Consider the following 56,433-nt stretch of genomic DNA (forward strand, 5'->3'; position numbering starts at 1 on the left):
TGTGCGCATTCGCAATGCCGTCGCGCGTTCCAACTACCGCACCGACATCGATGAAAATCAGGTTGATCCTGAGCTATACCCTTAAGCTGTTTTGACGCAGACGTTACTGTCGGAGTGCTGATGGGCTATGGCAGCAATACCTCACGAGATATTTCTGCGGCGGTGAGCCAGCAAGTGCTTGCTGCCTTCAAACACCAACACCAGCACGGCTGCCCAGATAGGCAAGTACGTCAGCCACTCATCACGGCCGATACTTTCCCCCAGCAGCAAGGCGACGCCGACCAGCAGTACGGGCTCGACATAACTGAGCAGGCCGAACAGGCTGAACGCCAGCATGCGACTCGCGAGAATATAGCTGACCAGTGCCGAGGCGCTGATCATGCCCAGCAGCGGAATCAACAGGTACAGCCGTGGATGTTCGGCGACCGCGCTGGGGTCACCATTGAGGATGAACCAGGTTGCGATGGGCAGCAGCAGGGCCATGTCGAACCAGAGCCCGCCGAGGTTATCGTTGCCCAACCTGCGCCGTAGCACGAAATACAGTGGATAACCGAGGGCCACCAACAGGGTTTCCCAAGAGAAACTGCCGACCCGATGCAGCTCATTGACGACCCCGATCAGGGCAAAAAAAGCGGCGATTTTTTGCAGGCGGGACAGGTGTTCACCATAGGCGATTCGGCCGGTAACGATCATCGTCAGCGGCAATAGAAAATACCCCAGTGACACTTCCAGGCTACGGCCATGCAACGGCGCCCACATGAACAGCAGGAGTTGCACGCCCAGCAGGATCGAAGACAGCAGCATGCCGATCAGCAACGCCGGTTTTTGTCGCAAGCGTCGGCCTATCTGGTGAACCAGCCGCCAGTCACCGCTGATAAGCATGAACAGGGTTGCGCAAGGCACGGTGAGCAGCATGCGCCAGCCGAAGATCTCTTCGCCACTCAACGGCGTCAGCAGCGATGTATAGAAATACAGAACCCCGAACAGGATCGAGGCCGTAACGGACAACACAACGCCTTTTGACACAACATTCTCACGTGTTCTCAAGCTTATAGGGTGCTTGTTTGATGAAGGAACTCTCAGGTTTTGACCCCGAGAGAAGGGGCGCACAGTCTAGCCGATCCGTCATGGCAGGATATGACGGACGTTTGGCAGATAACGTGACACCGCGCCGATTGTGGGCCACACCCCTCTGGTTGAGACTGGTCCCAGTCGCTCCATACAGGTGCGATAGTCTGAGGAACGCCACCATGACCAACACCATTGCCGGTATCAAAATCCCCGACAGCGCCCTGGCCAAGGCGACCGCTGAGTACATTCGTGATAACGAACCCGATCTGCTGTTTCACCATTCGAGTAGGGTCTTTTTATTCGGTGCTTTGAGTGGCGAACGCAAAGGCCTCAAGTACGACGCCGAACAACTCTACGTCGGTGCGATGTTCCACGACCTGGGGCTGGTCGAAGGCCACCGCAGTAAAACGGAACGTTTTGAAGTGGACAGCGCCAACGCGGCCCGTGCCTTCATAAAACCGTTCGGACTGTCCGAAGGTGATATGGAGCAGGTCTGGTTGTCGATTGCCTTGCACACCACGCCGGGCGTTCCGCCACATCTGCGGCCGAACGTGGCGCTGGTGACCGCCGGGGTCGAAATGGACGTGTTGGGTATCGATTACGCCGAGTTCTCAACGGTGCAGCGTGAAGCGGTGGTGCATGCACACCCACGTGGTGATGGCTTCAAGGAATGCATCCTCTGCGCCTTCGCCAACGGCTTCAAAGATAAACCCGACACTACGTTCGGTACCGTCAACGCTGACGTACTGGTGGACAGCGTGCCAGGCTTCAAGCCGCTGAACTTTGTCGACATCATCCGCACGTCGCCTTGGGTGGCTTGAGTCTGCTTTGCATCAAGCCGTTCGCAGGCAAGCCAGCTCCCACAGAAGGTATGCGGTCCTATTTGGTTAAGCTGCGAGCTTTGTTAGGCTACGTCGATTGCCAGGTTGGAACTGCCTGACGTTTTCGAAGGACGCTGCATGACTTCCATCAACATCGCTGCGCCGGTTATCCCTGGCCGAATGGAGCAGCTGTCCACGCGTATCGCGTTTTTTATCGCCGGTTTCGGCGTCGCCGCGTGGGCACCGTTGGTGCCGTATGCCAAGGCCCGTATCGGGCTGAATGACGGTACCCTCGGGCTGTTGCTGCTGTGTCTGGGCGTTGGTTCGATCATCGCCATGCCGCTGGCGGGGGTACTCGCTGCCCGGTTCGGTTGTCGCCGTGTATTGATCGTGTCGAGCGTATTGGTCTGTCTGTGCCTGCCGTTGCTGGCGACGGTCTCCAGCCTGCCGTTGCTGGTGGCGACGCTGTTTGTGTTTGGTGCAAGCATGGGCGCGCTGGACTGCACGGTGAATATTCAGGCGATTATCGTCGAGCGGGCCAGCGGCAAGACCATGATGTCGGGCTTTCATGGCCTGTTCAGTCTGGGTGGAATTATCGGTGCCGGCGGCGTCAGCGGTTTGCTCAGCGTGGGCGCTTCGCCGTTGATCGCGATGTGGGTGGTGGTTGCCTTTATGGTCATCGCACTGCTCAGGGCTTCGCCGCACTTCCTTACCTACGGCGGCGAAAGTGATGGCCCGGCGTTTGCGGTCCCCCACGGTGTGGTGCTGTTTATTGGCTTGCTGTGCTTCACCGTGTTCCTCACCGAAGGCGCAATGCTCGATTGGAGTGCGGTTTTCCTCAGTTCTATGCGCAACGTCGATCCGTCTTATGCCGGACTGGGCTATGCGGTGTTCGCCCTGACCATGACCCTCGGCCGGTTTTTCGGCGATGCCATCGTTCGCCGGGTCGGGGCCAATCGCGTGATCATTCTCGGTGGTCTGTGCGCTGCGGCGGGGCTGGCACTGGCCACGCTGGTCCCGGCCTGGGACGCGACGTTGCTGGGCTATGCGTTTGTCGGCGCCGGGTGTTCCAACATTGTTCCGGTGCTTTACAGCGCCGTCGGACGACAAAAGGTCATGCCAGAAAACGTTGCCGTCCCGGCCATCACCACGCTGGGCTACGCCGGCATCCTTGCCGGTCCGGCGCTTATCGGCTTCATTGCTCACGCCAGCAGCCTGAACCTGGCCTTTCTGATCATCGCCGTGTTGCTACTGGGTGTCGCCGTAAGTGGGCGCATCCTGAAGGTATAAACCTGGAACCTGCCCGCCTATTTGTCTTTTTTTGCCTTCTCTGCGCGCAAAAAATCAAAGTAGAAATTGAGGGGCCCCAGAACGGCAATGCAGAACAAGGCGAGCATACCGATTTGAATGTGGCTCATGATGAGCTCCAGGTAATCTGAAAGCAGTTATTCAGAATTAATCCAAAATGCCACGAAAGGAAATGGGCTTTACTTGAATTTTACAGAGCCCGGAGAAGTGTTTATTGGGCTGTTACACAGGTGAAACACGCCCACTGCTCAGGCTTTTACCCCATGGATAACGAACGCTCAGCGTATCGATGACTCCAACAACGTCCCGATCAACACGTAGTACGAAGTATCCGGGGGCATCTGCACTGCGAATTGGCCAACGACTTCCTGGGTCAGGCTGACGATGTCCTCAACCAGCTCCATACCCGCGCCGGTTCGCCAACTGGCGACGATGTCCATGGCAGGCGGCAGGGGGACGTCATTGATCAGGGTCAGCACGCCCTGTGCCAGTTCGCCGCGCACCAGCGCCGCAGGCAATGCACCGATGCCGAAACCGTCACGCACCAGGCGGGTGATGGCTGAGGCTGAGTTCACGCAGTTGATTCGGGGTGTCACGATGTTGGCCGTGTGCAGCATGTTAAGGATGTCCTGATGCGGTCGTGAGTTCCGCGAAAACGTCACGATGCGCTCCAGCGACAGCTCTTCGAGTGAGGCATAAGGCCGGTCGTAGGCCGAGCCGGTCGGTACAACCCAATGCATGGGGTAACGGGCCAGCAGCGTATTGCGTACCGAGTCGAAACGCAGCACATCGGTCTGGAAAATAATGTCCTGATAACCCTTTTCCAACTGCACGCACAGGTTGCTGGCAGTGTCGGCGGTCAGTTCGATCTCCAGCGCCGGGTAACACTTCATCAGGCGTGTTACCAAAGGGCTGAGCCAGGTGTGTATCACCGTATCCATCGCCCCGATACGAATCCGCCCGCGTACCTGTCGCGGGTCCTTGATCGCGTCTTTCATGCTCTGCATCGTGTCCATGATGTGTTCGGCGTATTCCAGCACGCGCAAACCTTCGGTGGTCAGCGAAACCCCCTTGGAATCACGAACGAACAGGCGCACGCCCATTTCATCCTCCAGCGTGGCGATGCGGCTGGAAATAGACGCCTGGGTGGTGAACAGTTTCTCTGCCGTTAGCCTGAAACTTTTCAGGCGGGCGACCCATACGAAGGTTTCCAGAAATTTGAGATTCACCGAGTTGATTCCTTGCTGTTAAAGGTGTCGCGGTTGTGCATGCCGCAGAAATAAGGTGAACAGCGCCCTATCGCCATGGCCTGCATACCCTTGGAAATTGCAGGTTGTATGCCACAACCTCTACAGAAATTCTTATGGGGCATAGCGGTTTTTTCTCGTTGGACGCCGCCCTCGGCGTACCGAAAAATTGCTGAAGAGTGAAAGAGGACTCCACGAATAACAACACAACGGAAAGAGATCCTTATTATGCAAACCGCTATCAATCTCTGGCCGCTCCTGGGCGTACTGGTCATCGTCATTGGCTTCGTGCTGCGCTTCAATCCGATGCTGGTGGTCGCCCTCGCGGCCTTGGCTACCGGCTTCGCCGCGAGCATGCCGCTGGATACCATTCTCTCGACCATCGGCAACGGGTTTATTAAAACCCGTACGTTGCCGCTGATCATCCTGTTGCCGCTGGCAGTCATCGGCCTGCTTGAGCGCCATGGCCTGCGTCTGCATGCGCAAAACTGGATTGCGCGGTTCCAGAGCGCCACGGTTGGACGCCTGCTGATCGCTTACCTGTTTGTCCGTGAAACCACCGCTGCGGTGGGTCTGACCAGCCTGGGTGGGCATCCGCAGATGGTCCGCCCGCTGTTGGCGCCCATGGCTGAAGGCGCTGCCGAGGCGCGTTTCGGTAAGTTGCCGGACGCAGTGCGCTTTCGATTATTGGCGCTATGCGCGGCAACGGACAACGTCGGGCTGTTTTTCGGCGAAGACATTTTCGTCGCCTTTGGCGCTATTGCCTTGATGCACACCTTTCTGCTGGGGTCAGGGATCGATGTCGACCCAATGCACATCGCGTTCTGGGGGATGCCAACGGCATTTTGCGCGTTCGTGATTCATGCCATACGGCTGCATCGCTTTGATCGCCGGTTAGGTCGTGAGCTGCACGCCAATCCGGCTGTGAAGGAGGCCGCGCAATGATCATTTCCATTCAATACCTGTATTGGTTAGCGGGGGTGATTCTGGCGATCACCACGGTCATGACGCTCACCGATAAAAGTAATCCGAAACGCTGGAGCACTGGCTTGTTCTGGGGCCTGTTCAGCATTGCATTTCTGGTGGGCGAGCGGCTGCCGCCAGCGCTGGTCGGGGTCGGCGTACTGCTGATGGCCGCCATCGCCGGGTGTGGCGGGGTTGGTATGGGCAAGCATCAAGACCTGCCCGACAAGGCACGCCGGGCGAGTGCCGGGCGTTTAGGCAACAAACTGTTCATTCCGGCGCTGGCGATTCCGCTGGTGACAGTGATCGGTGCGGTCTTTCTGAAAAACGTCAAATTTGGCGACGTGGCTTTGCTTGATCCGGCCAACAGCACCTTTGTTTCGCTGGGCATCGGCTGCCTGATCGCGCTGGCGTTGGCCTGCTGGTTGACCCGCGATACGCCAGTGCAGGCGATGCGTGAATCGCGCCGTCTGACTGAAGCCCTGGGTTGGGCGCTGGTACTGCCGCAAATGCTCGCCATGCTCGGGTTGCTGTTCAACGATGCGGGTGTCGGCAAGGCTGTGGCGCACCTGGCCACGGCGTACATCAACCTCGATTTCCGTCTGGTGGCGGTGATGGTCTACGTGCTGGGTATGGCGCTGTTCACCATTGTCATGGGCAATGGTTTTGCGGCGTTCCCGGTGATGACAGGTGGCATTGGCGTGCCCGTACTGGTCGGCATGTACGGCGCCAATCCAGCGGTGATGGCCGCCATTGGCATGTTCTCCGGCTACTGCGGAACGCTCATGACACCGATGGCGGCCAACTACAACATCGTCCCTGCGGCGTTGCTGGAGTTACCGGACAAGTACGCGGTGATCAAAGCCCAGATCCCCACGGCACTGGGGATGCTGGTGGTCAATATCGTGCTGTTGTATGTGTTGATGTGAGGTTCTAGAGCCTGTAGGAGGGTCATTCCCGTCTTCGACACAGCGCTGTCACGCAGCAAACCGGGTTGTGATTTGTGCGTCGTGATTGATGGCGTGTCAGATAAGCCGCCTTCGTGAATAAATTCACTCCCACTGGGGTCTTGATTTGACTTTGACTTTTGAGTGAATTGACTCTCGAATTACGGCAAGGCCCCTTTTCCAGAAGGCCGAGCGCAGGCGTTGCGCAGGGGGTAACGAGGCAAGGACGCCGAGTAAGCCGCACGGGGCCAGGGACGGCCCCTTGCGGCGACCCCCGGAGCAACGCCGGAGCGAGGGAAATCAGAGCCTAAGCGAGGATCCGCATGGAGGGGCAATGTACGGGACAACCACATAGGTAACACAAAAGTACAGGCACATAGGTAACACCCGATCAGTCTTTTGATATTACTTTCAGTGCTACATAGCCATCCTTGGCGTCCTTTTCCTAAAAACGTCCCAGCGTAATCGGACCAAAAATTACGTCCCACGCGCCTTCGTTTATGCTCTCAAACCCTACTATTTCACGCTTGAGAACATTGCCTACGTACACCTTAAGCCCGTCCCTGTTCACTATGCCGCTCGCGTCCACCACGTAGGCTTGAATGTGGCTTGGATACTTCATCTCAGGCAGTTTTTCTGGATAAACCCGTGCTGAGTTTGTGTAGCAAGACCCAGGCGTCTTTTGCCCTAAAGCTTCATGGAAACGCTCGTGATTATAGTGGTGCATGAAGAGGTTGAAATGCTTTTGCTGTGCACCCCATTCAAGTTCCGGTGGTCGCACGAAAGTACTTTTAAGCGTGCGATGCATCCGCTCATGGCGGCCATTCTGCTCAGGCCGGCCCGGCTGGATTCTTTCTGGAATAATGCCCAGGCGAAGCCACCATATGGACAACAGAGACAAGCCCGCGCGCCCAGCACTGGCGAAGGGAACTCCATTGTCAGTGCGGATACGCTCAGGCATACCGTACGTCCTGAACAGGCGCTCAAAGGTCGCCTTGGCCTCCTTGAGGTTCCTGCTCGGCATGCTTTCACAGGCCCAGCAGGAAGCGGCTGGCGTGGTCCATAACGGTCAAGGGGTAACACCAGATGCCTTCTCCCGTAAGGTATTGGCCTTTGTAATCGGCGCTCCACAACTGGTTGGGGGTATCAGCTTTTTTAAGAGGCCTGGCATAGGCCGCAACCCGCTGACGCAAGCGCCTTGGCGTGACCAGACCCGCCTTCTTTAGGATGTTGTAGATGGTGGTCTTCGAGGGCGGAAGTTGATCCGGGTAGCGCTCGATCAGCGCCGCCTGGATTTTCTTCGGGCCGGGAGTTGTCTGCCCTTTGGACCGCAGCTCCACAATGGCTTGTCGAATCGCAAAAGGAATTGCATGAGCTTGAGAATGTCGACTTCGACTGCCTTCCGCCAGGCCGTTCGTGCTGTCCGCGTTGTAGCGCGCGACCCATTTATAGCCCGTTTTACGGCTGATGCTGTGAGCTGCGCACAGCTGGCTGAAATTGAGTCGAGCAGACAGATAGTCGGCAATGAACATCACTTTAAGGTCCATAGGTTTCAGCTCTCGCCACGGCATGGTCAGATCCTCAAAATCGACCCTGCCAGTTAAAAACTGTTACCTATGTGCTTGAACTGAATTGTTACCTATGTGGGTGAGTCATACCGGCAAGCCTTTTGGCGGGACCTTTTTGGCGTTTGAAAAAGGTTCCTCGCTGTAAAAGCGAAACCATAAGTCCAGCCACCACACATTCGGGATATACACCCAAGACCCAGCGCCAACTCATTGTTTTTTAAATATTAAAAAGCAGTTTGTTAAGCGCTTGTTCAAGAAGCGTTAATGCGCAGGGGCATCGGCATCGCAGCAACTGGAGGCGCTGTCTCCCGCTGCGTCTTCATAGCGGTCGTGATGCCGCATCCAGTCCATATTGCTTTTCTCGTTGCGGCCTTTAGGCGTCAGGTCGAGAAAGTTGTAGGCGCCGACCAGCATGTCCAGACCGCGTGCATAAGTCGAATAAGTGTGGAAAATCTCACCTGAGGCGTCCTTGTAGAACACGCTCAGACCGGGCATTTCCTCACCGGCATCTTTGCTGGTCTCGTAGTTGTAGGTGACGTTGCCCGCGTCGATCTGCTCGCGGTCGGCCGAGACCTGGAAGTCTTCATTAAAATCGCATCCCGCCGACGAGACCCAATTGAAGTGCCAGCCCATGCGGCGCTTGAACGCCTGAAATTCGCTCCAGGGTGCATGCGAAACCACCACCATCGAAATATCGTGATGAGCCAGGTGCAGGTTGGCGCCATCGAAGTGGTCGGCGAGGAATGAGCAGCCATGGCAACCTTCTTTCCAGCTGGGACCGAACATGAAGTGGTAGATGACCAATTGGCTGTTGTGGCCGAATAACTCGGCAAGGGTTTGTTTGCCATTCGGACCTTCGAACACGTACTCCTTGTCGATCTTGACCCAGGGCAGGGCGCGGCGCTCGGCACTGAGTTGGTCACGCTGATGAGTGAAGGCCTTTTCATGGAGCAGATGTTGTTTGCGTGCCGCCAGCCATTCTTCACGCGACACGACGTTGGGTTGTTCCACAGTGGGTTGTGTGACGGAACCTGTATTCATGATGTGTTCTCCCTCTGCCTGGGCGCCGTGGCTGTTGTGCCCCTATCGCCCCTGTAGTTGTCTCGTCTGTCGAATCATGTAGCTACCTTCTAGTCGTTTGATCAAGGTGTAATTCGACAGGTTGTCGTGAGGAAGACGAGGAGTCGATGAGCGGTGCGAGATTACCCGGCAGTGGCGTTCTGTTTGAGGACGAACAGTTTCTCTACCGGGGCTGCGGCGTGGACAGGTGTTCTGCCGGATTTCAACAGTGTTTGAATCGCCTGGCTGTACGCCTCACCCCCCAGGCTCATGCTGTTGTTGTGCGTGCCTCCAGGGACCAGCAATAAGCGTTTGGGCTCCTGCGCGGCCTGGTACAGCTCTTCACTGAAACGCGACGGTACATAGGGGTCAGCCGTGCCGTGCACGATCAGCACCGGCATGTGGATCTCAGCGATTTTGTCGATGGAATCGAACTTTTGCGACAACAACCATCGCACTGGAAACGACGTGTTGGCGACAGCCGTCGCCACGTCAGCTAGGGTGGTGAAGGTGGACTCGATGATCAGCCCCCGCGCCTGTTTTTTACCGCCGTCACGTTCAGCGTCGCGACCCAGTTCGGCCGCGAGATCAATCGCCACGGCACCGCCCAGCGAATGGCCATAAAGCAGGCGTTTATTAGGGTTTGGCTGCAAGACTTTCAGGCGCGTCCAGGCGATGCGCGCATCCTCGTACACGGTGGTCTCCGACGGTAGCGATCCCAGGCTTTGGCCGAAGCCACGGTAGTCGATAGCCAGGACTGAAAAGCCCATTGCATGCAATTGCTCGATGCGAAAAAACTGACCGGTCAGGTTCCAGCGTGTTCCGTGCAGGTACAGCACAGCAGGGGCCTTGGCTTGAGCTGCGGGCCACCACCAGGCATGAATGTTTTGCGAGTCGCCGAAACTCGGCGTCTTGAGTTCGAGCTCTTGAACATCAGCGGGCAAGCCGTGGTACCAACTGGCGGTGCCTGGCTCGATCTGGAACAGCAGCTTGCGTTCCTCGTGCTCAAGCACGGAACAACTTAACGGCATGCCGAGTATCACCAGCGTCATGCACAGCAGGGTCAACCAGCGGGCCTTGAGGCGCGAGAAAAATAACGTCGGCATGGCGGCTCTCCGCGTTGTGGGTCGTCAGTCGATGGGTTGGCCTTAGTGCGCAGGCTTAACCTGTTTGGGGTTGGCGTACAGCTCTTTTTCAACGTAAATCGAAAAACATGTTATCAGTAGTGCCATTCGTGCCTTCGGTCCTGAGTCTTCACCATGGGTAAACACACAACCGGCGATTCATCCGTAGCGTCTGGAAAAGACTGGGTGCTGCGCGCCACACAATCACCGAAGCTGGAGCGGATTGAAGCTTTTTTTCACGGCCATGGTTATGAGATGCATCGGCACGATACCTACGCCATCGGCCGGACCTTGTCCGGTGTGCAAAGCTTCAATTACGGCAAAAACCTGCAGCACAGCCTGCCTGGCCGGACGATGGTATTGCATCCCGACGAGCCCCATGACGGGCACGCAGGTACCGAGGACGGTTTTCACTACCGCATGTTTTATGTCGAACCGGCCCACTTGCAGCAGGTGCTGGGGGGCAAACCGTTGCCCTATATCAAGGGTGGTATCAGCGGCGATCCGGGTCTTTTTGCGGCGACTCAGGTCTTGCTTCAGGACATGGCGTGCGCGATCGATCCGCTGGAAATGGACGACGCCCTGTTTGACCTGGCCACGGCGTTGCAAGCCGCATCGGGCGTGCATACGGCCAGGCAAATCGTGGATTACCCGGCCGCACAAAAAGCGCGTGAGTTTATTCTGGCGTCATGGCAACACAACGTCACCCTCAGCGAGTTGGAGGCAGTGAGTGGACGGGATCGATGGCGCCTGTCGCGAGATTTTCGTGCGCTGTTTGGCACCAGTCCCTACCGCTACCTGACCCTGCGCCGTCTCGATCAGGTTCGGCGCATGATGACTCAGGGCCATTCGCTGACCGATGCAGCGGCGATAGCCGGGTTCTCCGATCAAAGCCATATGACTCGGCATTTCGTCAGGACCTACGGCATTTCGCCGGGGCGCTGGTTGAAGATGCTCGGCGCTCGATAGCGGGCGGCGCACCGGGCTCACCGCTGCACGATCGTACAAGACGAGGCCAATCTCGCGCTCTTAGACTCAAGGTTCATTGACGTTGGGAAGCATCGCCATGCACACGGAATCCTCTAGCCAGACCCCGTACCAAGCCATCAATCTTGCTGAAAAACTCAGCCTGTTCAGTGAGCACTGGACACTGTAGGAGCTGCCGAAGGCTGCGAGAAGGTTGGCACGACCTTCAGCGGTCTCAAGAGAGCGACCGGTTCCGTCGGACGCGACCCCGGGGCGATCGCAGCCTTCGGCAGCTCCTACAGGGGATCAGCGTTTTGGCTGAAAATTTAATAAGATTTATTCTTTGTTTTTCAATAAGTTATGCGTTGTTTGAGGGGCGAACTTGTTTGCGAAGCTTTTGTCGCTGGCACTCCTTACAGCCCTTTACCGACCAGCACCGGATCAGCGCGATAAAGGGTTGGCTCCATCTGCTTGAGATTCTCTACTTTGGGCAAGTCGTTGATGGCGATGTAGGGACTGCTCGGGTGAAGGGTCAGGTAGTTCTGGTGGTATTCCTCGGCCGGGTAGAAGCTTTTGTTGGTTTCAATCCGGGTGACGATCGGTACGTTGAACGCTTTGGATGCGTCAAGTTGGGCGATGTAGGCCTTGGCGATTTTTTCCTGCAGCGGGTTCTGCGGGAAAATGGCCGAGCGGTATTGGGTGCCGCTGTCAGGGCCTTGTCTGTTCAATTCGGTCGGGTTGTGGGCCACTGAGAAGAACACCTGCAACACGCGTCCGTAAGTGATTTTTGTCGGGTCGTAGGTGATTTGTACCGACTCCGCGTGCCCGGTGTCGCCAGCGCCAACCTGATCGTACTCTGCTGTGTTGGCGGCGCCGCCCGCGTAACCGGACACCGCGTTCTCGACGCCGCGCACATGCTGAAACACCCCTTGAACGCCCCAGAAGCATCCGCCGGCTAATACGGCCACTTCGCTGTGGGCGGTGCCGACAGGCTCATCCAGGGTGGGGGGAGCGATGGCAACGGCTTTTTCGGCCGAGCACGCGGATTGCGACAAGCCCAGGAGCACGGTGATCAGGCTGACGCCAGCCAGTTTCAAGGGCAACCAGGAAAGCGATCTCTTTTCGCCCACTGTAGAAGTACTCATTTCTTTCATCCTCACTGTCATCATTGAGAAAATCGCACGTTGTGACGGCAGAACCACGTGGTCAACCGAACGTGAACGCGTAGGCCTGGACGCCTGGGTCGAGGAATTCAATGGCAAAGGTGTGATCGATAATGGGGCCTGTCTGGCGTACCAGTTGATAAAGGCGCTGTTCGGTCACCGTACCGTCCCCATTGGGTGTGATATCGGTGCCGTGATCCTGACCGGGTGCGGCGCCATCGATGCTGACCCGAAAGCGCACAGGTTTGCCGTCGGGCCCTGGGCCCAGGACCAGGTGCAAATCCCGCGCATGAAAGCGATAGACGATGTGGCCTGGCGCGTGTTCGAGCCTGACCTGCTCGGGCTTGGCGGTCCATTTGCCGGCCAGGCCCCATTGGTTCAGATTCAGTTGCACCGGAGCGACATAGGTCTGCGCCTTGTCGGCCACCTCATCGCCCATGGATGCGAAGTTCTGTGCCCGCGCGTAGCCCAGATAGGTTTCGGGTGAACTCACTTCGGCATCGTCTGCTGCTTTCTGGACGCCTTGAGCATCGGCCGCAGTAACCATGTCACTGGCAATATTTTTATGACCGGCTTCAGCCAACAATTGCTGGATGACGCGCTCTGACTGCGCGTAATCACCCTCGCCAAAATGGTGGTAACGAATGTTGCCCTGGGCGTCGATAAAGTAATGCGCGGGCCAGTACTGATTGTTGAAACCACGCCAGATCGCGTAGTCATTGTCGAGGGCGACCGGGTAGTCAATGTCCAGATCACGCACCGCCTTGCGCACGTTATTGACGTCTCGTTCAAAGGCAAATTCGGGTGCGTGCACGCCGATTACCACCAAACCTTGATCATGGTATTTCTTCGCCCACGCGTTGACGTACGGCAGGCTGCGCAAGCAGTTGATGCAGGAATACGTCCAGAAGTCGATGAGCACGACCTTGCCCTTCAACTCTGCGGCGGTGAGCGGTGCAGAGTTCAGCCAGGTAACCGCGCCGGAGAGGTCGGGCAACGAGCCTTCTACGGGCAGGTTCAGGGCCGAGGCGGCGACGTCCTTAAGGCCCACGCTCATCATGCCATTACCCGGACTGCGTTCATTCTGTGCAACCGGTGACAGGGTATTGAGCAGTTTTTGCTCGAGCCCGGCTGTCGCCACGGTGGACACTTTTGTCAGCAGCCCGGTGTCCAGCCCGAGGGCGATAGCGACGACGCCGCAGAGCATGGCGATACCCAGGCCTTTACGCAGCCATTCACCCGCGCCCAGTGAGCGTTTCATGGCTGTAAACAGCTTGCCGCCGATGAGCAAGGCAAAGGCGAGCGAGGTGGCTGCCCCAGCGGCATAAGCCAACAGCAACAGGGTTGTGCCAACACTGGCGCCATGCAGCGCCGCGCCAGTGAGCACCAGCCCCAGGATGGGACCGGCACAGGGCGCCCATAACAGGCCGGTGGCCACGCCGAGTAGAAACGAAGACTTGACGCTGGGTGGGCCTCCCGCTGTTTGTGCCGATTGGGACAGTCGGTCACCCGCGGAGACCAGCGGGCGTGTCAGGCGCTCAGCCAAGTGGGGCATCAATAGGGTCAAACCGAAGAACGCCATCAGCGCGATGGCGAGCCAGCGTCCATATTGGTTGGCCTGCACCACCCAACCACCACCGACGGCCGCCAGGGTGGCGACCGCCGCGAATGTCAACGCCATGCCACACAATAGCGGCAGGCCACTGCGCCGGAACGGTTCGCCGGAGCGGGCGAAAACGAAGGGCAGTACGGGCAGAATGCAGGGGCTGAGAATGGTCAGCACACCGCCCAAATACGACAAAATGATTAATAGCATGGGGCCCAGTCCTTTTTCAGTTGCTGTGGGTTGAGTCGGGGTTCAAGTCAGACCTGGCGCAAATGTCATGGCGATGCCGTTCATGCAATAGCGCAGCCCGGTCGGTTTAGGTCCGTCATCGAACACATGGCCCAGATGGCCGCCACAACGACGGCAGTGCACTTCGGTGCGGGCCATGCCAAGCGACGTATCTCGGGTTTCTGCGACGGCATGTTCGAGCGGGGCGTAAAAGCTTGGCCAGCCCGTGTGACTGTCGAATTTGGTGCTGGAGGAAAACAACTCAAGCTGGCACCCGGCACAGGAAAAGCGCCCGGTTCGGTGCTCATTGTTGAGTGGGCTGCTGCCCGGCCGTTCGGTTGCACTGTGGCGCAGCACCTCGAATTGATCTGCCGTGAGCAGCGCGCGCCACTCGGCCTCGGTGTGGGACACCTCGAAGACTTCGCCAGCACTGGCCGTTCCTGCCGGCGTCGCGGCCAGGGCCCGCCAGTTGAGCAGTCCTGTCGCCGCCAAGGCGACGCCGGCCGAGCCACAAAAAAGAAACCATCGTCTGGATTGCATAGCGTTCACTTGGAAGGAGTGGGTGGTGTGTCATTGTTTTTCGCGCGCAGTCACCAAGTCCTCACGTAAAGTTAAATTAATTGTGATAAACGGATTCGCAGGAATCTTGCACAATGACGGTCCCGCCGCGTCCCCTGTGCGCCGGAACCACTCATTCCAGAAGGCTGATAATGGATGCGCCCAAACGTGTATTGATTGTCGAAGATGACCTGCAGCTCGCCGGCTTGTTGCGCCTGCATTTGCAGGACGAAGGCTACGCAGTGACGCATTGCGCCGATGGCAATGCGGGGTTGGCGCAGCTTGAACAAGGTGGCTGGGATGCCCTGATCCTGGACTTGATGCTGCCCGGCGTGGACGGTCTTGAAATCTGCCGACAAGCCCGTGCCATGGCTCGCTATACGCCAATCATCATCACCAGTGCCCGGTCCAGCGAAATGCATCGCGTGCTTGGGCTCGAACTCGGTGCCGACGATTATCTGGCCAAACCGTTTTCGATGCTGGAACTGGCGGCACGGGTCAAGGCGCTGCTGCGCAGGGTGGACGCCCTGGAAAAAAACATGAGGACGGTCGCCGGCAAGATCGAGCTAAACGGGGTGACGCTGGACCCAGTGACGCGTCAGGCCGGGGTCGATGGTAAATACCTTGAACTCACACCGCGTGAATTCGACCTGTTGTATTTCTTTGTGAAAAATCCCGGGAAGGTTTTTTCACGCATGGACTTGCTCAATCAGGTGTGGGGGTACAAGCACGACGGTTATGAGCACACCGTCAACACCCACATCAATCGTCTGCGCGCAAAAGTCGAAGCTGATCCGGCGGAACCCAGCCGTATCCTGACCGTTTGGGGCCTGGGTTATCGTTTTTCGCCGGACCGCGTGAGGCCTCCTGAATGAACCTGACGCTATTACAACGCCTGTCCGTAGCGTTCGCGATCTTGCTGTTGGCCTGCTGTGGTGCGTCGGCCTGGTTGCAGATCCGCGCCAACGACCTGCATGAAAAGGAAGTGGTGCAAGGCTTGTCGAGTGGTTTGGCCGACAGTATCGCCCGCGACAACAACATGATCGGCGCCAGCAATCTCAAGGTGGAGGACATCCGCAGGCTGTTCAGCAAGTTAATGAACGTCAATCCCAGCGTCGAAGTCTACTTGCTGGACAGCGCCGGCCGTATCACCGGCGATGATGCTCCAGCCGGTCATCTGAAGCGGGACCACGTCGATCTCAACCCTCTGCACCGCTTGCTGGATGGACAGCCATTGCCAATCCTCGGCGACGATCCGCGCAGTGTCGACGGTCAAAAGGTGTTCAGCGTCGCCGCGCTGCACGATGGCAGCCAGGATCTGGGCTACCTCTACGTGGTGCTGATGGGTGAGGCTCATGACCGCATTTCAGCTCAGGTGGCCGCCAGCTCGGTGCTACGCACGACGTTGTGGTCCATGGCGCTGGTCGCGCTGCTGGGTCTTGTGGCGGGGCTGATGGCGTTTCGGTTGATTACCCGGCCGCTGCGGCGCCTGACCAACACCATGCGCCATTTCGATACCCAGGCGGAACCGGTCGCGTTGCCGGTAACCGCAGAAGATACGGCCAGCCGACGCGATGAAATAGCCGTGCTTGAGACCAGTTTTAGCCAGATGGCTGCGCGCATTGCTGAGCAATGGCGCACGCTGACGCAGCTGGATCAAGACCGACGCGAACTGGTGGCGAATATTTCCCATGACCTGCGCACGCCGCTGGCGTCGTTGCATGGCTATCTGGAAACCCTCTCGTTCAAAGGTGCAACGCTGAGCGAGGCCGAACGGCAGCGCTATCTCGCTGCGGCCCTGAGTCAGAGCGACAATGTACGCCAACTGGCGCTGGCCTTATTCGAGCTGGCCAGGCTGGAACATGGCGCAGTGCAGTTGGTTGTCGAAGACTTCTCGCTCTCCGACCTGATCCAGGACGTTTTTCAGAAATTCGAATTGATGGCCGAAGCCAGACAGTCACGGCTGGTGGCTGTATTACCGCGCTCGTCGTCCATGGTGTCGGCCGATCTGGGCATGATCGAGCGTGTACTGACCAACCTGATCGACAATGCGATCCGGCATACCCCATCGGGCGGAACCATCGAGGTGGCGCTCAAGCATGAGGCGGGCAAAGTCATCGTCACGGTCAGCGATACCGGGCCGGGTATTCCTGCGCGACTCCTGGAAAATCTGTTCCGGCGGCCTTTCAGTCAGGCGGGCGACCGTCGCTCAGGAGGGCTCGGTCTGCTGATCGTTCGGCGCATTTTGCAATTGCACGACGCTCAGATTCGCCTGCTGTCGGTGCCCGGAAAAGGCGCTATTTTCTGTTTTGAACTGACAGCAGTGGGGGCTTAGCCGAGCGGTGGTGTTGCGTCCTTTGGCCATTTGACGTTAACAAAAAGGCCGCTGCTGCACGGTGCAGAAGCGACCTTGTTTAACAGCCGGAACGTATTAGTGCATGAACAGGGCGATCAAAATGACGATGGGGGTTGGGACGCCTTTGCTGGCGGTGTCCGCGGCATTTTTCGCAGCGATCTTGGCGTTATCCAGCGCCTGGCGAGCCTGGCCGTAAACCTGATCCACACGACGTTCGGCATCTGCCTGGCTGAGGTTTGTGCGCTGGGCAATCATGTGCGCCAGGTAGGCACGGTCTTCAGCATTGAGTGGGCCCTCTTTACTCAGGGATCTGGCGAAGATCCGGAAGACCACCCCCTATGCTGCATTATCGCTGACTGCGGCGGGGCGATCATCGCGAAACAGGCTGTCGACGAAGTAACCAATCTCTTCGCTACTGGTATTACTGGCCGCGCTGCCAGTTGCCTGAGTCATCGCGCGCCCTGCACGGTCTTACCGTTTAACAACGGAACAGGGCGGTTTCGATGACAATAGATTTGAGTAGTGACGCTAAGCGCTCCGCATTCCTCGACGCTTCGCATATAGTGTCATTACGTAGTGGTTCCTGATTCTTCGAGAGGTTATCTGAACATGTTCCTTCATCGCCCCCTGGAAGAAAAAGATATCCCTGTTATATGTGGTTTCCCACAAAGCGTCGACGAGCTGTTTTATATGTTTCCCAAGGCCGCTTATCCGCTGACAGCGCACCAGCTAAAAGAGGCCATTGCCAACTGTTCTGACTCAACCGTGATCGAAATGGATGGCGTAGTGGTCGGTTTTGCAAATTTCTCTCGCTGGGAGTTTCGTGGTCGTTGCTCGCTCGGCAACGTGATCATTTCTACACGTGCTCGCTCTCAGGGTGTGGGGCGCTATCTGATCGGTTACATGATTGACATCGCCTTCAACAAGCACGAGGCCCGCGAAGTGACCGCATCCTGTTCCAGCCACAACGTCCCTGGCCTGCTGTTCTACCCCAAGCTCGGCTTTCGGCCTTATGCTGTGGAAGAGCGTCAGGACAAACACGGGGCACGAGGTGTACAGATTCTTTTGCGGTTGGCGAAAAGCGAGGCTTAGCGCTGTTTATGGTTATCCAATAGCTTGCCGACGAAAGGTTGTATGACAGGCTCTAAGGATTTTCTTCCATCGGAAAAGAAATAGTAGTCAAACGGATAGATATAGTCTGTTTTGTTCACGGCGATACCGGGTGAAACGTTTCTTCCATACATTCTATAAATCAAAACGGTTGACGTGATTGTTAAAGCGTTAGCAAGCATCACATTGCCTCAAATTAGGGCAAGGTATAGAGTTTAAGCTCGTTCAAGTACTAGGCGCCGTTTATTTGACGATCATGGATGCGATCCTTAAACCCCCTAATAACTAGATGTGGCAGGTGCCTTGATAGTGAGGCCGCCCGCTTCGAGGAGATTGCAAATGCTTGCTTACAGGCTTTCCACGTTGGAGCTACGTGGCATCATCGAACGCGCATTTTTGCCGTTGCGTTGCAAATGCACTGTGGCACCTGATTATTCCTTGACCGTTCAAATATCCGACCCTCAATCCGATCGAGTTGATCTTCTCGTCACCGGCATCTCCTTGGATCGGCTCAACACCAGTAGAGATATATGTGAGCTGGTGGGTGAGCTGCGCTATGACCTGGCTAACCACGGTCAACTGCAGGCACAGGCACAGGCTCAGGCTCAGGCGCGGTTCGCTGGCTAAGGCGAGTATCTGATCAATAGCATGAAGGGGGCTGTGGCTTCTGGGTTCAGGGCGCCTGCATCCAACATGATCATCATGTTGGATGTCATTTCCCGGTTTTCAGGACTGTAGTTTTTTGTCTGGAATTTGCGATCAACCTACCTCCAGCGCGCCGGCTCTCGACGCGATCAGTCCGCGCGACTGTTAATCGCCTTTTGTTATATCCACCGTTATACCCTCTCTCTAAATCGATTGTTAAAAATAAATCACTTGACATGAAACGGTGGTGTTTCGGCGTCAAAAAAAAATAGTGATATTAATCAATATGTTGAAAGACATTAATACTGATTAATATTCATTCTCAAAAATTTGACACTTCGTCAGAATTTTGAAACTATCAATTAAAGGGTTGGGTTCATAACGCCACTTTTCAAATCGCGTCGGTTACACCTTAACCTGGCCAACGCCTTACGCCAGGTCCGGGGAAAAGCCAGTCAATGAACCACTGGCGCCGTGCTCAAGGGGGCAGTCGTTGAGTGAAATGACAGATCTTTTTTGAAATAGCATGCTGTAGTGTCTATTTAAAAGGGCATCCAAAGGGGGTCTTAGCGGTAGCGTTGTCTGCGCTAGAACTGTCGTCGGATAATATTTAGTGCCCGTAACGTGCAGAGTAGAGTGGTGAACTACGGGCAAGAGGGAATACGGCAGTCCTGGCAACCACTTAAAAATAAACGTCTACGCCTACTAGTAGGCGATTCAACTGTCGTGCAATCAATAGTGTCTGCGCGTGCTAAGTGGCTTTCTTGTCGGCCTGACTGTCGCGGACGACCTCGTGTGTATTCCTCATTACCTTTATTCAAGTTTGTTCTTCGTAGCGCTCTTTCTCAACAAGAAGCTAACGCTGTTCCCTCGTGCATTTTTGGGGCGCTCTAACGTTCTGTTTCGACAACAAAAAAGACTGCCTCAATTAAAACGTGGAGTAATAACGTTATGTATGGAGATCAATTGGAAGTGATCTGCGGTTGTGTGGTGGGAGGGGCTGGCCCTGCAGGCATGGGGCTGCTATTCAATGCGCTGAAGAGCGGAGCCTTAGCTGACATGACGCGCGATGGGCTGATCATCGTCGATGCCAGTCCTTATCCAGGTACCGGCCGGTTGGGGGAATACCGGATTACCGCCAACTCTGTGGGCGACGTATTTCTTGATTGCTTGCGTGATCCAGCGTTGCGCGAAGTGTTTGAACCGCTGGAGCATAGCGCGGCGTATAGGCGCATCCGCAATCAGGCTTTCATCGCACCACAGTTGTCAGACGTAGGGGCGTTGCTGGCAGAAGCGTCGAAACTGGTGTTGGATTTTATCGTTCAACGTTATGACGTACAGGTATGGAACAGCACCACGATCACCGAAGTGGTCATTGATGACGACGCGTTTCAGGTCTGGATCGAACACGAGGGCCACGCTCAGGTGATCCTTTGTCGAACACTGGTGCTCAACCTCGGTGGACGTCAGGATCCACGGCACTTGCTTAATGGGCTGGCCGATCAGGGACTGTCGTTGCCGCCTTCGGCGAGCATTCAGAGTGCCGATACGTTGCTGTGTATGAGTGCAGGCGAGTTGCGCGATCATTTTGCGCCGACCCTCGCAGCAGGTGGACGATTCACCGTGGTCGGTGGTTCTCACAGTGCCTTTTCCGTGCTGGAAAACCTTGCTGACGCACTGCAAAGCGTTGGTCTGGAAGAGATAACATTGGTGCATCGTTCGCAAATCCGCTTGTTCTATGAAAGTGCGGAGCAGGCATTGGCGAACGGCTACGTGTTTGACCCGATCAATGATATTTGCCCGGTATCGGGCCGGGTGAACCGGTCAGGCGGCTTGCGTTATAGCGCTCTGGAAGTGGGTCGGAACATTCTTGAACACGGCCGAGTCGGCGCGGACGGGGTTCGGGTCCATCTGTTGCAAACCCTGCATGGACCCGCGCAGCAGTATGAACGCGCCAAACAGGCTTTGGCCAAATCGAGTGTGGTAGTGCAGTGCACGGGCTATCAACCTCGGGTACCTGAACTGACCAACGCCGACGGCACGCCGATTACCCTGCGTGAGGTGAAGGGTGGTCTTGATTCCGATCCTTCAGGGTGTCCTCTGGACACTGTAGGGCAGCGCTTGCACGGTCTGCATCTGTTCGGTCTGGGGTCAGGGCTTGGGATTGATCCGTGTCTGGGCAGCGAGCCTTCATTCGATGGGCGAATCTACGGCGTTTGGCAATTTCACAACGACGCCAGTCGTGTTGTCATTGAGTCGATCATCGCCCGATTAAAAGCAGCCCCGGTCGCCGAGTTGTCGGTACTCGGTGGCAGCGTGAGCGACCGCAAGGAGCATGGACTCCCGTTTTTTTGGCCTGGCCTCACGTCTACCAAAATTTGACATATATTCAGCGTTGAGCTGAACCTCCATCCCGAGTGACCTTTGGCCGTTCGGGATTTTTTTGCCCGCGATTCAGTGCTTGGGCTCAATGTATGATGCTGATCATCTATTATTGAACAGCGTTTTTTATCTTCTATCCTCGCCGTTTATGCTGACGCCGGCATTCAGCAACTAACCTGGCGTGCGGAGCATTCAACGGCTCAACAGAGGTTGGACAGCCATGCGTATTTTGATCGTTGGAGCCGGTGCGATAGGCGGTTATTTCGGTGGAAGGCTGTTGGAAGTGGCGCGGGACGTGACGTTTCTGGTCAGGCCCGGTCGTGCGCAGGAGCTCGAGCGAGACGGATTGGTCGTGCGAAGCCCGCTGGGCAATATCAACTATCCCGACCCGCCCTATGTCCTGAGCCAGGCGCTGGACACTCCCTATGACCTGATCCTCCTCAGTTGCAAGGCCTACGATCTTGATTCAGCAATGGAGTCTTTTGCTGCTGCGGTGGGGGCTGAAACAGTCATTCTGCCGCTGCTCAATGGCATGGCGCATCTCGACCACCTGGCCGCACGCTTCAGTCCTGCCAATGTAGTGGGCGGCCAGTGCCTGATTTCTCTGGACCGCGATGCTTCGGGCGCCATCGTGCACCTGAATGATACCAACCAATTAACGTTCGGCGAGCTGGATGGACACATCACCGCACGTATCCAGCGCGTGGCGGATGTATTGGCTGGCGCGGGTATTGAGGCCAACCTTAGCTCAAGCATCCTTCAGGAAATGTGGGAGAAATGGTGCTTTATCGCCACCGGCGCGGGTATTACCGGCTCCATGCGCTCGACTGTCGGTGATGTGCTCGCCGCAGGTGGTGAATCACTGGTGTTGAAATTGCTGGAGGAGTGCGCCGAGATTGCTGCCAACGTCGGTTACCCGGTGCGCCCGCAGGTGCATGAGCGCTTTGTGAAGATGCTGACCCTGCCAGGTTCGATGATGAGTGCCTCCATGCTGCGCGACATCGAACGCGGTGCCGCCATTGAAGTCGAGCATGTGTTCGGTGATTTGGTCGCACGGCGCGACGCTGCCGGGCTCTCTACGAAGGGTCTATCGGTCCTTGGATTCGCCTATACCCACCTTAAAGCCTACGGAGCACGTCGTTTGCGCGAACATTGATTTCCGGCTCGCGGCCGCCACCCCTGGCGCTGGCATCGAGCAACCGGTTTGTCGACGCTTCAGCACGCTTCCATCGCGAATCGATCTGCTGGAGTATGTAAGTTGTGACCTGGTTCCTCCAGCGACCGACTGTGCGGGTTGGCGGGACAGAAATACCGAACCTTTTCCAGGAACCAGTCTCATAACCTTACGATTACCGCAGGTTTAAGAGAGGTGACAACATGCCGGTCAAACATGATTTGCTTCAGGATTTGAAAATCACCAAGGAAGAAATAACCCAGCGCAGAAGCACCGACGACAGGCTCAGCCAACTGCTCGATTCCTACAACTCGATAGACGCTGAAGTGGTTGATGCCGAGTCCGGATCCGCCGGCAACGTCGCCGACGAGAAACTCAAGAAACTCAAGGAAAAACGTCTGCAGGTGAAGGACAAGATTGCACAGCGTCTGACTCCACCGGCCTAAACCTGTTTATCCGTTGTTCAAGGCTTGACGGCAGTACGCGTCCAGCTCCCGGTCATCAGTGAGTAGGGGGAGCTGCCGTCGGGCTTGGTTGACCAACGTAATGCCAACGCATTCGAGCGCCTGACGATGCGCCGCGGGCTGAAACGCCATAACCGCTCGGCACCTTCGAAGGTGCCGAGGGTGCCTGAGTCGAGAATAAGCTCCACGTCGCCGGTCATTTGCAGCAGGTCGCCTGTGGTGAAATCGACAAACACCAGGCCGGCTTTCGGATTGAGAACAAAATTGCCCAGGGTGTTGAAGAACAGATTGCCTGCGAAGTCTGGAATCGTCAGCGTGCCATCCTCGTCCAGCCGCACGAAACCTGGTTTGCCGCCACGGTGGGACACATCGACCTGCCGCCCACTTGCCGTATCGTTGACGTAGGACGCGACAAAAAACGAATCAGCGCTGCTGATTAAATCGCGCGCGTCGGTATCCAACGGGTCCATCCATTGAGCCGTTGCCGGACGTGAGTCACTGTGGACGCTGAATTGCCGCTGTTGAATGTAGCGCGGGCAATTCCCGTAACTCTGCTCGACGGAAATATCGACACTGTAATTGTCGTTGCGCGTGAGGGTGCCATTGAGCCGGTTGCGTCGACGGGTCAGGAGGTCGATCCCCAGCAGGCCGACGGCCTGGCCGTCATCCATGCCCCTGTCCGCCGGGTCACTGGCATCGCGTGGCAATTGCAGGTGCAGCCGGTAAGGATCGATCGCGTGCATAAAGCCTGGCTCTCCGTCGCGAAGGGTGGCCCATATGTCCCCCTCGGGATCGACTGCGCCGAGTACGACAAATGGCAACTGAGGATAGAACGTACGGTGCTGCTCGATCATCTGATCGCGGATCACCTTGCTGCCCAGTTCGCCCATTCGTTCGGCCGCGCCGACACTGCGCTGTAAGGCGCGCTCACCTGAGTGCCAGGGTGAACCTGGGCGTTGGGCTTGTTCGTTACTCATGGTTGACCACCTCGCACTCAGTGCATGGGCGCTGTTGAGGGCACCCATGCGTCGATCTTCAAACCGGGCCCTCAAATCCGGGTCAGGCAACTGCGGTCAGGCCTGCGGTGGTTTTCTGAAAGGGAGCAAAGCCTGGCAATGCTTCGATCCGAACCAGCCAACGGTTTATCCGTGGATAACCCGCGAGGTCGACATTACCTTCAGGGGCCCGAGCAACGTAGCTGTACAGCGCGACATCGGCCAGAGTTGGGTGTGCGCCTGCAACGACCCAGTCATGATCGGCCAGCGTCGACTCGATCAGTTTCAAAATGGCATGAGCGCGTTGGATTGCATCTTCGGCGTTGAACGGGGCGCCGAATAGGGTAATTAAACGCGCGGTAGCCGGACCGTAGGCAATTTCCCCAGCCGCTACAGAAAGCCAGCGTTGAACGCGTGCCGCTTCAGCGGCGGACTCGGGCAGCCAATCGGTTCTGCCAAATTTTTTAGCCAGGTAAACCAGAATCGAATTGGCGTCGCTGAACAGCACGCCGTCGTCATCGAGCACCGGTACCTGACCGAACGGGTTGAGCTTGAGAAAATCTTCTGACTTATGGGCGGCCTTGGCAAGGTCGACTTCAATCAGCGAATGCTCTATACCGAGCAATGACAGAAACAGGTGGACGCGATGGCAGTGGCCGGACAAGGCGTGGGAGTAGAGCTTCATGGCGAGCACCTTCAACGGTATGTGTGGGGGAAACGGTGTGTTGTCGTTGATGATGCTAGTGATCCCGAATGCTTGAATAAATGCCGTAAAGGGAAGATCTTTACTCCGAAATACGGAGTAATAGGCGAGGTGGGTAATGGATACAGTTCAGGCGATGCGGGTGGTGTTGGCAATAATCGAGCAGGGCAGTCTCACCGCCGCATCGGAAAAGCTCGATGTGTCGCTGCCGACCGTGGTCCGGATATTGGCCTCCACGGAGCAGCATTTGGGTGTGCGCCTGTTCGAGCGCACTACCCGACACGTGCGGATCACAGAGGAGGGCAAGCTGTACGCCGATGTGTGTCGCACGGTAATTCGGGAAATCGGCGATATTGAGGATGTGTTTCGCGACAAGGAGAGTGAGCCCAGCGGTCCCTTGTCGATCACGGCCCCAGTGCTGTTCGGGCGTCATCACGTGGCCCCGGTGCTCAACGGCTTCATGGCTCGCTATCCCAAGGTGACGGTGAACTTGAGCCTGGTTGATCGGGTGACTGATCTGCTGGAAGAAGGCATCGACATTGCGGTGCGGATCGGCCACGTCACGGCGCCGGATCTCGTGGTATCCCAGGTGGGGCAGGTGCGCCGTTACCTGTGTGCCAGCCCGGCGCTACTGGCTGAGCTGCGGACCCTAAAAACCCCGGATGACCTCAGCGGCGCGCCCTTCATTTGTCTTGCTGGCGTGGTCGGGGGGGCCCAGTTGACGCTGCAAGAAAACGGCAAGCCACTGTCGGTGAAAATAACCAATATCCGCATGACCACCAATAACGGTGACACGGCTATTTCTGCCTGTCTCAGTGGCTTGGGGGTTGGGTTTTTCCTGTCCTATCAGGTCCAGGACCTTATTGATGCAGGGCAGCTGGAAAGGGTGCTCGTCGAGTACCAGCCCGAGCCGTTACCGGTTTCGCTTGTTTATTTGCCATCGAGGCGAGTGTCGATTCGCTCGCGAGCGTTCATCGCTTGGGCGAAGGTGAAACTCGGCGAGCGGTTATTTCGTTTTGCATCACCCGGCAGCCTGCCGTGAAGCGTGAGCTCCAGTCATACGGCGAAATCCCGGCGGTGCGTGAAGGATAGGGGGGGAACAAAAAAACGGCGTCATCTCGACGCCGGGCGGCGGGTCTGACCAAAGAGGGCAGATCGCTCAGTAAGGGTATGCAATTACGAATTCATTGGGGGTCTTGGTGGGGAGCGATCTCGGCCTGGATGCGTTTGTAAATTTCTTCACGATGCACAGAAACATTTTTTGGAGCGTTGATGCCTAGCCGGACCTGAAGGCCCTGAACGCCAAGAATCGTAACGGTGATTTCGTCACCAATGTTTATGCTTTCGCCTACTTTTCGGGTGAGTATCAACATGATCTTTTCCTTGATGGCCTCTTGAAGCGTCTCTGCCAAGAGGCTGGCGTGTGCCTTGGGTGTGATTGTTGCCGAGTACATCCAAATGCGTCCATCACTAAGACGCCATAAGTGTAAATTTAATTCCCTTGAAACATTCATCTGTCATCGAGTCGCCTCGGAAGTAGATGAACCGCGCACCGACTTTCTGCTTGGGCGTGCGATCATTATCCCTCAAATGCGAACGTTTATTGGCTATTGTGATAAAAAAAAACGGTGTAGATCGCTTAAAATCAGCACCGCCAAAGGCATTTACTCTTCAAACCACCTGTGACAGCAACAGAATAAAGATCAGGCCCACTACCGAGAGGATGGTTTCCATCGCCGTCCAGGTTTTGAAAGTTTCGGCGACGGTCATGTTGAAGTACTGCTTCACTAGCCAGAAGCCCGCATCGTTGACGTGGGACAGGATCAGCGAACCGGCACCCGTCGCCAGTACCAGCAGTTCACGGTTCACCCCTGGGATCATGGCGACTACTGGAGCAACGATGCCCGCGCCGGTGATGGTTGCGACTGTTGCGGAGCCCGTCGCAATGCGGATTACCGCAGCGACTAGCCAGGCCAGCAGAATCGGCGAAATCTCGGCACGGACCGCCATGTGGCCAATCACATCACCCACGCCGCTGGCGACCAGCATTTGTTTGAAACCACCGCCCGCGCCAACGATCATGACGATGGCCGCAACCGGCGCCAGGCTTTGATCCAGCAGCTTCATAATCTGCTGCCGGGAGAAACCGCGAGCAGCACCGAAGGTGTAGAACGCCAGCAACAAGGCCGCGAGCAGGGCGGTAATCGGGTGACCGATCAGGTCCATCCAGACCCGGATGACACTGGCGTCCGGCAGCGTGATGTCCGCCAGGGTTTTGAGCAGCATCAAAAACACGGGCAGCAGGATCGTTACCAGCGTGATGCCGAAGCCTGGCAGGTTTTCAGTGCTGGATTCCTGGGCGATCTGGTCCATCAATTCTTTCGACGGTGTGCCAGGAATGTAGCGTGAGATCCACTTGCCGTAGATCGGCCCGGCGATTATCGCGGTGGGCAGCGCGACGATCAGACCGTAAAAAATGGTTTTGCCGATGTCGGCATTAAATACGCCAATCGCCAGCAGCGGCCCCGGATGCGGCGGGACCAGCCCGTGCACCGCTGACAGCCCGGCCAGCAGGGGAATACCGATTTTGACAATCGACAAACCGGTCCGTCGAGCCACGATGAACACCAGCGGGATCAACAGAACGAAGCCGATTTCAAAGAACAGTGGGATGCCCACCAGGAATGCGGAAAACATCATCGCCCAGTGCACACGGTCCTTGCCGAACAGCCGGACCAGAGTGCGGGCGATCTGGTCGGCGCCTCCTGAGTCAGCCATCAATTTGCCAAGCATGGTGCCCAGTGCCAAGAGGATGCCTACGAAGCCAAGAACGCCGCCGAAGCCGTCCTGGAATGACTTCATGACCTTGTCCACCGGCATGCCGGAGGTCAGGCCTAAAAAGCCCGAGGCGATAGTCAGCGCGACGAAGGGGTGAACTTTAAAGCGGGTGATCAGCAGCACAAGGCCGATGATGGTCACCAGTGCATCGACGAGCAGGTACGTCTCTTGGGTCATGCCGAACATGGGTGCGTCTCCAGTTGTCTTTGTTTTTTTGGAGCTACTGATGAGTGTGGTGTTCAATTCCGTTTGCAGGGTGCAAGACAGCGCTATCTTTTGCGTTCACGGTTTTATTTTCGTGGCCACGAAGCTTTCCACCAGGCGGCAGCTTGTTCTCCCAGCGTATCGACGGGGAGAGTCGCATCGACCACCAGTGTCAACGGTTCGCCATAAGGGGGTTCGAGCGTCTCGAATTGGCTGTCCACCAAGCTCGCGGGCATGAAATGCCCTGGGCGGTGCTCACAGCGATCGATTGCCAGTTCCTTTCTGAGCTCAAGAAATATAAAACCAAGCCCTGGCACCGCCTCGCGAAGTTTTTCGCGATAGCTGAGTTTGAGCGCAGAGCAGGTGACGATCGGACGCTCACCGTTACGCAATGCGGTGACCATTTCTTCGCCCAGGCGGACGAGCCAATCGGCACGGTCTTCATCATTGAGGGGGGTGCCAGCGCTCATCTTTTCGATGTTGGCGGCAGAGTGGAAGGCGTCACCTTCAATGAGTCGACCGCCGCTGCGCAGGGCGATGGCGGAACCGATGACGCTTTTGCCGCATCCGGCGACACCCATCACTACGAGGGCGGAAATAGCAGTATTCATAATCACCTCATCTAGAGACAGCGCTGTCTTTGGCGGCTTGAACAAAAGGGCGGCCAGGCTGTTTCCAGTTCTTGTCATTGTTATGGGCAAATCGGTCAATCATCGGACCGTGCATACGTTGCTCGTGACCGTTAGGTACGAATAAAGCGTTGCGAGGCTCCGTGAGACAGCGCTACCTTAGAGCGCATTCGCCATCTTTGGCAACCCCTCTGAGTTATTGGCAGCACATGACACGCATTGGTTCCCGCTCCACAGGTCGCCCAACCCTTAATGAGGTTGCCCGGCTTGCCGCTGTTTCACCGATTACAGCGTCGAGAGCGCTGCGCGGCATCGCCACTGTCGCGCCGGAGTTGGTAGAAAAAGTCCGGGCTGCCGCGCAGAGCCTGGGGTATGTCGCCAACCCGGCCGCCCGCGCATTGGCCTCATCGCAAAGCCAGACGGTGGTGGTGCTGGTCCCGTCGTTGTCCAACCAGTTGTTCATCGAAACCCTGGAAGCGATTCAGGGCGTACTGCGCACGCGTGGTCTGGAAGTGGTCATCGGCAACTATCACTACTCACCTGTTGAGGAAGAGAATCTGTTGCGTACCTACTTGGCCAATCGGCCACGGGGTTTGCTGTTGACCGGTTTCGATCACACACCTGCCGTGCGTCAGTTACTGGCCGCCAGCGGCGTACCCTGCGTGCACATGATGGAGCTGGACCCGGCGCGGGGTGCCTATTGCGTGGGGTTTTCTCAGGAGCAAGCCGGTGCCGAAGCGGCCAGGCATTTGTTGGAGCGCGGTCGTCGACGCCTGGCCTATATTGCGGCGCAACTCGATCCACGGGTGGTGCAGCGCGGCGAAGGTTTTCGGCGTGTCCTGCGTGAGGCTGGACTTCATGATCCGGCGCTCGAAGTCATGTCGCCGCTGCCTTCGTCCATTGGTCTGGGCGGTGAGTTGTTCGCGCAATTGATGGAGACCCATCTGGACGTTGATGCGGTTTTCTTCTGCAACGATGACTTGGCCCAAGGCGCGACCCTGGAAGCCCTGAGGCGGGGCATCGCCATTCCCGAACGGGTGGCGCTGATCGGCTTCAACGACCTGCCCGGTTCAGCACACATGGTGCCGCGCCTGACATCGATCCGCACGCCACGCGAAGCCGTCGGCCAACGGGCCGCGCAGTTGTTGCTCGGGTTGATAGACGGCGTTGCGCAGGCGCCGCAGGTGGACCTGGGGTTTGAATTGGTGGTGCGGGAAAGCACTTGATTCCGTGTGGCCTGCCAAGCCGCCGTTCGCAGGCAAGCCTGCTCCCACAGAAGTTCACATTTTCTGTGGGAGCAGAATGGCTTGACTCAGCCTTGCCGTTTTTTGAACGCCAACCGGAACTCATGCAGCAACGGCTCGGTATAGCCGCTCGGTTGCGCGCAGCCCTTGAATACCAGTGCGCAAGCCGCCTGGAAGGCGATGGAGGCGTCGAAGTCGGCGGCCATCGGCTGATACAGCGGATCACCGGCGTTTTGCTGATCGACGACCGCAGCCATGCGCTGCAGGGTTTCCAACGTTTGCGCTTTATCGATCACGCCATGGCGTAACCAGTTAGCGATGTGCTGGCTGGAAATCCGCAGCGTTGCCCGATCCTCCATCAGGCCGACGTTATGAATGTCCGGCACCTTGGAGCAGCCCACGCCTTGTTCGACCCAGCGCACCACATAGCCCAACAGGCCCTGGGCATTGTTTTCAACCTCTTCGCGAATCTGCTCGGCAGTCCACGTGGCATCCGCCGAGACGGGGATCGTCAGCAGGTCATCGAGAATTTGCTCGCTGACACTGGCCAGGTCGACCTGTTCCAGTTCCTCCTGAATCGCCCGCACATCGACCTTGTGATAGTGCAGCGCGTGCAAGGTGGCCGCAGTAGGTGAGGGCACCCACGCGGTGTTTGCACCGGCCTTGGGATGGCCAATTTTCTGTTCGAGCATGTCGGCCATCAAGTCTGGCATCGCCCACATGCCCTTGCCGATCTGCGCTCGACCACGCAGACCGCACGCCAGGCCCACCAGCACGTTGCTGCGTTCGTAGGCTTTGATCCACGGCGTGTTTTTCATTTCGCCTTTGCGCAGCATCGCGCCAGCTTCCATCGAGCTGTGCATCTCGTCGCCCGTGCGGTCGAGAAAGCCCGTGTTGATGAAGGCAACCCGCGCCGACGCTGCACCAATGCAGGCTTTGAGGTTGACGCTGGTGCGCCGCTCCTCATCCATGATCCCCATTTTTACGGTGTTGCGCGGCAGCTTGAGCAGGTCTTCGATGCGGCTGAACAACTGCTCGGCAAACGCGACCTCGGCCGGACCGTGCATTTTCGGTTTGACGATGTACACGCTGCCGGTGCGCGAATTGCCGCGACGGGCCAGGTCATGCACTGCGATCAGGCTGGTGATCACGCCATCGAGAATACCTTCCGGTATCTGGTGGCCTTCGCCGTCGACAATCGCCGGGTTGGTCATCAAGTGGCCGACATTGCGTATGAACAACAACGAGCGACCGTGCAGCGTGAGCGTGCTGCCGTCGGCAGCGGTGTATTCACGGTCGGCGTTGAGGCTGCGGGTGATGGTTTTGCCGCCTTTCTCGAGGTTCTCGGTCAGGTCGCCTTTCATCAGGCCCAGCCAGTTGCGGTAGACCGATACCTTGTCATCGGCGTCAACGGCGGCGACTGAATCCTCGCAGTCGATGATGGTCGACACGGCGGCTTCCATCAGCAGGTCTTTCACCCCGGCGGCGTCGGTGCGGCCGATGGTACTGTCGGCGTCGATCTGGATTTCGACGTGCAGGCCGTTGTTCTTCAGGAGGATAGCGGTCGGTTGCAGTGCCGGGCCCTGGTAGCCAATGTATTTTTCTGGCTGCTTGAGTCGAGTCTGAATGCCGTCGGTCAGGGTGATCAGCAGTTGGTCGCCGTCTACGCGGTAGCTTTGCGCATCGACATGCGAGCCATTGGCCAGCGGCGCTGCTTCGTCGAGAAAGGCACGGGCGAAGGCCACGACTTTGGCGCCGCGCACCGGGTTGTAACCCGTGCTTTTTTCCGCACCGTCGGTTTCAGCGATGGCATCGGTGCCATACAACGCGTCATACAGCGAGCCCCAGCGGGCATTCGCGGCGTTCAGGGCATAGCGGGCATTCACCGCAGGCACTACTAATTGCGGGCCTGCCTGGCTGCTGATCTCGATATCAACGTTGCTGGTGCTGGCTTGCACGTTGGCCGGCTGCGGTTGCAGGTAGCCGATTGACTGAAGGAACGCGCGATAAGCCGGCATATTGCTCACCGGGCCGGGATGAGCGCGGTGCCAGGTGTCCAGCTCCGTTTGCAACCGATCGCGTTCGGCAAGCAGGGCACGGTTTAGCGGTGCAAGTTCGTGCACCAGGGCATCGAAACCGGTCCAGAACGCATCACGGTCGAGACCCGTGCCCGGCAGCACGTCTTCATCGACAAAACGTTGCAGATTGGCGGCCACTTTCAGGCGCTGGCAGTTAACGAAATCAGTCATCTCAGGGTCTCCATTCGTGGGAGCGAATTTATTCGCGAAGGCGGTCTATCGAGCTTACTTGGCGTTCAGACAATCAGCACCAGCTCTGGCCACTTGTGCATCTTGATCGGCCTTGACCCCGGACACGCCCACCGCGCCAATCACCTGGCCATCGACGATCACCGGCACGCCGCCTTCGAGGGATGTCAGCAGGGGGGCGGACAGGAAGGCGCTGCGCCCGCCATTGACCATGTCTTCATAGCCCTTGGATTCGCGACGGCCCAGCGCTGAGGTGCGGGCTTTTTCGGTGGCGATATAGGCGCCAATCGGCGCGCAGCCGTCCAGACGCTCCAGGGCCAATGGATGGCCACCGTCATCGACCACGGAGATGGACACTGCCCAGTTGTTTTTTTGCGCTTCAGCGCGGGCGGCGGCGAGGATCTGGCTGACTTCGGTCTGGCTCAATACGGCTTTGGTTTTCATGTGGCTCTCCAATAGGGGCAGCAATAGGGGGCTGTAATAGAAAGTGTGCGGTCGATTAAGGCAGCGCTTCTTCGATCAGTTCGATCCAGTGCCTGACCGGCGTCCGGCCTGCGCTGTCCAAGTGGGTCTGGCAACCGATGTTGGCGGTGACGATCACCTGTGGCTTGCCGCTCTCGAGTGCGTTCATCTTGTTGTCGCGCAGTTGTCGCGACAGCTCGGGTTGGGTCAGTGAATAGGTGCCTGCCGAGCCGCAACACAGATGACCGTCGGGTACTGCGGTGAGGTTGAAGCCTAGCCGGACGAGCACGCTTTCGACTGCGCCACCCAGCTTTTGTGCGTGCTGCAAGGTGCAAGGGCAATGGAAGGCCAGGCGCAGGTCACTCTCGACCCCGAGCTTTTCCAGGGGCTCATCGCGTAGCACTTCCACCAGGTCGCGGGTCAAGGCGCTCACCCTTTTCGCCTTGGCGGCGTAGGCCGGATCGTCTTTGAGCAGGTGCCCGTAATCCTTGACGAACGCGCCACAACCGCTGGCGGTCTGGACGATGGCTTCGGCGCCGCTTTCAATGCTCGGCCACCACGCGTCGATATTGCGACGGGCACGGTTCAGGCCTGCCTCCTGTGCATTCAAATGGTAATCCACTGCGCCGCAGCAACCGGCCTGGCTGATCGGTGTAACGCTGATCCCCAAGCGATCCAGTACGCGCGCCGTGGCGGCGTTGGTATTGGGTGACAGCGCAGGCTGCACGCACCCTTCGAGCATCAATACACGCCGCGCATGGCGTTGGATCGGTAGTGCCTTGGCCGGGTGTACCACGCGAGGCAACTTGATCGCGAGGGTTTCAGGCAACAGGGGGCGAAAGGCCTGGCCAATCTGAACCAGCGTCTTGAACAGCGTCGGGTTCGGCACCACTGCACGCAAACCCTGACGCAAGAGGCGCTCGCCCAGTGGACGAGGAACGGCGTCATCCACCACAGCGCGGCCGATGTCCAGCAGGTTGTGGTAATCGACGCCGGAGGGGCAGGTGGTCTCGCAGTTGCGGCAGGACAGGCAGCGGTCCAGGTGCAGCTGAGTTTTTTCGGTAACGTGGTGGCCTTCGAGCACTTGCTTGATCAGGTAAATGCGCCCGCGTGGGCCGTCCAGCTCATCACCCAACAGTTGATACGTCGGGCAGGTGGCGTTGCAGAATCCGCAATGCACACAGGTGCGCAGGATGCTTTCGGCCTCTTCAGCACGCGGCAGGCGTTTGGCATGTTCACTCAACGTGGTCTGCATGGCTTAAATCTCAGCGTACATTCGGCCCGGGTTGAAAATCCCTTGCGGGTCGAGTTGTGCTTTCAATTGGCGGTGGTAGCGCAGCAATGGGCTGCCCAGCGGTTGGAACGGGCTGTCGCTGACGCCATGGCTGTAGCAAGTCGCGTGGCCTCCGACTTCAGTGGCAATGGCGCGAATAGCTTCAGCCTCCGCGTCGGATTTCAGCCAGCGCTGGGCGCCGCCCCAATCGATCAACTGCTCGCCCGGCAAGGCGAGGGTGCCAGTGTTGTTGGGTAGTGACAGACGCCACAGTGGCTGGCTTTCGTCAAAAAAACCCAGGCACTGTTCATTCAATTCGCGCCAGTAAATCGGGTCAAGCAATTCACCGCCGAGGCGATCATGTGCGGCAGCCACCGAACCTTCGCCGCCTTCCAGGCGCAGACGCAGCACGCGTCCATCATGGCTGGCGGCGCTGATCGGCAACGGCTGCTGGCCCCATTCGGCCAGTTTTTGCAGCGCGAGTTCAGTGTTCATTTCCAGGGCGATGCTGATGCATTGACGCGGTTTTGGCAGAACTTTGAGCGACACCTCGGTCAGCAGGCCGAGGCAGCCATAACTGCCGACCAACAACCGGGAAAGGTCGTAACCGGCCACGTTTTTCATCACCTCGCCGCCGAAGCGCAGGTGCTTGCCCAAACCGGTGATGACTCGGGTGCCAAGGACGAAATCACGTACCGAGCCGGACCAGGGCCGGCGAGGCCCGGACAATCCGGCTGCGACCATGCCGCCGACCGTGGCGTCGCCTCCAAAGGACGGCGGCTCGCACGCCAGCATTTGCCCAGCCGCTTCGAGCGCGGCACACAGTTCGCTTAACGGTGTGCCAGCGCGGGCGGTGATCACCAGTTCAGTCGGGTCGTAGGTGACGATGCCATGGTGAGTACGAGTATCGATGATCTCGCCAGCGACCTCGCGGCCCAGAAACGCCTTGCTGTTGCCCCCTTGAATACGCAGGGGCGTGGCGTTTTGCAGTGCCTGATTGACTTGTTCCAGCAACGCGGCGCTGGCGTCGACATTCTGTTGGGCACGCATCAGAAACGCTCCAGTTCAGGGAAGGGCAACTGCCCTAAATGCACGTGCATGGCACCGAATTCGGCACAGCGATGCAGGGTCGGAATGTTCTTGCCAGGGTTGAGCAGACCGCTGGGGTCAAACGCTGCTTTCACTGCGTGGAACAAGGTCAGTTCGTCGCTGTTGAACTGGGCGCACATCTGATTGATTTTCTCGCGGCCGACCCCGTGTTCGCCGGTGATGCTGCCGCCGACCTTGACGCACAGTTCGAGGATTTTGCCGCCCAGGGCTTCGGCGCGATCCAGTTCGCCGGGTTGGTTGGCATCGAACAGAATCAGCGGGTGCATGTTGCCGTCCCCGGCATGGAAGACGTTGGCCACCCGCAGCCCATATTCTTCGGCCAGTGCCGTGATGCCCCTGAGCACCCCCGGCAATGCTCGGCGCGGGATGGTGCCGTCCATGCAGTAATAATCCGGCGACAGGCGCCCAACCGCCGGGAACGCGTTCTTGCGCCCGGCCCAGAACCTGACACGCTCGGCCTCATCGCGGGCCAGACGCACTTCGGTTGCACCGGCTCTTTCCAGTACGGTGCGAACCCGGTCGCATTCGTCGTGGACATCGGCTTCGACGCCGTCCAGTTCGCACAGCAGGATGGCTTCGGCGTCCACCGGGTAGCCCGCGTGAATAAAGTCTTCAGCGGCGCGAATCGCCAGGTTGTCCATCATCTCCAGTCCGCCGGGGATGATGCCTTCGGCAATAATGTCGCCCACTGCGCGCCCGGCTTTTTCCACCGAGTCGAAGGCGGCCAACAATACTTTGGCGACCTGCGGTTTGGGCAGCAGTTTGACCGTGACTTCAGTGATGATGCCGAGCATGCCTTCGGAACCGGTGAACAGCGCCAGCAGGTCGAAGCCCGGCGAGTCCAATGCATCGGAGCCGAGGGTCATGCGTTCGCCTTCGACGGTGAGAATGTCCACCTTGAGCAGGTTGTGCACGGTCAGGCCGTACTTCAGGCAATGCACGCCACCGGCGTTCTCGGCGACATTGCCGCCGATGGAGCAGGCGATCTGCGAGGACGGGTCCGGGGCGTAATAAAGGTCATAAGGCGCAGCGGCCTGGGAAATCGCCAGATTGCGCACCCCGGGTTGCACGCGGGCCAAGCGCGCGGCGGGGTCGATGTGCAAAATCTGGTTGAAGCGCGCCATGACCAACAGCACGCCTTTTTCCAGCGGAAGGGCGCCACCTGACAAGCCAGTCCCCGCGCCACGGGCGACTACCGGAACCTTGCGCTCGTGGCACAGCTTAAGCAGCGCTTCCACCTGTTCAAGGCGCTGGGGCAACACCACCAGCATCGGTGTGGTGCGATAGGCGGAAAGACCATCGCACTCGTAAGGCTTGAGCTCTTCTTCGCGATGGAGAATGTCCAGATCGGGCAAGTGCTCGCGCAGGGCCAGGAACAGTTGGGCCTTATCAACGAGAGGCAATACACCGTCGACGCGTTCGTCGTACAGAATGTTCATGGTGGGCTGACAACCCTGAGTTGTTGTTATTGAAGACCGATTTACGGGCTCTACTGTCTTGCATCATTGGCCGCAGAGGCTTTACTGTCCATGACTTATAAGACTGGTCGAACCAGTTCTTTTTTCTAGGTGATCAATTGTTTTTTTAAAAATTATTATTTTTCAATGAGTTGAAAATATAGTCGGGTATTTTTGGTTTGGTCTTTATAACTGGTCATACCAGTGGAGGTTGCATGGTTAATACCGCTTCGACGCGCGCGCCGCAGGTCGCCGATGTTGTGTGTGAACGCATCGAGCGTTTGATCGTTGATGGCGTGTTGAAAACCGGGCAAATTTTGCCGTCTGAAAGGCGCCTCACGGAAAAACTCGGCGTGTCTCGCACGGCCTTGCGTGAGGGCCTGAAACTGTTGCGGGCCAGAGGCATTATCGAGACCGAACAGGGCAAGGGCTCGTTCGTCGCTCAACTGTCGAGCCACACCGCCACGTCGCCCTTGATGCACCTGTTCGGCTCGCAGCCGCGCACCCTTTATGATTTGTTCGAAGTACGCAGCCTGCTGGAAGGGGAGTCCGCACGGTTGGCAGCCTTGCGCGGTACTGACGCCGACTTTGTGTTGATTACGCGCAGCTATGAAGCGTTGATCGCTGCCCACGACCAATCGCTCGATGCATCGGGTCATGCGCGACTGGACCATGCCTTCCACCTGGCGATCTGTGAGGCGTCGCACAATCCGGTGCTGGTGCAAACCCTGCGTTCGTTGACTGATCTGCTGCTTAATACCGTGTTCGCCTCGGTCAACAACCTGTATCACCGCGAGCCGCAAAAACGTCAGATCGACCGGCAACATGCCCGCCTGTATAACGCCGTCACCGGCCGCCTGCCGGAACAGGCACGCAAGGCCGCCATCGCCCATATCCAGAGCATCTGCGAGAACCTCAAGGAAATCGAAAACGAAGAGCAGCGCCTCGTGCGCTCCACGTTGCGGCTTGAGGGGTGGGCATGAGCGACTTGACATCGAAGAGTATCTCGCGCAATTTACGCATTGCGTAACACGATTACGAACATAACAAGCAGACACGTCTCCGGTTGCTATCATTAACGGAGAACGTGCAATGAAACAGGCGGGCCTCCGTGGATCTATTTACTTACTACCGCTCAACCTCAAGTTACCGGGTACGCATCGCGCTGGCCTTCAAGGGGCTAGCGTTCAACGCGATCCCGGTGAATCTGATTCGCGATGGCGGCGAGCAGCGCAAGCCTGAATACAAGGCTATCGATCCACAGGGCAGGGTGCCTGCACTGCGGGTGGAGACGGGCGAGATAATCATCCAGTCGTCGGCAATCATCGAGTACCTGGAAGAGCGCTATCCACAGCCGCCTCTGTTACCAGTGGATCTGATCGAGCGAGCGCAGCAGCGGGCTGTCGCGGCGCTGATCGGTTGCGACATTCATCCGCTGCACAACGTTTCGGTGCTGAATCGGTTACGCGGTCTCACGAGTGAAGAGACTGACGTCGTCGCCTGGATCGGTCACTGGATAACTGAAGGTTTCAATGCAGTCGAAGCGCTGATCGGTGACCAGGGCTTCTGTTTCGGCGAGCCTGGTCTGGCGGATGCGTACCTGCTGCCGCAACTTTATGCGGCCCGTCGTTTCAACGTTGATCTGACCGCGTATCCAAAGATTTGCCGGGTCGAACACCTGGCGCTGCAACATCCGGCTTTCCAATGCGCGCATCCTGATGCGCAACCCGACAAGCCAGAGTGATCCATTCAACATGAAAGTACTGGGCTTACAACTGATCTTTGGAGACTTCCTCGCCCGCAGTGTGCGAGGGATTCCCTGTGCCCCTCCCGCTGGAGAGTGATGTTCGCTGCGTGCTTCCCACTCTCTATTGCAAGGAGCCAAACCATGGCTGATCTCTACGAAAATCCGATGGGTCTGATGGGCTTTGAGTTCATCGAATTCGCCTCGCCGATCCCCAACGTCCTTGAACCCGTGTTCCAGATCATGGGCTTCACCAAAGTTGCCACTCATCGGTCGAAAAACGTGTCGCTGTATCGTCAGGGTGAGATCAATATCATCCTCAACAGCGAGCCTCACAGCGTCGCCTCCTACTTCGCGGCCGAGCACGGTCCGTCGGTGTGCGGCATGGCGTTTCGGGTCAAGGATGCGCAAAAAGCCTACAACCGTGCGCTGGAACTGGGCGCACAGCCGGTTGAAATTGCTACTGGCCCGATGGAGCTGCGTCTGCCGGCAATCAAGGGCATTGGCGGTGCGCCGCTGTACCTGATCGACCGGTTTGGTGAAGGTACGTCGATCTATGACATCGACTTCAATTTCATCGAAGGCGTGGAACGTCATCCGGTGGGCGCAGGCCTGAAGTTTATCGATCACTTGACCCACAACGTCTATCGCGGTCGCATGGCGTATTGGGCGAACTTCTACGAGAAGCTGTTCAATTTTCGCGAACTCCGTTATTTCGACATCAAGGGCGAATACACCGGCTTGACCTCAAAAGCCATGACCGCCCCGGACGGCATGATCCGCATCCCGCTGAACGAGGAGTCCTCCAAAGGCGCGGGCCAGATCGAAGAGTTCTTGATGAAGTTCAACGGCGAAGGTATTCAACACGTCGCGTTCTTCACCGATGACTTGATCAAGACCTGGGACGCATTGAAAGCTATCGGCATGCGCTTCATGACCGCGCCACCGGAGACGTATTACGAGATGCTCGAAGGACGGCTGCCAAACCACGGCGAGCCGCTGAATGAACTGCAAGCCCGGGGCATTTTGCTGGATGGCTCATCGGATGACGGCGAGCGTCGGCTGTTGTTGCAGATATTCTCGGAAACCCTGATGGGGCCGGTGTTCTTCGAATTCATCCAGCGCAAGGGCGATGATGGGTTCGGCGAAGGCAACTTCAAGGCGCTGTTCGAATCCATCGAGCGCGACCAAGTGCGACGTGGGGTGTTGAAGGCTGATTGATTGGCGGTGGGTCAGTGACACCGTTCCCACAGAAAATTGCATTTTTTGTGGGAGCGAATTCATTCGCGAAGGCGTCTGCTCAAATGCCGGGAATCTGAAAGTCGCCCCCCATCCGGTCGCTGATGGCCTGAGCTGTTTTCAACAGCTGTCTGGCCGCAGAATCCTGTACCTCGGCCGTAAACACCGACGCCGAGCCGACCACGGTCAGCACGCCTGCCAGCTTGTTGCCCATGGCGAAGATCGGTGACGATACGGCATTCACGCCTGCCATCAACAGCCCGTGAATCTGATGCACGCCGGTGCTGCGAATCTGTTTGATGTGCTGGTCGATTTCTTTCAGTTGTCGTGCATTCAGCCGTGCCGACTCAGATTCGCGCAGTTCAGCGGTTTCATTGGCGGCAAGAAAGGTGTCGAACACCAGCCCGGTGGATGAGCTGAGCAGTGGCAACACTGAGCCAATTTGCGTGACCAGCGTCACCGCGCCGATGGATTGCTCGACATACACCACGGTGGGGCCTTTGTTGCCCCATACCGCGAGAAAGCAGGTTTCGTTGAGTTCATCACGCAGCGCGACCAGATGTGGCGCCGCGATTTTCAATACGTCCAGCTGCCCCAGTGCGGCCAGCCCGACCAGCAGCGCCTCGCGTCCCAGGCCATAGTGATTGGTGGTGACGTCCTGTTCCGCGAAACCACTGGCTACCAGGGCTTGCAGGTAACGATGGACCTTACTCGCGGGCATGCCCACGTGCTCGGCGAGCTTCGACAGCGAGGTGGCAGGCGCCAGCTCGGCCAGCGCCTTGAGAATGCCGACCCCGACCTCGGCCGCTTGAACTTTTTGCTGCCGTCCATTTGCTGGGCTTTCGATTTCCGCTGTCATGAAGAGGTGCGCGCCGGTCTGAGAAGGCTGCTTTATAGCTTGACCTCATCACAAACTCAAATTACGTTATGCGTAATCTAATTACGTTTATGAAATATTCCTCAAAACAACGGCACGCCCACACAATAAGAGGTCGAGATGTACATAACCCATTCTCCTGAAACCCTGACCTATCAACGTGGTTTCGGCAATGAGTTCAGCAGTGAAGCGCTGCCTGGCACATTGCCGGTCGGACAGAATTCCCCGCAGAAACACACGCATGGCCTGTACACCGAGCTGCTCTCGGGGACGGCCTTTACCGTGCCGCGCTCGGAAGCCCGACGCACCTGGTTGTACCGGATCAAGCCCTCGGCCACGCACCCTCGCTACGAGCGACTGGCACGGCAGATCGTGGGGTTGGAATCGGGGCCAATCACCCCCAATCGGCTGCGCTGGAATGCCTTCGATATCCCGACACAACGTACCGATTTCATCGACGGTTTGATCAGCCTTGCCAGCACAGCCGCGGCGGATCAGGCTGAAGGTGTCAGTGTTTACGTCTACTGCGCGAATGCGTCCATGGACCGGGCTTTTTTCAATGCCGATGGCGAATGGCTGATCGTGCCGCAGTCAGGTCGCTTGCGGATCGTCACTGAACTGGGCCTGTTGGACATTGAGCCACAGGAGATAGCGGTAGTGCCGCGCGGGCTTAAATTCAGTATCCAGTTGCTTGACGCTACCGCGCGCGGTTATGTGTGCGAAAACCATGGTTGCGCCTTGCGCCTGCCGGAACTGGGCCCCATCGGCAGCAACGGTCTGGCCAATGCGCGGGACTTCCTGGCGCCGGTCGCACAGTTCGAAGACCGGGACGAGCCAGTCGTATTGGTGCAGAAATTTCTCGGTGAGCTGTGGGCCACACAGCTCGACCGTTCCCCGTTCGATGTGGTGGCCTGGCACGGTAACAACGTGCCCTATAAATACGATCTGCGCCGTTTCAACACCATTGGCTCTGTAAGTTTCGATCACCCGGATCCGTCAATTTTCACGGTGCTGACCGCGCCTGGCGCGGTGCCTGGTCAGGCCAACGTCGATTTTGTGATTTTCCCGCCGCGTTGGATGGTGGCTGAAAAGACCTTCCGGCCACCTTGGTTTCACCGCAACCTGATGAACGAGTTCATGGGCCTGATCGACGGTACCTACGATGCCAAGGCTGAAGGCTTTGCCCCTGGAGGCGCATCCCTGCATAACTGCATGAGCGCTCACGGCCCGGACAACGCCACGGCAGAAAAGGCTATCGCCGACGACCTCAAACCGCACAAGATCGACAACACCATGGCGTTCATGTTCGAGACGGGCAAAGTGCTGCGCCCCAGCCGCCATGCCCTCGACTGTCCGCAACTACAAACTGACTACGATGCCTGCTGGTCAGGCATGGCCAAACACTTCGATTCGGGAACCCCGCAATGACCACTTCATCGAACCCCCTTAGCTGGGTAACGTCCGCCAATGGCCACTCCGATTTTCCCCTGCAAAACCTGCCGCTCGGCATCTTCAGCCATTCAGGCCTGAGCAAGCGCGGTGGTGTTGCCATCGGCGAGATGATTTTCGACCTGCGTGCTGCGCTGGATGTCGGCTTTTTCAACGGCGCGGCGCGTGATGCTGCTGAGGCCGCCAGCCGCGATCAGCTCAATGATTTTTTCGCTTTGGGCGCGCCAGCCCGCCAAGCCTTGCGCAACGAACTGCTGCACCTGCTGGACGAAAACAGTCCGCAGCTGTCGCGTTTGCGGCCATTGGCCGACACTGTGTTGCACCCGATGTCTGAGTGTCAGATGCACGTGCCCGCGCGCATAGGTGACTACACCGACTTTTACGTCGGCATCCATCATGCGATGAACGTGGGCAAGCTATTTCGCCCGGACAATCCGTTGCTGCCTAACTACAAGTACGTGCCCATCGGCTATCACGGTCGTGCCTCGACCATCTGCATTTCGGACACCCCCGTCAAACGCCCCAATGGCCAGACGTTGGCCCCGGGTGCGACCGTTCCTGAGTTCGGCCCCAGCAAACGTATGGATTATGAGCTGGAGATGGGCGTATGGATCGGCCCGGGCAATGCGATTGGCGAGGCGATTGCCATTGACGAAGCGGCCGAGCATATCGCTGGCTTCTGCTTGCTCAATGACTGGTCGGCGCGGGACCTGCAAGCGTGGGAATACCAGCCGCTGGGTCCGTTTCTGTCGAAGAGTTTTGCCACCAGCATTTCTGCCTGGGTCGTGACGGCTGAGGCGCTGGCACCATTTCGTACTGCACAACCGGCCCGTCCAGAAGGTGATCCGCAGCCGCTGGCGTATTTGTTCGATGCCGCTGATCAGCAGGGCGGGGCGCTGGACATCGAGCTTGAAGTGTTGCTGCTCACCGAGCAGATGAAAGAGCAGGGTATTGCGCCGCACCGCCTGGCGTTGAGCAGTACCCAGAACATGTACTGGACCGTTGCGCAAATGGTCGCGCACCACACCGTCAACGGTTGCAAGCTTCAGCCAGGAGACCTGTTCGGCACGGGCACCTTGTCCGGGCCGCTGGCAGGGCAGTTCGGCAGCCTGCTGGAGAACAGCGAAGGCGGCAAACAGTCCCTGACATTGCCAAGTGGTGAAACCCGGCGCTTCCTGGAGGATGGCGATGAAGTCATCTTCCGTGCGCGTTGTCATCGTGAGGGCTACGCGTCGATTGGGTTTGGTGAGTGCCGAGGTGTTTTGCTCGGGGCCTGATACACAGCTTTCGCAGCGGGACGCGTAGTTGCAAGCCTGCTCCCACAGGTGATCGCATGCCACTGTGGGAGCAGGCTTGCCTGCGAAGAGGCCGGAATTGTCACTCAATATCCAGAGTAGGCGCTGAAACCCTCAACCAACCCACCACTGCGCGGCAAAAATTTCCCCTGCCGAGGCCCTTGGGCCTTGCCATCGGCATAGCTCAAATGACCGTTGACCCAGACCCCGTCGATCCCCTCGGCGGCGCGCTGGGGATGGCTGAAATCTGCGACATCGCGGACCCGGTCCGGGTCGAACAACACCAGGTCGGCCCAATACCCTTCACTGATCTCCCCACGTTCATGCAATGCAAAACGTGCAGCAGACAGTCCCGTCATCTTGTGCACCGCCGTGTGCAGTGGAAACAGGCCGAGGTCGCGGCAAAAGTGGCCCAACACCCGTGGAAATGCCCCCCACAGCCGTGGATGCGGAAATGGATCTTCCGGCAGACCGTCTGACCCGATCATCGATAAAGGGTGCGTCAGAATTCGTTGTACGTCCGATTCGTCCATGCCGTAATACACCGCTCCCGCCGGTTGCAGTTTGCGTGCGGTTTCCAGCAGTGGCAGGCCCCAGTCCGCTGCGATGTCTATCAGATCGCGTCCACCTTGCGCTGGATGTGGAGTCGACCAGGTAATGGTGATGCGGAAGGCGTCAGTGACCTGCTTGAGGTCCAGTGTCGACGAACTGGCGGCATAGGGATAGCAGTCGCAGCCGACCGGATGGCTGAGCGCAGCGTGCTCCAGCGCGGCGAGTAACTGCGGGCTACGCCCCCAATTGCCAGCACCAGCGCATTTCAGGTGGGAGATCACTACTGGCACCTTGGCGTGGCGGCCGATACGAAACGCTTCGTCCATGGCCTCAAGCACCGGCGCGAATTCACTGCGCAGGTGCGTGGTGTATACCGCGTCAAACGCAGTCAGCTCTTGCGCCAGTTGCAGCACTTCATCGGTGTCAGCCGAGAACGCCGACGCGTAGGCCAGACCGGTGGACAGGCCCAACGCGCCGGATTCAAGGCTGTCGCGAAGTTGTGCGCGCATCGCCGCTATTTCCAAGGGTTTGGCTGTGCGATAGAGATCGTCCAGATGATTGCTGCGCAGGGCGGTATGGCCGATCAGCGCGGCGACATTCACGGCTGGACGGGCGGCATCCACTGCTGCACGGTAATCGCTGAAGCGTGGGTAAACGAAGGCAGCGGCCGAGCCCAGCAGGTTCATCGGGTCAGGTGGGGTGCCCCGCAAACGCACGGGGGAAGCACTGATGCCGCAGTTGCCGACAATGACGGTGGTCACGCCCTGGCTGATTTTGGGCAGCATGTTTGGCTTGTGGATGACCACCGTGTCGTCATGGGTGTGCACATCGATAAAGCCTGGCGCCAGTACCCGGCCTCTGGCGTTGATTTCTTCGGTTGCCGAGACACCGTCGAGGTCGCCGATACGCTGGATACGCCCCTCTCGAATCGCCACGTCTGCGGGGTAGCCGGGCATGTTGCTGCCATCAATGATCAGGGCGTTGCGGATCAGCAGGTCATACAGCATGTCAGTCTCCCGGTTGCGGGCAATCAGGCTAGGGTGATTTTATGCCGGGTTGGAGAGAACGAAGAGGGCTGTTAACGCTAAAGCAGAGGCAGGGTGACGATAAATTCGCTGCCCTTGCCGTCGCCGTCACTCGTGCCAGTTACCGTGCCGCCGTGGGCCTCGACCAATTCTCGGACCACGGTCAGGCCGATGCCCAGGCCTACGCCGTTGAAGCCTACGGCATGCACATCCTGGACAAAGGGTTCGAAAATGAATGGCAGTGCCTTTGCAGTAATACCGATGCCGTCGTCGGAAACTTTCATGATCAGCACGTCAGCTTCAACGCTGACAGACAGTTCGACGATACCGCCAGCAGGTGTGTATTTGGCGGCGTTGCCCAGCAAGTTGCCCAGAATTTGCGCAAGGCGCACCGGGTCGCCATTCACTGCCAGCATACAGGCTGGGAGGTTGGTCTTGAAATGCAGGAGGTGGGCGTTCATCACCGGTGTGCACACTTCAATGGCTTCATTGATGATGTGTACCATGTCCACTACCTGGCAATCGAGGCGCAGCTTGCCCGTGCTCGCACGGGAGACGTCGAGCAGGTCGTCGACCAGACGTGACATATGTTGTACCTGACCCTCGATCAGGGCCTGCATGCGTGGCAACTCTTCGCTAGGCACCCGCGCCAGGCGTCCGGCAATCATGCTGATCGGTGTCAGCGGGTTGCGTAGCTCATGGGCAACCAGTGCGAGGGTGTTCTTTTGCTGTCCCAGCGCATGCTCGGCCGAAGCCTGGAGGCTTTGGGCGCTGAGTGCGGCCAATACCAGTTGCTCGTTGGCTTCACGCAGCTCCAGATACAACCGTTGCTGTTCCGCGCGCTGAGGCATCTTGGCGTCCGATTGGGCCAGGAGCATTGCCAAAACCAGTTGCTGATTGGCCTCGATCAGTTGCTCGACCTGCTGACTATCGCCCAGACGATTGTTGGTATCGATCAGGTCTTTTTGCAGCTCGGCCAACACAGCACGAGCTTCTACGGTTTTTTGGCCCAGAAGGAACAGTTCGCGAGCGGCACTGGCCATCGCTTCATCACTCCTGCCAGTGGCCTCGGTCATGAGCTTGACTCAAACATCTTCATCTCCAGGGAGTGCTAAACCTGGACTCTTTTGTGTAGGCCGGCCACCGAGCAAACCTTCCTGCTGCTGAAGCATGCCGCCGATCTGCAGGCCGCTATTATCGATGCGGTACAGGCGCAGTTCATCCGAATGGGCGCTGGCTCGAACCTTGACCACGGCCATGATGCGCAACAAGCGGCTTTCGACTTCGATGTAGCGCTGGACGATGATGGCGTCAGTCAGGAAGGCCGTACCGTACGGGCTGAAACGCAGGTCGGTGTAACGGTCTTCAAGTTCGGAGGTCATCAACACGCTGACACCGACGTTGGTCAGCGCAGTGACCATGCGTGACAACGATTCGCGGAAGTCGTCACGGAAAGTCGGTGCCAGGGCCAGTTCGAAGCCCGACAGCGAATCAATGACCACGCGGGTGGCCTTCAGGCGATTGATCTCGCTCAACAGCGATTGGACGACTTCGTCGATGGACAGGTCTGGCGCACAACGGTCCACCAGACCGACCTGATCGCTCTCGATCAGACGAGCCAGCATGGCGTTGTGAGAATGATTGGGGCGTTGCTCGAACACCGCGATCACGCCGGTCTCGCCTGCACGGGCACCTTCAGCGAGGAAGGAGGCCGCGAGAATACTTTTCCCCGAGCCGGACGGGCCGGCGACTAGCAAGGAATACCCTTGGGGAAGACCACCGCCGAGCATTTCGTCCAGTAGAGGCACGCCCATTTTCAGGCGCGGAGGGTTGGCACTTTTTGAGGGCTCCCTCTGTTTCTTGACGTTGACGGCTGCCGGTGCAAAGACGTTGATGCCCGAGGTGCCGATGCGGAACGTGTGCAGGCCGGGCAATGTGGGTTGGCCGCGCATCTTCATTATTTCGATCTTGCGCACCATGGAGTTGCGCTGCACGCTCTGTCGCAGCCAGATCAAGCCATCGGCTACGGTGAAAATCGGGTTGGTATCGGTCTCGGTGAAGTATTCACCAATCAGGAAGGTCGTCGCCTGCCAGGTGGTCATCAACATGCCCAGTTGCTGAACGAACTGTGGCAGGTTGTTATTCGGGTTGTCCTGGGTCCGACTTGCCAGCACCACTGAACGGAAGGAGTCGACGAACACCAGTGCCGGGCCGTGGGTTTCGACCTCGGCGACGATGCGTCGCAGTACTTCATCCAGATTGCCTGCCAGCGTATCGTCGGCCAGGTTGACGTAGCGGATCGAGTTGTTGATCGCTTCGTTGTCAAAAAAGTCGAATTGCTGTTGGTAACGCAGCATCTTCAGCGGTGGTTCGCCGAGCACAGTAAAGAAAAGGGCCGGGCGCTCGGGCGTGGCCAGATTGAACATCATCTGATGGGCCAGCGTGGTCTTCCCGCAGCCGGGAGGGCCGGCGATCAGGTTGAACGAAAATTCCGGCAATCCTCCGCCAAGCACCTCGTCCAGTCCTGGCACTCCGGTGGCCAGGCGGTTGATTGTCACTTTGGTGGTCATGGCGAGGTATCCTGCACGGGGGTGCCGCTCAAAGAATTTTTCCACACTGAACGGAGCAAACGTTCGGTGAGCGAGGGCCCGACCAGTGTGGTCAGAAGCTCGTAGAACGTATTCAGCAGCTTTTCGCCGAAAAGATTGGCTTCGGCACTGCTTTGTTGAACAAGTACGGATTTGAGTTCCGTCAGATCCATGGCTGCCCGTACGCTTTCATACGTGCCAGCCAGGCGTGGATGGGTTGAGGTGCACAGGTAGAGGCTGCGGCGATAGAGCGCGGCGACCCCTTGCTGTCCGATGATGGGGGTCAGGGCTGCGTCCATTTCTTGCAATGTCGCAACGATCGCGTCGGCGATCTGTGCGGGTTCGGCGTTGTTGCCGGCTCGGTGCGCCAGAGAAGCTACGATCTGGCGGCTCTCTTCGCTGTCCGTGGACATGGCTCACTGATTCATTGTGTTGAACGTGCAGTATTACACTGTTCACCGGGTTATACATCGTCATGATTGCGAAATGTAACCTGGCCGTGGCCTTGAACCACGGTTTCCGGGCTAATCGTGAATAAAGTATCGGGCTATCAGAGATGGATACCGCCCGACGCCTCGATGCGTTGGCCATTGATCCAGCCACTGCCATCCGCCAGCAGCAGCGAAATCGCCCCGCCGATATCGTCTGGCAGACCCACGCGGCCCAAGGCCGTTTCGGCAGCCACCTGTTGGTTGAGTTGTGGATTGTCGCGGACCACACCGCCGCCAAAGTCGGTCTCGATCGCACCCGGCGCCAGTGTGTTCACGCGGATGCCACGCGCGCCTAACTCCTGAGCCTGATAACGGGTCAGAACCTCGATGCCACCCTTCATCATCGCGTACGCGGCATGACCGCCCATGGCGAAGCGGGTCAGGCCGCTTGAAATGTTAATGATCCGTCCCTGATCGGCAATCAGCGGCAGCAGCCCTTGGGTCAAGAAGAAGGGGCCTTTGAGATGGATGTTCATCAGTTGGTCGAACTGCTCCTCGCGGGTGTCGGCGAAACTGGCGTAGAGGCCGATACCGGCGTTGTTGATCAGAAAGTCGAAAGAGTCGCGGGAGAAGGTTGTCTTCAGGGTTTTGCCGACTTCGGCGATAAATGCGCCGAACGTGCTGCTGTTGCTTGCATCCAGCTGCAGCATCGCGGCGCGACTCCCCAGCTGTTCTATTTCGCCGACCAAGGCCTGCGCTTGGGTGGTATTGCTGTGATAGGTGCCGATGATATCGATGCCTTGCGCGGCGAGGTGCAACGCAGTGCTTTTGCCAAGGCCACGGCTGGCGCCGGTGATAAGTGCGATTTTGCGGGTCATTGCCTGTTCCTCATGGGGGAGTGTGAAACCGTTGAGGGGAGTTTATTTGTCCGAGTGTCACGTGATAAACAGGACAAAATCGGAATCACTGGTCGGATATTACGAACAATACAAGGCGCCTAATGTGAACAAGCTGGAGCTGCTGAAGACCTTTGTCAGAGTCACAGAGCTGTCGAGTTTTACTCAGGCAGGCGAGAGTCTTGGCCTGCCACGGTCGAGTGTGTCCGAGCATGTTCAGGCGCTGGAGGCGTTGCTGGGTACGCGATTGCTGCATCGCACCACGCGCAAAGTGCAAGTCACGCAGGACGGGTTGGTGTTGTATGAGCACAGCAAAAACCTGCTGTCGCACATGGATGAACTTGAAGGGTTGTTTCGCCACGACGGCGCAGTACTGGCCGGGCGTTTGCGGGTCGATATGCCCAGCGTGCTGGCGCGCAAGGTGTTCATGCCTCGTTTACCCGAGTTCGTGGCGCGTCATCCACAGATAGAACTGGAGATCAGCAGCACCGACCGCCGGGTGGATCTGGTCCGTGAGGGGTTCGACTGTGTGCTGCGGGTCGGCGCCCAACCCGATCAATCCATCGTCGCGCGGTCGATTGGGCGCGTCACTATGATCAACTGTGCCAGCGCGGCTTATTTGCAGACTTATGGGGTGCCGTTGACCCTGGAAGACCTTGCCGGGCATCGACTGATTCACTACGTCAGTGTGCTTGGCGCTCGTTCTGACGGTTTCGAATACCTGCTTAACGGCAAACTGCGCCGGGTGCCGATGGCGGGCAGTGTCACGGTCAATAACACTGAAGCCTACGAATCAGCCTGTTGCGCCGGGCTGGGGCTGGCTCAGGTGCCCTACGAGGGGGTGCGTGAATTTCTGGCCCGTGGCGAGTTGGTGTCGGTATTGCCCGATTATGTGCCCGCGCCGATGGAAGTTTCCCTGCTATTTGCCCCGCAGCAACATGTGCCAGAGCGTTTGAGGGTCTTCATGCAATGGCTGGAGGAATTGTTTAAGGCGCATGCGCGAGGAGGGTGACAGGCCGGAAAGTCTTCATTCATCCAAAATCTCTGAGGCAGCAGGCAAGCTTGTTTCCACAGATTGTGCGTCAGCCTCAAGATCAAGCCGGAATTTCGTACCCGCCCAGAAACAGGTCCAGCGCCGATTCGATCACCGACATCTGGGCAGCCGGGGCCAACGTCGGAGCGCCCAGAGTGATCTGCGGCCAGAAAGCGAAGGCCTTGAGCAATCCATGAATCTGAGTGGCGGCAAAACTTGGGTCTACGGCCTTGAAACGGCCGTCTGCCTGAGCGGCGCGGATCCAGGCGGTAAAGCTTTCTTCGCGCTCATTGAGGCGGGAGACCATGTTTTGCGCGCGCTCGGGGGAGTGGATCGTTGCGGCGATGGCCACTCGCGCCAGGTCGAGAAAGTTGCTGTCAGCCAGCGTCTGCATTTTCGACACCAGCAGTTCTTGAAGCTGATCGCGCAGCGGGCGCTCAGGGTGATAGGTCGTGTCCAACCGATCGGCACTGCTGATCCATAACTGCTGGAGAATTTCGGAGAAAAGCTCCTCTTTGCTCGGGAAGTGGTTGTACACCGTGCGCTTGGACACCTCAGCCAATGCGGCAATTTTGTCCATGCTGGTGACCTCGAACCCATTGGCGCGAAACTCGGCAATGGCTGCCTGCACAATGGCTTCGCGTTTACGGTCGGTCAGGCGTTGAGGGGCTTTCATAGGTTCGCTTCAGACAGGCGGAGTGAAATTTTTTACACTGGGTAGTTTACTTGTCATCTGACGTGTTGCAAGCTTGAAACTACACAGTGTAGTGTAATTACCGCGTGTTTAGCGCTTCCGCCCATCCTCATTCGTCAAGATGAAGGAACCCGACCTGTCCCTTGGAGTCAGCATTTCATGACCAAGACACCACGAGATTCAGATGACGTTGTCCAATCGCAGGCCTCTCGGCAGCACGAGGGGCGCTATCGCAACCACGCGCCGATGAACCGGATGGGCTTTCTCAAGACGCTGCGCATCTTTTGGAACGCCCTCTTTAACAAGCCGGCGCATACCCGGCCAGTAGGCGTGATTCCGGTGCAGACCTTGTCGCGTCAACAGTTGTTGGCGGCGCCCAATAACAGTGTTTTTCGTCTTGGGCATTCCACGGTACTGCTCAAATTGCGCAACCAGTTCTGGCTGACCGACCCGGTGTTCGCCGAGCGCGCCTCACCGGTGCAATGGGCGGGGCCGCAACGTTTTCATCAGCCACCCATCAGCCTTGAAGAGTTGCCGCCGCTTAAAGCAGTGATTCTTTCGCACAATCATTATGACCACCTTGATCACATGACGATCAAAGCGCTGGCGCATAAAACCGAGCATTTTCTGGCGCCTATCGGCGTGGGTGACACCCTTATCAAGTGGGGTGTCCCGGCGCAAAAAGTCCGGCAACTGGACTGGTGGCAATCCACCGACGTCGACGGCATGCGCTTTGTCGCCACGCCGTCGCAGCACTTTTCCGGCCGTACACTACGTGATGGCAATCGTTCGTTGTGGGCATCGTGGGTGATGATCGACAACGATCAACGGATCTTTTTCAGTGGTGACACCGGCTACTTCGACGGCTTCAAACACATTGGCGAGCAGTACGGGCCGTTCGACCTGACCTTGATGGAAACCGGGGCCTATAACGTTGACTGGCCGGACGTGCACATGCAGCCGGAGCAAACCCTGCAGGCCCATATCGACCTGCGCGGCCGCTGGTTATTGCCGATCCACAACGGCACGTTCGATCTGGCGATGCATGCCTGGCACGAGCCTTTCGACCGGATTCTGGCCTTGGCCTGGGAAAAGAACATCGCCATCAGCACACCGCAGATGGGCCAACCGTTCTACCTGCAATACCCCAGTCGCGGGCATGCATGGTGGCTGGGCGTAGAGGGTGTGGTCGAGACTTACTCGGCAGACGCTGCTGGGCAGAGGTTCGATCACGCACGCAGGTGAGGTGGTCACCGATGTGCGCTCATCGCATGAGAGGCCGCCCTGCCAGTGGATTGATCGGCAGGGTGTGCAGTTGTGCTGTCAGGCCAGCACGCCGATCTGCCAGGGGCAGAATTCGTCCTCGCCTAAACCGTTCAATTCGCTTTTGGTTTTCTCGCCGGAGGCATGATCCAGCAGGCGCTCGAAAATTTCCTGACCCATCTGCTTGATGCTTTTGTCGCCATCGATGATCTGCCCGCAGTTGATGTCCATGTCATCGCTCATGCGGTTGAACATGGGCGAGTTGCTGGCCAGTTTGAAGGTGGGTGCCGGGACCGAGCCGAAGCAGGAGCCGCGACCGGTGGTGAAGGCGATCATGTTGGCACCACCGGCAATCTGTCCGGTGGCAGACACCGGGTCATAACCGGGCGTATCCATGAACACCAGTCCATGAGTCGTGACGGGGTAGGCGTACTCATAGACGTCCATCAGGGGCGCGTTGCCGCCTTTTTTTGCACCGCCGAGGGATTTCTCCAGCACGTTGGCCAGACCGCCGGCATTGTTGCCAGGGCTTACGCGGCCATTGATCTGAGTGTCGCGGCCTTCGTTGTATTTGAGCCACCACTCTATGCGGTCGATCAGCTTGCGCCCGATTTCCGGGGTCACTGCGCGCGCGGTCAGGGTGTGTTCGACGCCGAAGATTTCCGAGGTCTCGGAGAGAATCGCGGTGCCGCCGTGCCGTACCAGGATGTCCACCGCCGCGCCCAGGGCCGGGTTGGCCGACAGACCGGAGAAACCATCTGAACCGCCGCATTGCATGCCGATGATCAAATGCTCGGCCGACACCGGTTCGCGTTTGATCTGATTGGCCTGAGGCAACATGGCCTGAATGATCTTGATACCCTGGTCCACTGCACTTTTCACGCCGCCGACGTCCTGGATCACCAGGGTTTTGAGCCTGTCGCCGAGCACCAGTTTTTCCTGCTCGATGAAGCCATAAATATTGTTGCGCTCGCAGCCCAGAGCGATCAGCAGTCCGCCTGCGGTATTGGCATGGCGAATGTGTCCGCCGATGGTGCGCCGTAGCAAGTCCATGGGTTCGCCGGTCATTTCCATGCCACAGCCTATTTCATGCACGAAGGGCACGACGCCGTCGATATTGGGGTAGTTAGCCAGACGTTGCTCATCAAAATAGTTGGCGATTTTGCGGGCGACAGTGGCGCCACAGTTCCCTACGACGAACACGCCCAGATAATTGCGCGTGGCGACACGGCCATCTTCGCGGACGATGCCTGCAAAGGTGGCGCGCTGTTCTGGTGGAAGCAAATCGGTGGGTACGTAGTCCAGGCTATAGCGATAGTCGCGGTCGGTTTCGCCGAATGCAATGTTGTGGCTGTGCATCCATGTGCCGGGTGGCAGGTCTTCGCTGGCATAACCAATCACGGTGTTGTATTTGAGCACCGGCTGACCTTTTTCGATCATCCGGGTAGCGATTTTATGGCCCAGTGGCACGTCCTGCAGGGTGGTCACGGCTTCGCTGGCAATCAACGTGGCCGCAGAAATTTCGACACGGGCAACCACCACATTATCGGCGGGGTCGAGGCGGATCACAGGGCTGACTTCAGGGGCTGTCACGTTTGCAGCAGGCATAACGTCTCCTTTTTTTGTTATTCAGCGTCCCGCAGCAGATAAGCCACTGCGGGCCAGCAGACGGGTCAAGCGACGGCCGTTAAACCAGGGCGCTGTACAGCACGCGTCTTCTGTTTGGCGATACCTTCCCACAAACCTTGCAGGTACATGATGCCCAGTGCGCGGTCGTACAGGCCGTAGCCCGGTACGCCTGTTTCGCCCCAGATCATCCGACCATGGTCGGGACGGGCATAACCGGTGAAGTTGGCGTCATGCAGCGATTTCATGATCTCGGCCATGTCCAGAGAGCCACATTCGGTTGGGTGGGCACTTTCATAAAAATCGCCGTTTTCGGAGACTTTCACGTTGCGCAGGTGCACGTAATGTACGCGTTGCCGGGCCGCGAACTCATTGATGAAGGAAGGCACGTCGTTGTTCAGGTCCGAACCGAGGGTGCCGCTGCATAAGGTCAGGCCGTTGGCAGGCGAATCGATGATGCTCAGCACGCGGCGGTGGTCTTCGATGTTCTTGATGATCCGCGGCAGGCCGAATACAGAGCGAGGTGGATCATCGGCGTGTAAGGCCAGTTTCAGGCCCAGTTGCTCGGCGACCGGCACCAGCTTGCCGAGGAACCATTCGAGGTTGCTCCACATCTGCTCGGTGCTGATGTCTTTGTATTCTTCGAGCATCGCCTGGAGTTTTTCCGGCGGGTATTTGGTGCCGATGCCCGGCAACGGGATCACACCTTTGGACACGTCCAGTCGATCAACAAGCGCGGCTTCGAACGACAGGGTGTTGGAGCCGTCCGGCAGTGGGTATTCCATCTGTGTGCGGGTCCAGTCGAACACGGGCATGAAGTTGTAGCAGACGATCTTGATGCCGCTGACAGCGAGGTTCTTCAACGTTTCGATGTACTGCGGGATCAGTGCTTCGCGGCCAGGTTTGCCGAGTTTGATGTCCTCATGGACGCGAAAGCTGTCGACCACCTCCATCTTCAGGTTATGCGCGGCTGCCGCATTGCGCAGGCTTTGAATGCGATCAACGGGCCAGACTTCGCCCAGTGGCATGTCGTACAGCGACGAGACAATGCCGTACAAACCCGGGATCTGGTTGATGTATTGCAGGCTGATAGGGTCTTTCGGGCCGTGCCAGCGGAAGATCATTTTCATTAGAAATACCTCGTGTACGTTTTGTTTGTCAGGATGCGCTTTTGAGCTCGAAGCGCTGAATCTTGCCGACGATCAGCCAGTAACTGGCCACGGCGAGCAGGCCATGGGCGCCGACGTAGAGCAGGGCTCCATCGAACGAACCGGTGGTTTGCAGGATATAGCCGATGACCACCGGCGTGATGATTCCGGCGGTATTGCCGACGGCGTTGAACACGCCGCCCGTGGTGCCGATCAATTCTTTGGGGGCGGTGTCAGCCACAATCGTCCAGCCCAGGGAGCCGAAGCCTTTGCCAAAAAAGGCCAGACTCATGAGCACCACGACCATGGTCGCGCTGTTGGCGTAGTTGCAAAGGATGATGCTTGCGCTCAGCAACAGGCCGATGGTGATGGGCGTTTTACGGGCAATGCTCAAGGAACCGGTCTTTGTCAGAATCAGGTCGGAAATGAAACCACTGGATACGCCGCCTACCAGTCCGCACAGGGCCGGAATCGCCGCGACGAAGCCCGCCTGGAGAATGTCGAAGCCGCGCTCCTTGACCAGATAGATCGGGAACCAGGTCATGAAGAACCAAGTGATGGAGGTGATGCAGTACTGCGCGAGGAAGATACCCACCAGCATGCGGCTGCGGAATAATTGGCCGATCTCGCCCAGTCGCATGCCGTTGCCGGATTGAGCTGCTTTGGGCTTGATGCCTTCCAGGTCCACCAGGCCGTCGCCAGCGCGGATGTACTCCAGCTCTTCGGCGTTCATTTTCGGGTGATCGACCGGCAGGTAGTACAGCTTCCACCAGACTGCTGCGATTGCCAGGCCGATCACGCCCATGATGATGAACACGTACTCCCAGCCGTAGGTGTAGCAAAGCCAACCCATGATCGGGGTGAACAGTGCAAGCGACAGGTATTGCGCGCTGTTGAAAATCGCCCCGGCGATACCCCGTTCCGAGGACGGGAACCAGGCGGCAATGATCCGGCCGGAAGCAGGCCCCACTGGCGATTCGGCGGCACCGAGCAGAAAGCGCAGGCCCAGCAGCAACGGCACGATCATGCCGATAAAGTGGACCATGCCCATCATTACGGTGAAGCAGGACCAGACCACAACCGCCAACATCATTGAGCGCTTGGAGCCGATCCTGTCAGTTAGCCAGCCGGAAGGAATCAGGAAAATCACATAGGCCCAGCTGAAGGCCGAGAACAGATAGCCTATCTCTACCGAGCTGATGCCCAGTTCTTTGCCCATATCGGTACCGGCCACCGACAGTGCTGCGCGGTCGCCCGTGCTGAGTGCTAGGACAAGGGTGATCAGGGCAAGAATCAGAAACCGATAGTTGGTTTTTTTCGCCACGGCCGGGCTCGCCGCCGCAGAGGTGCTGACGGTTGCGTCGGCGATATCGACAGCAGGCTGACCTGCTGTGCCAGCAAGCGCATAACGCTCGTTGTTGTTCATGTCGGGCCTCATGTAGTTATTGTTGTGACCAGTGCGCCCCTGCTGACGGGAACAGCCGTCGCAGGCTTCTTCATACGGTCAAGCGGCCTGAGTGCTGCTTTCGGTGTAGTCCACGGCCACCCATTCGAAGTACTTTTTCAATTCAGTAACCAGTGCGACATGCGCCGGGTGTGGCAGGTAGCGATTGACCGCGTCGGCGTCGTCGAAGGTGGTCTCCAGCACGTAATCCCAGCAGATCGGTCGGTCCAACTCGTTGGCCGATACCTTCCAGCTGCGGGCGAAGTCGATGTCCTTGCGCACGTCACGCATCCACTGGACCAGATGGCTCTCCAGCTCCGGTTGTTTGTCCACGCCGGGCAGGCGGCGGAACATCACGATATGTTTCATCATGGCCAAAGCTCCTTACCGCCGAGCACCCAGGCAGGCGCGTCCTGCAAGGCTAATGGGCGGAGAAAACGTTGCAGTGCGGCATACCCGACTGACGTCGATTGCGGCTGGGTTGAAGCGGGCCAAGGGCCGCCATGCTGTTGTGCGTGGGTGACTGCGACACCGGTCGGCACGCCGCTGAACAGCACGCGACCGGCGATGCCTCGCGCCGCACGCAGCAATGCGCGGGTGTCGTCGGTGGCCTGTTCGAACCCCCATAGCGTGGCGGTCAGCGTTCCGCCAATGGCGTCTAGTACCGAAACGGCTTGCGCCACCGACTCAACCCTAACGACCACGGCTGCCGGGCCGAAGACTTCTTCGCGTAACGCTGCGTTGTCGATAAACGCTTGAGCATCGATCTCGAACAGGCGCGGGGCGAGGCCGTCGTTGTCGGCGTGCGGCTGGAACAGTGAGCGCGCTGCGCTGGCGTGCTCGAAACGGGCAATCCCTTCATCGAAGCCGAGGCGCATGCTCGGTGTGAGCATCCGATGAGTCGTCATGGGCTGCAGCGCGCTGCTCAGCTGTTGAATGAAACGCTCACTGGCCGGGTGATCGAACAATACGATGACACCGGGGCTGGTGCAGAACTGACCGCAGCCCATGGTAATGGACGCTGCCAAGGTCTTCGCCAGGCTTTCACCGTCGCGTTCGAGGATCGCCGGCAGTGCGAGCAGGGGGTTGATCGAACCCAGTTCGCCGAAAAATGGAATGGGCCGAGCGCGTTCATTGGCCACTTTCCACAACGCTGTACCGCCTTGATAAGAGCCGGTAAACGCCAC

Annotated in this window: 50 protein-coding genes and 3 pseudogenes (2 of these 53 only partly in view); 22 read left to right on the forward strand and 31 right to left on the reverse strand. The window is 58.0% G+C overall.

Features of this window, described 5'->3' with window-relative positions; genetic code table 11:
- Positions 1 to 95, forward strand: a pseudogene (locus AC1ME2_RS24145) (OprD family outer membrane porin); its annotated part reaches 68 nt to the left of the window's first position; the annotation flags it as partial.
- A 46-nt stretch (positions 96 to 141) separates the two neighbouring features.
- Here the strand turns inward: AC1ME2_RS24145 and rarD are convergent.
- Positions 142 to 1,026, reverse strand: coding sequence for an EamA family transporter RarD (rarD, locus tag AC1ME2_RS24150; protein ID WP_480437454.1), 885 nt, complete (start codon positions 1,024 to 1,026; stop codon positions 142 to 144).
- A 224-nt stretch (positions 1,027 to 1,250) separates the two neighbouring features.
- Between rarD and AC1ME2_RS24155 the strand changes: the two genes are divergently transcribed.
- Complete coding sequence (locus tag AC1ME2_RS24155) at positions 1,251 to 1,892, forward strand: HD domain-containing protein (protein WP_480437455.1); 642 nt, start codon at positions 1,251 to 1,253, stop codon at positions 1,890 to 1,892.
- A gap of 138 nt (positions 1,893 to 2,030) precedes the next feature.
- Positions 2,031 to 3,182 (forward strand): MFS transporter, encoded by a 1,152-nt coding sequence (locus tag AC1ME2_RS24160; protein ID WP_480437456.1) that lies wholly within the window; start codon positions 2,031 to 2,033, stop codon positions 3,180 to 3,182.
- Between the two features lie 296 nt (positions 3,183 to 3,478).
- Here the strand turns inward: AC1ME2_RS24160 and AC1ME2_RS24165 are convergent, their stop codons facing one another.
- A complete protein-coding gene (locus AC1ME2_RS24165; protein ID WP_480437458.1) occupies positions 3,479 to 4,429 on the reverse strand; it encodes a LysR family transcriptional regulator in 951 nt (316 codons plus the stop codon).
- A gap of 246 nt (positions 4,430 to 4,675) precedes the next feature.
- Between AC1ME2_RS24165 and AC1ME2_RS24170 the strand changes: the two genes are divergently transcribed.
- Both AC1ME2_RS24170 and AC1ME2_RS24175 read left to right on the forward strand, forming a co-directional pair.
- Positions 4,676 to 5,392 carry a DUF969 domain-containing protein gene (locus tag AC1ME2_RS24170; protein ID WP_480437459.1) on the forward strand — a complete coding sequence of 239 codons (717 nt, stop codon included), beginning with the start codon at positions 4,676 to 4,678 and terminating at the stop codon, positions 5,390 to 5,392.
- Positions 5,389 to 6,339: a DUF979 domain-containing protein gene (locus tag AC1ME2_RS24175; protein WP_480437460.1), complete on the forward strand. Its 951-nt coding sequence runs from the start codon at positions 5,389 to 5,391 to the stop codon at positions 6,337 to 6,339. The genes AC1ME2_RS24170 and AC1ME2_RS24175 overlap by 4 nt, the downstream gene beginning before the upstream one ends.
- Positions 6,340 to 6,802: 463 nt before the next feature.
- Here AC1ME2_RS24175 and AC1ME2_RS24180 read toward each other — a convergent pair.
- From AC1ME2_RS24180 to AC1ME2_RS24190, 3 genes and pseudogenes are all read right to left on the reverse strand, one after another.
- Positions 6,803 to 7,928 (reverse strand): annotated as a pseudogene (locus AC1ME2_RS24180) (integrase core domain-containing protein).
- A gap of 258 nt (positions 7,929 to 8,186) precedes the next feature.
- Positions 8,187 to 8,966, reverse strand: coding sequence for a DUF899 domain-containing protein (locus AC1ME2_RS24185; protein WP_480437463.1), 780 nt, complete (start codon positions 8,964 to 8,966; stop codon positions 8,187 to 8,189).
- 161 nt (positions 8,967 to 9,127) lie between these two features.
- Positions 9,128 to 10,090: an alpha/beta hydrolase gene (locus AC1ME2_RS24190; RefSeq protein ID WP_480437465.1), complete on the reverse strand. Its 963-nt coding sequence runs from the start codon at positions 10,088 to 10,090 to the stop codon at positions 9,128 to 9,130.
- Positions 10,091 to 10,243: 153 nt separating this feature from the next.
- On the opposite strand from AC1ME2_RS24190, the gene AC1ME2_RS24195 reads away from it, so the two are divergent.
- Positions 10,244 to 11,077 (forward strand): AraC family transcriptional regulator, encoded by an 834-nt coding sequence (locus tag AC1ME2_RS24195; protein WP_480437467.1) that lies wholly within the window; start codon positions 10,244 to 10,246, stop codon positions 11,075 to 11,077.
- A gap of 410 nt (positions 11,078 to 11,487) precedes the next feature.
- Here the strand turns inward: AC1ME2_RS24195 and msrA are convergent, their stop codons facing one another.
- The 3 genes from msrA to msrB all read right to left on the reverse strand — a co-directional run bounded on the left by msrA (position 11,488) and on the right by msrB (position 14,611).
- Entirely contained in the window at positions 11,488 to 12,219 is a 732-nt protein-coding gene (gene msrA / locus AC1ME2_RS24200; protein WP_480437468.1) for a peptide-methionine (S)-S-oxide reductase MsrA, read from the reverse strand.
- A 61-nt stretch (positions 12,220 to 12,280) separates the two neighbouring features.
- A complete protein-coding gene (locus tag AC1ME2_RS24205; protein ID WP_480437469.1) occupies positions 12,281 to 14,053 on the reverse strand; it encodes a cytochrome c biogenesis protein DipZ in 1,773 nt (590 codons plus the stop codon).
- Positions 14,054 to 14,095: 42 nt separating this feature from the next.
- Positions 14,096 to 14,611 carry a peptide-methionine (R)-S-oxide reductase MsrB gene (gene msrB / locus AC1ME2_RS24210; protein WP_480437470.1) on the reverse strand — a complete coding sequence of 172 codons (516 nt, stop codon included), beginning with the start codon at positions 14,609 to 14,611 and terminating at the stop codon, positions 14,096 to 14,098.
- A gap of 170 nt (positions 14,612 to 14,781) precedes the next feature.
- Here msrB and AC1ME2_RS24215 point away from each other — a divergent pair, with 170 nt between their 5' ends.
- Together AC1ME2_RS24215 and AC1ME2_RS24220 are read left to right on the forward strand one after the other, a co-directional pair.
- Positions 14,782 to 15,504 (forward strand): response regulator transcription factor, encoded by a 723-nt coding sequence (locus AC1ME2_RS24215; RefSeq protein ID WP_480437472.1) that lies wholly within the window; start codon positions 14,782 to 14,784, stop codon positions 15,502 to 15,504.
- Positions 15,501 to 16,964, forward strand: coding sequence for a sensor histidine kinase (locus AC1ME2_RS24220; RefSeq protein ID WP_480437474.1), 1,464 nt, complete (start codon positions 15,501 to 15,503; stop codon positions 16,962 to 16,964). Before AC1ME2_RS24215 ends, AC1ME2_RS24220 begins: the two co-directional genes overlap by 4 nt.
- Before the next feature lie 144 nt (positions 16,965 to 17,108).
- Here AC1ME2_RS24220 and AC1ME2_RS24225 read toward each other — a convergent pair.
- A pseudogene (locus tag AC1ME2_RS24225) lies at positions 17,109 to 17,450 on the reverse strand (hypothetical protein); the annotation flags it as partial.
- 144 nt (positions 17,451 to 17,594) lie between these two features.
- Here AC1ME2_RS24225 and AC1ME2_RS24230 point away from each other — a divergent pair.
- The 5 genes from AC1ME2_RS24230 (at position 17,595) to AC1ME2_RS24250 (ending at position 22,742) form a co-directional block, all read left to right on the forward strand.
- Positions 17,595 to 18,077 carry an N-acetyltransferase family protein gene (locus tag AC1ME2_RS24230; RefSeq protein WP_480437475.1) on the forward strand — a complete coding sequence of 161 codons (483 nt, stop codon included), beginning with the start codon at positions 17,595 to 17,597 and terminating at the stop codon, positions 18,075 to 18,077.
- A gap of 357 nt (positions 18,078 to 18,434) precedes the next feature.
- Positions 18,435 to 18,722 (forward strand): DUF1652 domain-containing protein, encoded by a 288-nt coding sequence (locus AC1ME2_RS24235; RefSeq protein ID WP_480437478.1) that lies wholly within the window; start codon positions 18,435 to 18,437, stop codon positions 18,720 to 18,722.
- A gap of 969 nt (positions 18,723 to 19,691) precedes the next feature.
- On the forward strand, positions 19,692 to 21,122 hold the full coding sequence (locus AC1ME2_RS24240; RefSeq protein ID WP_480437480.1) for a pyridine nucleotide-disulfide oxidoreductase: 1,431 nt from the start codon (positions 19,692 to 19,694) through the stop codon (positions 21,120 to 21,122).
- Between the two features lie 220 nt (positions 21,123 to 21,342).
- The gene (locus AC1ME2_RS24245) at positions 21,343 to 22,278 is read left to right on the forward strand and encodes a ketopantoate reductase family protein (RefSeq protein WP_480437483.1); all 936 of its coding nucleotides are present in this window, start codon (positions 21,343 to 21,345) and stop codon (positions 22,276 to 22,278) included.
- A 221-nt stretch (positions 22,279 to 22,499) separates the two neighbouring features.
- On the forward strand, positions 22,500 to 22,742 hold the full coding sequence (locus tag AC1ME2_RS24250; RefSeq protein ID WP_480437484.1) for a DUF465 domain-containing protein: 243 nt from the start codon (positions 22,500 to 22,502) through the stop codon (positions 22,740 to 22,742).
- A 17-nt stretch (positions 22,743 to 22,759) separates the two neighbouring features.
- On the opposite strand, the gene AC1ME2_RS24255 is transcribed toward AC1ME2_RS24250, so the two are convergent.
- Positions 22,760 to 23,737 (reverse strand): hypothetical protein, encoded by a 978-nt coding sequence (locus AC1ME2_RS24255; protein WP_480437486.1) that lies wholly within the window; start codon positions 23,735 to 23,737, stop codon positions 22,760 to 22,762.
- Positions 23,738 to 23,819: 82 nt separating this feature from the next.
- Positions 23,820 to 24,440, reverse strand: a complete 621-nt coding sequence (locus AC1ME2_RS24260) for a glutathione S-transferase family protein (protein ID WP_480437487.1) — start codon at positions 24,438 to 24,440, stop codon at positions 23,820 to 23,822.
- 136 nt (positions 24,441 to 24,576) lie between these two features.
- Here AC1ME2_RS24260 and AC1ME2_RS24265 point away from each other — a divergent pair, with 136 nt between their 5' ends.
- Positions 24,577 to 25,500: a LysR family transcriptional regulator gene (locus AC1ME2_RS24265; RefSeq protein ID WP_480437489.1), complete on the forward strand. Its 924-nt coding sequence runs from the start codon at positions 24,577 to 24,579 to the stop codon at positions 25,498 to 25,500.
- A gap of 142 nt (positions 25,501 to 25,642) precedes the next feature.
- Here the strand turns inward: AC1ME2_RS24265 and csrA are convergent, their stop codons facing one another.
- The 3 genes from csrA to AC1ME2_RS24280 form a co-directional block, all read right to left on the reverse strand.
- Positions 25,643 to 25,831, reverse strand: coding sequence for a carbon storage regulator CsrA (gene csrA / locus AC1ME2_RS24270; RefSeq protein WP_480442315.1), 189 nt, complete (start codon positions 25,829 to 25,831; stop codon positions 25,643 to 25,645).
- Between the two features lie 298 nt (positions 25,832 to 26,129).
- Positions 26,130 to 27,482, reverse strand: a complete 1,353-nt coding sequence (locus tag AC1ME2_RS24275; RefSeq protein WP_480437491.1) for a GntP family permease — start codon at positions 27,480 to 27,482, stop codon at positions 26,130 to 26,132.
- A 104-nt stretch (positions 27,483 to 27,586) separates the two neighbouring features.
- A complete protein-coding gene (locus tag AC1ME2_RS24280) occupies positions 27,587 to 28,081 on the reverse strand; it encodes a gluconokinase (protein WP_480442317.1) in 495 nt (164 codons plus the stop codon).
- Positions 28,082 to 28,338: 257 nt separating this feature from the next.
- Between AC1ME2_RS24280 and gntR the strand changes: the two genes are divergently transcribed.
- Complete coding sequence (gene gntR, locus AC1ME2_RS24285; RefSeq protein WP_480437492.1) at positions 28,339 to 29,355, forward strand: HTH-type transcriptional regulator GntR; 1,017 nt, start codon at positions 28,339 to 28,341, stop codon at positions 29,353 to 29,355.
- Positions 29,356 to 29,441: 86 nt separating this feature from the next.
- Here the strand turns inward: gntR and AC1ME2_RS24290 are convergent, their stop codons facing one another.
- From AC1ME2_RS24290 to glcD, 5 genes are read right to left on the reverse strand one after another with little or no spacing between them, the layout of a single operon-like run.
- The gene (locus AC1ME2_RS24290; protein WP_480437493.1) at positions 29,442 to 31,622 is read right to left on the reverse strand and encodes a malate synthase G; all 2,181 of its coding nucleotides are present in this window, start codon (positions 31,620 to 31,622) and stop codon (positions 29,442 to 29,444) included.
- Positions 31,623 to 31,676: 54 nt separating this feature from the next.
- Positions 31,677 to 32,084, reverse strand: coding sequence for a heme-binding protein (locus AC1ME2_RS24295; protein ID WP_480437495.1), 408 nt, complete (start codon positions 32,082 to 32,084; stop codon positions 31,677 to 31,679).
- A gap of 55 nt (positions 32,085 to 32,139) precedes the next feature.
- Positions 32,140 to 33,357, reverse strand: a complete 1,218-nt coding sequence (gene glcF, locus AC1ME2_RS24300; RefSeq protein WP_480437497.1) for a glycolate oxidase subunit GlcF — start codon at positions 33,355 to 33,357, stop codon at positions 32,140 to 32,142.
- Between the two features lie 3 nt (positions 33,358 to 33,360).
- Entirely contained in the window at positions 33,361 to 34,425 is a 1,065-nt protein-coding gene (gene glcE, locus AC1ME2_RS24305; RefSeq protein ID WP_480437498.1) for a glycolate oxidase subunit GlcE, read from the reverse strand.
- Positions 34,425 to 35,924, reverse strand: coding sequence for a glycolate oxidase subunit GlcD (gene glcD / locus AC1ME2_RS24310; RefSeq protein ID WP_480437499.1), 1,500 nt, complete (start codon positions 35,922 to 35,924; stop codon positions 34,425 to 34,427). Before glcD ends, glcE begins: the two co-directional genes overlap by 1 nt.
- A gap of 233 nt (positions 35,925 to 36,157) precedes the next feature.
- On the opposite strand from glcD, the gene glcC reads away from it, so the two are divergent.
- From glcC to hppD, 3 genes are all read left to right on the forward strand, one after another.
- Positions 36,158 to 36,925, forward strand: coding sequence for a transcriptional regulator GlcC (glcC, locus tag AC1ME2_RS24315; RefSeq protein ID WP_480437501.1), 768 nt, complete (start codon positions 36,158 to 36,160; stop codon positions 36,923 to 36,925).
- A gap of 128 nt (positions 36,926 to 37,053) precedes the next feature.
- Positions 37,054 to 37,686, forward strand: coding sequence for a maleylacetoacetate isomerase (maiA, locus tag AC1ME2_RS24320; RefSeq protein WP_480437502.1), 633 nt, complete (start codon positions 37,054 to 37,056; stop codon positions 37,684 to 37,686).
- A gap of 144 nt (positions 37,687 to 37,830) precedes the next feature.
- Positions 37,831 to 38,907 carry a 4-hydroxyphenylpyruvate dioxygenase gene (gene hppD, locus AC1ME2_RS24325; RefSeq protein ID WP_480437503.1) on the forward strand — a complete coding sequence of 359 codons (1,077 nt, stop codon included), beginning with the start codon at positions 37,831 to 37,833 and terminating at the stop codon, positions 38,905 to 38,907.
- A 79-nt stretch (positions 38,908 to 38,986) separates the two neighbouring features.
- On the opposite strand, the gene AC1ME2_RS24330 is transcribed toward hppD, so the two are convergent.
- Complete coding sequence (locus tag AC1ME2_RS24330) at positions 38,987 to 39,784, reverse strand: IclR family transcriptional regulator (RefSeq protein WP_480437504.1); 798 nt, start codon at positions 39,782 to 39,784, stop codon at positions 38,987 to 38,989.
- A 138-nt stretch (positions 39,785 to 39,922) separates the two neighbouring features.
- Here AC1ME2_RS24330 and hmgA point away from each other — a divergent pair, with 138 nt between their 5' ends.
- Together hmgA and fahA are read left to right on the forward strand one after the other, a co-directional pair.
- On the forward strand, positions 39,923 to 41,230 hold the full coding sequence (gene hmgA, locus AC1ME2_RS24335; RefSeq protein WP_480437505.1) for a homogentisate 1,2-dioxygenase: 1,308 nt from the start codon (positions 39,923 to 39,925) through the stop codon (positions 41,228 to 41,230).
- Complete coding sequence (gene fahA / locus AC1ME2_RS24340) at positions 41,227 to 42,528, forward strand: fumarylacetoacetase (RefSeq protein WP_480437507.1); 1,302 nt, start codon at positions 41,227 to 41,229, stop codon at positions 42,526 to 42,528. The genes hmgA and fahA overlap by 4 nt, the downstream gene beginning before the upstream one ends.
- 104 nt (positions 42,529 to 42,632) lie before the next feature.
- Here fahA and AC1ME2_RS24345 read toward each other — a convergent pair whose 3' ends face one another.
- The 5 genes from AC1ME2_RS24345 to AC1ME2_RS24365 form a co-directional block, all read right to left on the reverse strand.
- Positions 42,633 to 44,105, reverse strand: coding sequence for an N-acyl-D-amino-acid deacylase family protein (locus AC1ME2_RS24345; RefSeq protein ID WP_480437508.1), 1,473 nt, complete (start codon positions 44,103 to 44,105; stop codon positions 42,633 to 42,635).
- 77 nt (positions 44,106 to 44,182) lie between these two features.
- Positions 44,183 to 45,199, reverse strand: a complete 1,017-nt coding sequence (locus AC1ME2_RS24350) for a sensor histidine kinase (RefSeq protein WP_480437509.1) — start codon at positions 45,197 to 45,199, stop codon at positions 44,183 to 44,185.
- A 9-nt stretch (positions 45,200 to 45,208) separates the two neighbouring features.
- On the reverse strand, positions 45,209 to 46,693 hold the full coding sequence (locus AC1ME2_RS24355) for an ATPase domain-containing protein (protein ID WP_480437511.1): 1,485 nt from the start codon (positions 46,691 to 46,693) through the stop codon (positions 45,209 to 45,211).
- Entirely contained in the window at positions 46,690 to 47,124 is a 435-nt protein-coding gene (locus AC1ME2_RS24360) for a hypothetical protein (protein WP_480437512.1), read from the reverse strand. Before AC1ME2_RS24360 ends, AC1ME2_RS24355 begins: the two co-directional genes overlap by 4 nt.
- 137 nt (positions 47,125 to 47,261) lie before the next feature.
- Positions 47,262 to 48,020: an SDR family NAD(P)-dependent oxidoreductase gene (locus AC1ME2_RS24365; protein WP_480437513.1), complete on the reverse strand. Its 759-nt coding sequence runs from the start codon at positions 48,018 to 48,020 to the stop codon at positions 47,262 to 47,264.
- Positions 48,021 to 48,144: 124 nt separating this feature from the next.
- Between AC1ME2_RS24365 and AC1ME2_RS24370 the strand changes: the two genes are divergently transcribed.
- Complete coding sequence (locus AC1ME2_RS24370; protein ID WP_480437514.1) at positions 48,145 to 49,050, forward strand: LysR family transcriptional regulator; 906 nt, start codon at positions 48,145 to 48,147, stop codon at positions 49,048 to 49,050.
- A gap of 82 nt (positions 49,051 to 49,132) precedes the next feature.
- Here AC1ME2_RS24370 and AC1ME2_RS24375 read toward each other — a convergent pair whose 3' ends face one another.
- The gene (locus AC1ME2_RS24375) at positions 49,133 to 49,747 is read right to left on the reverse strand and encodes a TetR/AcrR family transcriptional regulator (RefSeq protein ID WP_480437515.1); all 615 of its coding nucleotides are present in this window, start codon (positions 49,745 to 49,747) and stop codon (positions 49,133 to 49,135) included.
- Positions 49,748 to 49,924: 177 nt separating this feature from the next.
- On the opposite strand from AC1ME2_RS24375, the gene AC1ME2_RS24380 reads away from it, so the two are divergent.
- The gene (locus tag AC1ME2_RS24380; RefSeq protein ID WP_480437517.1) at positions 49,925 to 51,010 is read left to right on the forward strand and encodes an MBL fold metallo-hydrolase; all 1,086 of its coding nucleotides are present in this window, start codon (positions 49,925 to 49,927) and stop codon (positions 51,008 to 51,010) included.
- Between the two features lie 78 nt (positions 51,011 to 51,088).
- Here the strand turns inward: AC1ME2_RS24380 and AC1ME2_RS24385 are convergent, their stop codons facing one another.
- The 5 genes from AC1ME2_RS24385 to AC1ME2_RS24405 all read right to left on the reverse strand — a co-directional run.
- Positions 51,089 to 52,636, reverse strand: coding sequence for a UxaA family hydrolase (locus AC1ME2_RS24385; protein WP_480437519.1), 1,548 nt, complete (start codon positions 52,634 to 52,636; stop codon positions 51,089 to 51,091).
- 65 nt (positions 52,637 to 52,701) lie between these two features.
- Positions 52,702 to 53,784 carry a mannonate dehydratase gene (locus tag AC1ME2_RS24390; protein WP_480437521.1) on the reverse strand — a complete coding sequence of 361 codons (1,083 nt, stop codon included), beginning with the start codon at positions 53,782 to 53,784 and terminating at the stop codon, positions 52,702 to 52,704.
- Between the two features lie 28 nt (positions 53,785 to 53,812).
- Positions 53,813 to 55,228 carry an MFS transporter gene (locus tag AC1ME2_RS24395; RefSeq protein WP_480437522.1) on the reverse strand — a complete coding sequence of 472 codons (1,416 nt, stop codon included), beginning with the start codon at positions 55,226 to 55,228 and terminating at the stop codon, positions 53,813 to 53,815.
- A 78-nt stretch (positions 55,229 to 55,306) separates the two neighbouring features.
- The gene (locus AC1ME2_RS24400) at positions 55,307 to 55,618 is read right to left on the reverse strand and encodes a Dabb family protein (RefSeq protein ID WP_480437524.1); all 312 of its coding nucleotides are present in this window, start codon (positions 55,616 to 55,618) and stop codon (positions 55,307 to 55,309) included.
- Positions 55,615 to 56,433, reverse strand: partial view of an aldehyde dehydrogenase (NADP(+)) gene (locus tag AC1ME2_RS24405; protein ID WP_480437525.1) — the 3' portion only. 603 nt of this gene lie beyond the right edge of the window; the window shows 819 of its 1,422 coding nt (coding positions 604–1,422); its start codon lies off the right edge, out of view; it ends in the stop codon at positions 55,615 to 55,617. The genes AC1ME2_RS24400 and AC1ME2_RS24405 overlap by 4 nt, the downstream gene beginning before the upstream one ends.

The organism is Pseudomonas sp. ASL9 (assembly GCF_056680335.1).

Excerpts from the sequence above, each read along its gene's own strand:
- AC1ME2_RS24240 (WP_480437480.1), top strand. The coding sequence starts at position 19,692 with ATGTATGGAGATCAATTGGAAGTGATCTGCGGTTGTGTGGTGGGAGGG.
- AC1ME2_RS24175 (WP_480437460.1), top strand. The coding sequence starts at position 5,389 with ATGATCATTTCCATTCAATACCTGTATTGGTTAGCGGGGGTGATTCTG.
- AC1ME2_RS24380 (WP_480437517.1), top strand. The coding sequence starts at position 49,925 with ATGACCAAGACACCACGAGATTCAGATGACGTTGTCCAATCGCAGGCC.
- AC1ME2_RS24245 (WP_480437483.1), top strand. The coding sequence starts at position 21,343 with ATGCGTATTTTGATCGTTGGAGCCGGTGCGATAGGCGGTTATTTCGGT.
- AC1ME2_RS24375 (WP_480437515.1), bottom strand. The coding sequence starts at position 49,747 with ATGAAAGCCCCTCAACGCCTGACCGACCGTAAACGCGAAGCCATTGTG.
- AC1ME2_RS24390 (WP_480437521.1), bottom strand. The coding sequence starts at position 53,784 with ATGAAAATGATCTTCCGCTGGCACGGCCCGAAAGACCCTATCAGCCTG.
- AC1ME2_RS24170 (WP_480437459.1), top strand. The coding sequence starts at position 4,676 with ATGCAAACCGCTATCAATCTCTGGCCGCTCCTGGGCGTACTGGTCATC.
- AC1ME2_RS24290 (WP_480437493.1), bottom strand. The coding sequence starts at position 31,622 with ATGACTGATTTCGTTAACTGCCAGCGCCTGAAAGTGGCCGCCAATCTG.
- fahA (WP_480437507.1), top strand. The coding sequence starts at position 41,227 with ATGACCACTTCATCGAACCCCCTTAGCTGGGTAACGTCCGCCAATGGC.
- AC1ME2_RS24250 (WP_480437484.1), top strand. The coding sequence starts at position 22,500 with ATGCCGGTCAAACATGATTTGCTTCAGGATTTGAAAATCACCAAGGAA.
- AC1ME2_RS24385 (WP_480437519.1), bottom strand. The coding sequence starts at position 52,636 with ATGCCTGCTGCAAACGTGACAGCCCCTGAAGTCAGCCCTGTGATCCGC.
- AC1ME2_RS24230 (WP_480437475.1), top strand. The coding sequence starts at position 17,595 with ATGTTCCTTCATCGCCCCCTGGAAGAAAAAGATATCCCTGTTATATGT.
- glcE (WP_480437498.1), bottom strand. The coding sequence starts at position 34,425 with ATGCGTGCCCAACAGAATGTCGACGCCAGCGCCGCGTTGCTGGAACAA.
- AC1ME2_RS24195 (WP_480437467.1), top strand. The coding sequence starts at position 10,244 with ATGGGTAAACACACAACCGGCGATTCATCCGTAGCGTCTGGAAAAGAC.
- msrA (WP_480437468.1), bottom strand. The coding sequence starts at position 12,219 with ATGAGTACTTCTACAGTGGGCGAAAAGAGATCGCTTTCCTGGTTGCCC.
- AC1ME2_RS24190 (WP_480437465.1), bottom strand. The coding sequence starts at position 10,090 with ATGCCGACGTTATTTTTCTCGCGCCTCAAGGCCCGCTGGTTGACCCTG.
- AC1ME2_RS24235 (WP_480437478.1), top strand. The coding sequence starts at position 18,435 with ATGCTTGCTTACAGGCTTTCCACGTTGGAGCTACGTGGCATCATCGAA.
- glcF (WP_480437497.1), bottom strand. The coding sequence starts at position 33,357 with ATGCAGACCACGTTGAGTGAACATGCCAAACGCCTGCCGCGTGCTGAA.
- AC1ME2_RS24280 (WP_480442317.1), bottom strand. The coding sequence starts at position 28,081 with ATGGGTGTCGCCGGATGCGGCAAAAGCGTCATCGGTTCCGCCATCGCC.
- hppD (WP_480437503.1), top strand. The coding sequence starts at position 37,831 with ATGGCTGATCTCTACGAAAATCCGATGGGTCTGATGGGCTTTGAGTTC.
- AC1ME2_RS24395 (WP_480437522.1), bottom strand. The coding sequence starts at position 55,228 with ATGAACAACAACGAGCGTTATGCGCTTGCTGGCACAGCAGGTCAGCCT.
- AC1ME2_RS24265 (WP_480437489.1), top strand. The coding sequence starts at position 24,577 with ATGGATACAGTTCAGGCGATGCGGGTGGTGTTGGCAATAATCGAGCAG.
- AC1ME2_RS24220 (WP_480437474.1), top strand. The coding sequence starts at position 15,501 with ATGAACCTGACGCTATTACAACGCCTGTCCGTAGCGTTCGCGATCTTG.
- AC1ME2_RS24355 (WP_480437511.1), bottom strand. The coding sequence starts at position 46,693 with ATGACCACCAAAGTGACAATCAACCGCCTGGCCACCGGAGTGCCAGGA.
- glcD (WP_480437499.1), bottom strand. The coding sequence starts at position 35,924 with ATGAACATTCTGTACGACGAACGCGTCGACGGTGTATTGCCTCTCGTT.
- AC1ME2_RS24205 (WP_480437469.1), bottom strand. The coding sequence starts at position 14,053 with ATGCTATTAATCATTTTGTCGTATTTGGGCGGTGTGCTGACCATTCTC.
- AC1ME2_RS24160 (WP_480437456.1), top strand. The coding sequence starts at position 2,031 with ATGACTTCCATCAACATCGCTGCGCCGGTTATCCCTGGCCGAATGGAG.
- AC1ME2_RS24350 (WP_480437509.1), bottom strand. The coding sequence starts at position 45,199 with ATGACCGAGGCCACTGGCAGGAGTGATGAAGCGATGGCCAGTGCCGCT.
- gntR (WP_480437492.1), top strand. The coding sequence starts at position 28,339 with ATGACACGCATTGGTTCCCGCTCCACAGGTCGCCCAACCCTTAATGAG.
- AC1ME2_RS24155 (WP_480437455.1), top strand. The coding sequence starts at position 1,251 with ATGACCAACACCATTGCCGGTATCAAAATCCCCGACAGCGCCCTGGCC.
- AC1ME2_RS24330 (WP_480437504.1), bottom strand. The coding sequence starts at position 39,784 with ATGACAGCGGAAATCGAAAGCCCAGCAAATGGACGGCAGCAAAAAGTT.
- AC1ME2_RS24295 (WP_480437495.1), bottom strand. The coding sequence starts at position 32,084 with ATGAAAACCAAAGCCGTATTGAGCCAGACCGAAGTCAGCCAGATCCTC.
- AC1ME2_RS24260 (WP_480437487.1), bottom strand. The coding sequence starts at position 24,440 with ATGAAGCTCTACTCCCACGCCTTGTCCGGCCACTGCCATCGCGTCCAC.
- AC1ME2_RS24255 (WP_480437486.1), bottom strand. The coding sequence starts at position 23,737 with ATGAGTAACGAACAAGCCCAACGCCCAGGTTCACCCTGGCACTCAGGT.
- AC1ME2_RS24400 (WP_480437524.1), bottom strand. The coding sequence starts at position 55,618 with ATGATGAAACATATCGTGATGTTCCGCCGCCTGCCCGGCGTGGACAAA.
- hmgA (WP_480437505.1), top strand. The coding sequence starts at position 39,923 with ATGTACATAACCCATTCTCCTGAAACCCTGACCTATCAACGTGGTTTC.
- glcC (WP_480437501.1), top strand. The coding sequence starts at position 36,158 with ATGGTTAATACCGCTTCGACGCGCGCGCCGCAGGTCGCCGATGTTGTG.
- AC1ME2_RS24275 (WP_480437491.1), bottom strand. The coding sequence starts at position 27,482 with ATGTTCGGCATGACCCAAGAGACGTACCTGCTCGTCGATGCACTGGTG.
- AC1ME2_RS24360 (WP_480437512.1), bottom strand. The coding sequence starts at position 47,124 with ATGTCCACGGACAGCGAAGAGAGCCGCCAGATCGTAGCTTCTCTGGCG.
- AC1ME2_RS24345 (WP_480437508.1), bottom strand. The coding sequence starts at position 44,105 with ATGCTGTATGACCTGCTGATCCGCAACGCCCTGATCATTGATGGCAGC.
- msrB (WP_480437470.1), bottom strand. The coding sequence starts at position 14,611 with ATGCAATCCAGACGATGGTTTCTTTTTTGTGGCTCGGCCGGCGTCGCC.
- AC1ME2_RS24185 (WP_480437463.1), bottom strand. The coding sequence starts at position 8,966 with ATGAATACAGGTTCCGTCACACAACCCACTGTGGAACAACCCAACGTC.
- AC1ME2_RS24215 (WP_480437472.1), top strand. The coding sequence starts at position 14,782 with ATGGATGCGCCCAAACGTGTATTGATTGTCGAAGATGACCTGCAGCTC.
- AC1ME2_RS24365 (WP_480437513.1), bottom strand. The coding sequence starts at position 48,020 with ATGACCCGCAAAATCGCACTTATCACCGGCGCCAGCCGTGGCCTTGGC.
- csrA (WP_480442315.1), bottom strand. The coding sequence starts at position 25,831 with ATGTTGATACTCACCCGAAAAGTAGGCGAAAGCATAAACATTGGTGAC.